47 protein-coding genes and 1 tRNA gene are annotated in these 46,085 nt (G+C 57.5%); 38 read left to right on the top strand and 10 right to left on the bottom strand.

The window, feature by feature from the left end:
- Positions 1-70 precede the first annotated feature (70 nt).
- Together KGA97_RS16400 and KGA97_RS16395 are read right to left on the bottom strand one after the other, a co-directional pair.
- Positions 71-436: a hypothetical protein gene (locus tag KGA97_RS16400; protein ID WP_192227813.1), complete on the bottom strand. Its 366-nt coding sequence runs from the start codon at positions 434-436 to the stop codon at positions 71-73.
- A 189-nt stretch (positions 437-625) separates the two neighbouring features.
- Positions 626-931 (bottom strand): DUF3077 domain-containing protein, encoded by a 306-nt coding sequence (locus KGA97_RS16395; RefSeq protein WP_008036612.1) that lies wholly within the window; start codon positions 929-931, stop codon positions 626-628.
- A 727-nt stretch (positions 932-1,658) separates the two neighbouring features.
- Between KGA97_RS16395 and KGA97_RS16390 the strand changes: the two genes are divergently transcribed.
- From KGA97_RS16390 to KGA97_RS16365, 6 genes are all read left to right on the top strand, one after another.
- Complete coding sequence (locus KGA97_RS16390; protein WP_223481098.1) at positions 1,659-2,795, top strand: ImmA/IrrE family metallo-endopeptidase; 1,137 nt, start codon at positions 1,659-1,661, stop codon at positions 2,793-2,795.
- A 548-nt stretch (positions 2,796-3,343) separates the two neighbouring features.
- Complete coding sequence (gene tmk / locus KGA97_RS16385; RefSeq protein ID WP_223481097.1) at positions 3,344-3,991, top strand: dTMP kinase; 648 nt, start codon at positions 3,344-3,346, stop codon at positions 3,989-3,991.
- Positions 3,992-4,001: 10 nt separating this feature from the next.
- A complete protein-coding gene (locus KGA97_RS16380; protein ID WP_223481096.1) occupies positions 4,002-4,358 on the top strand; it encodes a hypothetical protein in 357 nt (118 codons plus the stop codon).
- A 1-nt stretch (position 4,359) separates the two neighbouring features.
- Entirely contained in the window at positions 4,360-5,130 is a 771-nt protein-coding gene (locus KGA97_RS16375; RefSeq protein ID WP_223481095.1) for a dCTP deaminase domain-containing protein, read from the top strand.
- A complete protein-coding gene (locus tag KGA97_RS16370) occupies positions 5,127-5,480 on the top strand; it encodes a MazG nucleotide pyrophosphohydrolase domain-containing protein (protein WP_223481094.1) in 354 nt (117 codons plus the stop codon). Before KGA97_RS16375 ends, KGA97_RS16370 begins: the two co-directional genes overlap by 4 nt.
- The gene (locus KGA97_RS16365; RefSeq protein ID WP_223481093.1) at positions 5,461-6,453 is read left to right on the top strand and encodes a hypothetical protein; all 993 of its coding nucleotides are present in this window, start codon (positions 5,461-5,463) and stop codon (positions 6,451-6,453) included. The genes KGA97_RS16370 and KGA97_RS16365 overlap by 20 nt, the downstream gene beginning before the upstream one ends.
- A gap of 328 nt (positions 6,454-6,781) precedes the next feature.
- On the opposite strand, the gene KGA97_RS16360 is transcribed toward KGA97_RS16365, so the two are convergent.
- Positions 6,782-7,111, bottom strand: a complete 330-nt coding sequence (locus KGA97_RS16360; protein ID WP_223481092.1) for a hypothetical protein — start codon at positions 7,109-7,111, stop codon at positions 6,782-6,784.
- Between the two features lie 152 nt (positions 7,112-7,263).
- Positions 7,264-7,348 (bottom strand) — tRNA-Leu (locus tag KGA97_RS16355).
- Positions 7,349-7,455: 107 nt separating this feature from the next.
- Between KGA97_RS16355 and queA the strand changes: the two genes are divergently transcribed.
- The 6 genes from queA (at position 7,456) to KGA97_RS16325 (ending at position 13,557) form a co-directional block, all read left to right on the top strand.
- The gene (queA, locus tag KGA97_RS16350) at positions 7,456-8,505 is read left to right on the top strand and encodes a tRNA preQ1(34) S-adenosylmethionine ribosyltransferase-isomerase QueA (RefSeq protein ID WP_008025479.1); all 1,050 of its coding nucleotides are present in this window, start codon (positions 7,456-7,458) and stop codon (positions 8,503-8,505) included.
- 14 nt (positions 8,506-8,519) lie between these two features.
- Positions 8,520-9,635: a tRNA guanosine(34) transglycosylase Tgt gene (gene tgt / locus KGA97_RS16345; protein ID WP_162130724.1), complete on the top strand. Its 1,116-nt coding sequence runs from the start codon at positions 8,520-8,522 to the stop codon at positions 9,633-9,635.
- A 43-nt stretch (positions 9,636-9,678) separates the two neighbouring features.
- Positions 9,679-10,017, top strand: a complete 339-nt coding sequence (yajC, locus tag KGA97_RS16340) for a preprotein translocase subunit YajC (protein ID WP_007916913.1) — start codon at positions 9,679-9,681, stop codon at positions 10,015-10,017.
- A gap of 63 nt (positions 10,018-10,080) precedes the next feature.
- Entirely contained in the window at positions 10,081-11,949 is a 1,869-nt protein-coding gene (gene secD, locus KGA97_RS16335) for a protein translocase subunit SecD (RefSeq protein ID WP_008025484.1), read from the top strand.
- Positions 11,950-11,958: 9 nt separating this feature from the next.
- Positions 11,959-12,873, top strand: coding sequence for a protein translocase subunit SecF (gene secF / locus KGA97_RS16330; RefSeq protein WP_008025485.1), 915 nt, complete (start codon positions 11,959-11,961; stop codon positions 12,871-12,873).
- Positions 12,874-13,005: 132 nt separating this feature from the next.
- Positions 13,006-13,557 carry a glycine zipper 2TM domain-containing protein gene (locus KGA97_RS16325; RefSeq protein WP_008025488.1) on the top strand — a complete coding sequence of 184 codons (552 nt, stop codon included), beginning with the start codon at positions 13,006-13,008 and terminating at the stop codon, positions 13,555-13,557.
- Between the two features lie 243 nt (positions 13,558-13,800).
- Here the strand turns inward: KGA97_RS16325 and suhB are convergent, their stop codons facing one another.
- Positions 13,801-14,619, bottom strand: coding sequence for an inositol-phosphate phosphatase (gene suhB, locus KGA97_RS16320; protein ID WP_008014726.1), 819 nt, complete (start codon positions 14,617-14,619; stop codon positions 13,801-13,803).
- 303 nt (positions 14,620-14,922) lie between these two features.
- Between suhB and trmJ the strand changes: the two genes are divergently transcribed.
- The 21 genes from trmJ (at position 14,923) to KGA97_RS16215 (ending at position 33,878) form a co-directional block, all read left to right on the top strand.
- The gene (gene trmJ, locus KGA97_RS16315; protein ID WP_008025492.1) at positions 14,923-15,693 is read left to right on the top strand and encodes a tRNA (cytosine(32)/uridine(32)-2'-O)-methyltransferase TrmJ; all 771 of its coding nucleotides are present in this window, start codon (positions 14,923-14,925) and stop codon (positions 15,691-15,693) included.
- Between the two features lie 2 nt (positions 15,694-15,695).
- Entirely contained in the window at positions 15,696-16,472 is a 777-nt protein-coding gene (cysE, locus tag KGA97_RS16310) for a serine O-acetyltransferase (protein ID WP_008025494.1), read from the top strand.
- 253 nt (positions 16,473-16,725) lie between these two features.
- A complete protein-coding gene (gene iscR / locus KGA97_RS16305) occupies positions 16,726-17,217 on the top strand; it encodes a Fe-S cluster assembly transcriptional regulator IscR (RefSeq protein ID WP_008042436.1) in 492 nt (163 codons plus the stop codon).
- A 50-nt stretch (positions 17,218-17,267) separates the two neighbouring features.
- A complete protein-coding gene (locus KGA97_RS16300) occupies positions 17,268-18,482 on the top strand; it encodes an IscS subfamily cysteine desulfurase (protein ID WP_008025496.1) in 1,215 nt (404 codons plus the stop codon).
- Between the two features lie 86 nt (positions 18,483-18,568).
- The gene (iscU, locus tag KGA97_RS16295) at positions 18,569-18,955 is read left to right on the top strand and encodes a Fe-S cluster assembly scaffold IscU (RefSeq protein ID WP_003443374.1); all 387 of its coding nucleotides are present in this window, start codon (positions 18,569-18,571) and stop codon (positions 18,953-18,955) included.
- A gap of 34 nt (positions 18,956-18,989) precedes the next feature.
- The gene (iscA, locus tag KGA97_RS16290) at positions 18,990-19,313 is read left to right on the top strand and encodes an iron-sulfur cluster assembly protein IscA (protein ID WP_003227904.1); all 324 of its coding nucleotides are present in this window, start codon (positions 18,990-18,992) and stop codon (positions 19,311-19,313) included.
- Positions 19,314-19,321: 8 nt separating this feature from the next.
- Positions 19,322-19,843, top strand: coding sequence for a co-chaperone HscB (hscB, locus tag KGA97_RS16285; protein ID WP_008025499.1), 522 nt, complete (start codon positions 19,322-19,324; stop codon positions 19,841-19,843).
- Between the two features lie 51 nt (positions 19,844-19,894).
- Positions 19,895-21,760, top strand: coding sequence for a Fe-S protein assembly chaperone HscA (hscA, locus tag KGA97_RS16280; RefSeq protein WP_223481091.1), 1,866 nt, complete (start codon positions 19,895-19,897; stop codon positions 21,758-21,760).
- On the top strand, positions 21,760-22,101 hold the full coding sequence (gene fdx, locus KGA97_RS16275) for an ISC system 2Fe-2S type ferredoxin (protein WP_008025503.1): 342 nt from the start codon (positions 21,760-21,762) through the stop codon (positions 22,099-22,101). The genes hscA and fdx overlap by 1 nt, the downstream gene beginning before the upstream one ends.
- A 14-nt stretch (positions 22,102-22,115) precedes the next feature.
- Positions 22,116-22,316, top strand: a complete 201-nt coding sequence (gene iscX / locus KGA97_RS16270; RefSeq protein WP_008025505.1) for a Fe-S cluster assembly protein IscX — start codon at positions 22,116-22,118, stop codon at positions 22,314-22,316.
- Positions 22,317-22,404: 88 nt separating this feature from the next.
- On the top strand, positions 22,405-22,830 hold the full coding sequence (ndk, locus tag KGA97_RS16265; RefSeq protein WP_007916882.1) for a nucleoside-diphosphate kinase: 426 nt from the start codon (positions 22,405-22,407) through the stop codon (positions 22,828-22,830).
- Positions 22,831-22,858: 28 nt separating this feature from the next.
- Complete coding sequence (rlmN, locus tag KGA97_RS16260) at positions 22,859-24,001, top strand: 23S rRNA (adenine(2503)-C(2))-methyltransferase RlmN (RefSeq protein ID WP_008025507.1); 1,143 nt, start codon at positions 22,859-22,861, stop codon at positions 23,999-24,001.
- A 17-nt stretch (positions 24,002-24,018) separates the two neighbouring features.
- Positions 24,019-24,777 carry a type IV pilus biogenesis/stability protein PilW gene (gene pilW, locus KGA97_RS16255; protein ID WP_008025510.1) on the top strand — a complete coding sequence of 253 codons (759 nt, stop codon included), beginning with the start codon at positions 24,019-24,021 and terminating at the stop codon, positions 24,775-24,777.
- On the top strand, positions 24,777-25,862 hold the full coding sequence (locus KGA97_RS16250) for a helix-turn-helix domain-containing protein (protein ID WP_223481090.1): 1,086 nt from the start codon (positions 24,777-24,779) through the stop codon (positions 25,860-25,862). Before pilW ends, KGA97_RS16250 begins: the two co-directional genes overlap by 1 nt.
- 3 nt (positions 25,863-25,865) lie before the next feature.
- Positions 25,866-26,975 carry a flavodoxin-dependent (E)-4-hydroxy-3-methylbut-2-enyl-diphosphate synthase gene (gene ispG / locus KGA97_RS16245; RefSeq protein ID WP_007903603.1) on the top strand — a complete coding sequence of 370 codons (1,110 nt, stop codon included), beginning with the start codon at positions 25,866-25,868 and terminating at the stop codon, positions 26,973-26,975.
- Between the two features lie 23 nt (positions 26,976-26,998).
- Complete coding sequence (gene hisS, locus KGA97_RS16240; RefSeq protein ID WP_008042422.1) at positions 26,999-28,288, top strand: histidine--tRNA ligase; 1,290 nt, start codon at positions 26,999-27,001, stop codon at positions 28,286-28,288.
- Between the two features lie 42 nt (positions 28,289-28,330).
- Complete coding sequence (locus KGA97_RS16235; protein ID WP_192228439.1) at positions 28,331-28,972, top strand: tetratricopeptide repeat protein; 642 nt, start codon at positions 28,331-28,333, stop codon at positions 28,970-28,972.
- Positions 28,965-30,116 carry an outer membrane protein assembly factor BamB gene (gene bamB / locus KGA97_RS16230; RefSeq protein ID WP_032828591.1) on the top strand — a complete coding sequence of 384 codons (1,152 nt, stop codon included), beginning with the start codon at positions 28,965-28,967 and terminating at the stop codon, positions 30,114-30,116. Before KGA97_RS16235 ends, bamB begins: the two co-directional genes overlap by 8 nt.
- A gap of 139 nt (positions 30,117-30,255) precedes the next feature.
- A complete protein-coding gene (gene der, locus KGA97_RS16225; protein WP_008025521.1) occupies positions 30,256-31,725 on the top strand; it encodes a ribosome biogenesis GTPase Der in 1,470 nt (489 codons plus the stop codon).
- A 225-nt stretch (positions 31,726-31,950) separates the two neighbouring features.
- Positions 31,951-33,099 (top strand): pyridoxal phosphate-dependent aminotransferase, encoded by a 1,149-nt coding sequence (locus KGA97_RS16220; protein WP_223481089.1) that lies wholly within the window; start codon positions 31,951-31,953, stop codon positions 33,097-33,099.
- The gene (locus KGA97_RS16215) at positions 33,087-33,878 is read left to right on the top strand and encodes an amidohydrolase (RefSeq protein ID WP_223481088.1); all 792 of its coding nucleotides are present in this window, start codon (positions 33,087-33,089) and stop codon (positions 33,876-33,878) included. The genes KGA97_RS16220 and KGA97_RS16215 overlap by 13 nt, the downstream gene beginning before the upstream one ends.
- Positions 33,879-34,073: 195 nt before the next feature.
- Here the strand turns inward: KGA97_RS16215 and leuA are convergent, their stop codons facing one another.
- The gene (gene leuA, locus KGA97_RS16210; RefSeq protein WP_008025530.1) at positions 34,074-35,753 is read right to left on the bottom strand and encodes a 2-isopropylmalate synthase; all 1,680 of its coding nucleotides are present in this window, start codon (positions 35,751-35,753) and stop codon (positions 34,074-34,076) included.
- 388 nt (positions 35,754-36,141) lie between these two features.
- On the opposite strand from leuA, the gene KGA97_RS16205 reads away from it, so the two are divergent.
- Positions 36,142-36,498, top strand: a complete 357-nt coding sequence (locus KGA97_RS16205; RefSeq protein ID WP_008025532.1) for a hypothetical protein — start codon at positions 36,142-36,144, stop codon at positions 36,496-36,498.
- Between the two features lie 116 nt (positions 36,499-36,614).
- On the opposite strand, the gene KGA97_RS16200 is transcribed toward KGA97_RS16205, so the two are convergent.
- The 3 genes from KGA97_RS16200 to KGA97_RS16190 form a co-directional block, all read right to left on the bottom strand.
- A complete protein-coding gene (locus KGA97_RS16200) occupies positions 36,615-37,436 on the bottom strand; it encodes a M23 family metallopeptidase (RefSeq protein ID WP_192228443.1) in 822 nt (273 codons plus the stop codon).
- 3 nt (positions 37,437-37,439) lie between these two features.
- Positions 37,440-38,819 (bottom strand): exodeoxyribonuclease VII large subunit, encoded by a 1,380-nt coding sequence (xseA, locus tag KGA97_RS16195; RefSeq protein WP_032832722.1) that lies wholly within the window; start codon positions 38,817-38,819, stop codon positions 37,440-37,442.
- Positions 38,820-38,897: 78 nt separating this feature from the next.
- Positions 38,898-39,845 carry a LysR family transcriptional regulator gene (locus KGA97_RS16190; RefSeq protein WP_008042417.1) on the bottom strand — a complete coding sequence of 316 codons (948 nt, stop codon included), beginning with the start codon at positions 39,843-39,845 and terminating at the stop codon, positions 38,898-38,900.
- A 100-nt stretch (positions 39,846-39,945) separates the two neighbouring features.
- On the opposite strand from KGA97_RS16190, the gene KGA97_RS16185 reads away from it, so the two are divergent.
- The 4 genes from KGA97_RS16185 to guaA all read left to right on the top strand — a co-directional run bounded on the left by KGA97_RS16185 (position 39,946) and on the right by guaA (position 44,777).
- Positions 39,946-40,713, top strand: a complete 768-nt coding sequence (locus KGA97_RS16185) for a sulfite exporter TauE/SafE family protein (protein WP_223481087.1) — start codon at positions 39,946-39,948, stop codon at positions 40,711-40,713.
- Positions 40,714-40,875: 162 nt separating this feature from the next.
- Positions 40,876-41,424 carry a hypothetical protein gene (locus KGA97_RS16180; RefSeq protein ID WP_008042413.1) on the top strand — a complete coding sequence of 183 codons (549 nt, stop codon included), beginning with the start codon at positions 40,876-40,878 and terminating at the stop codon, positions 41,422-41,424.
- Between the two features lie 207 nt (positions 41,425-41,631).
- A complete protein-coding gene (guaB, locus tag KGA97_RS16175; RefSeq protein WP_008042411.1) occupies positions 41,632-43,101 on the top strand; it encodes an IMP dehydrogenase in 1,470 nt (489 codons plus the stop codon).
- A 98-nt stretch (positions 43,102-43,199) separates the two neighbouring features.
- Positions 43,200-44,777, top strand: a complete 1,578-nt coding sequence (gene guaA, locus KGA97_RS16170) for a glutamine-hydrolyzing GMP synthase (RefSeq protein ID WP_008025547.1) — start codon at positions 43,200-43,202, stop codon at positions 44,775-44,777.
- A gap of 70 nt (positions 44,778-44,847) precedes the next feature.
- Here the strand turns inward: guaA and KGA97_RS16165 are convergent.
- A partial coding sequence (locus tag KGA97_RS16165) for a membrane-targeted effector domain-containing toxin (protein ID WP_223481086.1) occupies positions 44,848-46,085 on the bottom strand: 1,238 nt, incomplete at its 5' end.

The raw sequence follows: 46,085 nt of genomic DNA, 5'->3' as shown, positions 1-46,085 counted from the left end.
CGCCCACCCCCTGTAGGAGCCGGCTTGCCGGCGATAGCGCCAGACCAGCCACCACCAACCCCAAAGCCACTCACCCAGAAACCAAATACGACCAAGCCTGCCCAAGCACAACCGCGCCAACAAAAACACTCACCGCCCCGGCAAACAAATGGCGCAGAAACAGATCCTCCGGCTGCTCAAGCCTCGCAATAAGCCACATCCAAGTCCCAACCAACGTGCCAAACCCAGCCATGATCGAATACAACATAAACGGCGCATCCGGCGACAGAATCCCGCTGGCGGCACGAGTCAATTGCTCCACCACCATCCCGACAATACAGCCACACACAAACCCCGCCAGATTAGCCAGCCACAGATTCAGCGTGCCACGACAGCGCACGATCCAAACCCACACCCCAATCCAAGCACCGTAAATAACCAGCGAATCAAACAACATTACTCACTCCACTCCTTGGTTAAAAAAATTCAGGGCCAACATCACCCTACAAACAACCCCAACCCCCTGTAGGAGCCAGCTTGCTGGCGATAGCGCCAAACCAGCCAACATCACCACCGAACGACTGCCACCATCGCAAGCAACCCGCCCCCACAGACTTCCTACCTTATCGACTGACGGCTACAACCCTTAAGCCTTCGCCCCCGCCCGCTTGGACCCCGACAAAGAATCCCGATCCCGCGTCAACACCTTCACCGCATCATCCACCAGCGCCTTACTCATCGACGTCAAATAATGCGCAGCCCAGGCGTGGCGGTCGGTGTCTTTGGCATAGGCAGCATCTTCGGTGAGCGTTTTGGCGAGGAACAGGAAGTCGGAAGCCATAGATAACGCATCGCCGAGGGGGACGTCGCGGGTGACGTGGAAGAGTGGTTGATCGCCGCAGTAAATGGCGGGGGTTAGGCCGATGGTTTTTAGTTCGGGTTGGTTGGTCATTGGCCACCTCCGATGATGGAGAGGCTGTCGGGGAGGGCGTTACGCGATTGGGAATTGCGTAGAGGGGAAAGCCAAATTTTGTACGGATTGATGCTGCGCATTATCAGACTCCTTGATATGAGGAGCTGCCACGTTCGTTTCCACACGAATGGGTGACAGCTGTGCGCAGGGTGGAAAACCGGGAATCAAGGAAACCGGCACGCCCGAAGACGTCCCACGCACAGCCGCCATAACTCACGCCGCAGGCATAAAAAAAGCGCCGGCAGACGTGATGGGGGCGCTGTTGCGCCTTGAATTACACGGGTTTCCACACCCGGTCGCTGAATTGGCAGCGACGGTGGGAGGGTATCGTGGAGACCTCGTTCCTGCAACCTTCAAAGTCACTGGTCATTAATCTGGTCAAACACCACAAATACGGGTGACAAAGGCGGCCGCCGAGGGACTGGGGGCATGTCATGAAATGCATTGAAACGAAGTGACACCATCCGTCTGCGAGTTACAAATTTACGCTTCGGGTCCATGTCGATTTACCACATAATCCGGCGCTTCTACCGGTCTTCTCATCTCGGTAACTCTGCTTCTCTACTAATCTGTAGCCGCTGCCACCAGATTTTTAATGGCCAAGGAGAAAGGCAATGCCAGACAACTGGAACCAGCATGGGTCGGATGCATCTGCAAAGGATGCTCACGAACGTTTACCAGCCCTGTCTGAATTGCCTGCGACCCTATGAGCCAAGCCGCCTTAGTCAATCCAAGCCTGCTCACCTGGTCTCGTGAGCGCGCAGGTCTCTCCACAGAGCAAGTTGCTAAAAAACTGCCGGTGAAACCTGATCGAGTACAGGAATGGGAGGCTGGCGAGGCCAAACCCACATTCCTTCAGGCTCAAAAATGGGCGAGTGTTGCTCACATCCCGTTTGGCTTCCTATTTCTTCCGCAGCCGCCCGTCGAACAACTGCCTTTACCTGATCTGCGGACCGTCGGTGGGATTGCGCCTCAACGTCCCAGCCTGGAATTGTTGGACACCGTCAGGGACTCCATACGTAAGCAGGATTGGTACCTGGAGTATCTGCAACACCAAGAGCATCAACCGCTGGCATTTGTCGGTCGCTTCAACAGCCGATCTCAAGTCACCGAGGTAGTGGACGACATCCGCCGGACCCTCGGCGTGAACCCTGACGCTGCTCGATTGGATTACGACAAGTACAGCCGTGCCTTGATTGATGCTGCAGAAGCGGCTGGCATTCTGGTTATGCGCAGTGGCATTGCTCTAGGGAACACTCATCGAAAACTTGAAGTTAGCGAGTTTCGGGGTTTTGCCATCAGCAATGCCTACGCCCCCGTTGTATTCGTCAACAGTTCCGACGCACCCACCGCCTGGCTGTTCACTTTGCTCCACGAACTGACCCATATCTGGATTGGCAGCAGCGGAGTGTCTGACGGGAACACCGCGAATGGTCGAGACGAAGAACGATTCTGCAATGCAGTTGCAGGCGAGTTTCTGGCTCCCGAAGCTCAATTCCGCGCCCTGTGGAACGCCGACGTGAACTGGGAAGACAACCTGGCTCCGCTGGCCACTCGGTTTCATATCAGTAAATTGGCGATCGGTCGCCGCGCATTGGATCTTGGCTATATAAACCAGGCGCAATACAGCGCTTACTATCGAATGATCCTCCGGGCCTTTCAGGATAAAGAAGGTGGAGCGGGTGACTACTACCGCAACGCCACCGCGAAAAACAGCCCGCGTCTAAGCAAGGCAGTGCTGACTGAAGCAATGAGTGGCCGGATGCTGCTGCGCGACGCGGGACATTTGCTAGGCGTGCAACCTGCCAAACTAAGGGCTCTCGCCAACAAGATCGTAGAATGAATTATCTTATAATATTTTTCTTCTTTAAGTTGGTGAGTTAGTTGTTTTATGAGTCTGGGCATATATATTTATTCATAAGATTTTACGGTGGTTGATTTGTAGATTTTATAATTTTTTAGGCGGTAAGTAATAGTCTAATGACACAATGTGGTATGTTTTTACTGGAAGCATAGCTTGGTTGGTTTTTGATGAGGTGTTTATGTTTTCAAGCGATTGACTCATGTCAAAACGGTGTGTGGATAGCGCAACCTCTTTTGCGTCACTCAGCTATCATTGACCTCGATTCTCAGCGGTCACTGAAGGCGGTTTCAAGCTTTATGGAAGGCAGAATGGGAAAATCACAGCGCGTAATCTCCACATTGACCCTAGCCCTTGGGCCGGCAGCTACCGGCCAGAACCTATCAGATATTTCGTTTACTCCTCAGTCCCCTTTCCGTAGAGCCCCCTCCGTTATACAATCCCATTCAGGCTGAGAAAAAAATCGACCTCATATATACACATTTAAGAAGCTCATCAAGTAATCGACAAGGTTTTAGTAGGGTTAGTATATGAAAGGAAAATTTATTGTATTTGAGGGCATTGACGGATCAGGGACGTCCACCCAGTCTGCGCTTTTGGTGAGCGCTCTCCAAAACAAACATATTAAGTGCGCCGCTACATGTGAGCCATCAGACGGACCGGTTGGTAACCTTATAAGGCAAATTTTCAAAGGGAGAGTGAAATCTCCACATGGAATAAATCCACACAAGATAGGCGGCGATTTGTTTGACGAGCAAATGGCTTATTTATTCGCTGCGGATAGGCACGACCACTTATATAACGAAGTTGACGGTGTATATGGCCTGTTAGAGAAAGGCGTAACTGTCGTGTGCACGCGGTATATATTTTCTTCCTATGCCTATCACTGTGCGTCAGACAGTGACTTTGATTTTATCCGTGGGCTGAACAAAGATTTTCCACAGCCAGACCTAATAATTTACTTGGATAATCCTACAGAAGAGTCCATAAAGAGGATGGAAAACAGGAAGTTTAAGGATACATACGAGAATGAAGAGAAGCTAAAGCAAGCGAAAAAAAACTACTCTAGAGCAATAGAAAGCTACACTGGATCTATCATTCAAGTGCCTGCTACGAAGCCAGTGCGCGAGATACATGATGAAATATTAAAGGTCGTTCTAAACATTATGAGTAGGTGAAAAAAATATTATGACTTTCATACCAAATATTCTCTACTCAAACCCAAAAGATTTCTGTGAAGAGGCAAGCATTTGGGCAGATGAAAATATCCATCTGTTGGATAGAATTAGAAAAATATCTGAAAAGCCAGAATCAAATATAAGATATGAGATTTCTACACTAGATGGTACGCAAGCCTTGAGGCTGATAATAGCCTGTTTGGGTTACACAAAGATTGAACCATCAGAACTTGGATTGCCAAGTCTCAGGGAGAGGCTCAAGTTGAATATTGAAGAGTGTGGGAGGCTGCTAGGTATTCCCAGTTCAGCGATTCGTCCTATAGCAGCAATAGAGCGAGAAATTTTAACTTTGATATCTGAAGATTGATATGAGTGTATTGTCGAATATAGAAATAGCAGAATACCTGAGCAGTGGGAAGCTAATAAAGGAGAGCGATTCTAAGTGTATTGGAGCGGCTTGTTATGAGTTGTCGGCAGGAAAAACATATTTTGATCTGACAGAGAATAACCTTCGGGTGGATCTCCGTCGGGGAGAATCTATAATAATAAAGCCTTGGCATAGGGTGGTTATTCTTACCAAGGAGGAGCTAGATATACCCAATAATATTTTGGCTCGGGTTGTAAGTAAGGGGTCGTTGTTTAGTGTTGGGCTCAGTGCTGTTTGTACGCAAGCCGATCCTGGTTTTAAAGGCCAGCTAGGAATAGTTACGCAAAATTTCAGCGATAAGTATATAAAGATTGATCAAGGAAAAGCTATCGCAAAGATAGATTTTACTCTTTTATCCAGTGATACAACTAAGCCTTATGATGGGCAGCATGGGTTTAAGAGTAATATTTGGCCTATAGATACAACTCTTCAGAAGGTACATGGGGACGTAGTTCATGATTCTCGTATTGATACAGAGCTCAATGAAGCATACAAAGTTCTGCCGAAAGATGTTTCTCAAGTGATTGTATCCTTAATGGGGAGGCAGCGTAACATCAGCATAGCGCTTTTGGCTCTTTTGATTATCAATACTTTTGTGCTGGCGTTTTCACTGAGTCCATTGAAACCTTTTGATACGGTCACTGCTATAGTAATTAATCTTGTGTCTCAGTTGATTATTGTTGGCTATGTCTTTGTCTGGAGTAAAAAATGAGCCTTAAAGAGCTTATGGAGTTATGTAGGGGGCTCGACGAAAAGCATGGGTTTTCCTTGGTATTCGAAGATCAGGCGCAGAAATATAACCAAGTTACAAAAGATCTTGTAGGGCTCTTTGGGGAGATAGGCGAGTTTTCAAATATTATAAAAAAAATAAATTTAAAAATTGAAAAAAATGATGGGTATGCTTTGGATCTTCCTGCGGCTGAAGATAACCTTAAGGAGGAAATTGCAGATTCGATGATTTATCTTATAAGAATTGCCAACGTTCTGGGAATTGATTTGCCTGTAGAGATCAATAAAAAAATAGAGAAGAATAAGATTCGATATGGAAAGCAAAGTAGCTAGGCGGGTTTTTTTTCTTGCTGTAAATACAGGGTATACAAAAGACGGAACCCCTGATAGGCGTTTTTTAGAGTTCTACTCTGAAAGAAGTGGTAGAGGGCTCCATTGCGCTATCGTGGGTAATGTGGCGATACCCAGCGGATTTGGGACTAATAGCAATACGCCACGAATTGAAATAAATCCAATTTGGGGTGAAATATCGGAGGCTATTTCAAATAGAGGCACCCTTCCAGGTATACAGCTAAGTACAACTTGGGAGGATTACATTGGGGCAAAGAGTTTTATAGCCAAAACGCCGCTTGAGCAATTGACGAACTATAAAAACATAGCATCAAAATTCGATGATGACCATGTCAGAGCACAGTTCGCATCACTCGAAACTGCTACCAAAGTCGCAGTTGATTCAGGCTTCAAACACATTCAGCTTCACGCTGCTCATGGTTACTTTTTTAATCTTATTCTTGATAATCGGTTTTCAAATAATCATGGCTTAGCGATAGAGTTAACTCAAAAGTGGCTTGAGTTGACAACCCGGGCGGAGGTTGAAACTTCTATCCGAATATCGGCTCTTACTGGAGCTGAAAATTTTGATTTTGAACAAAGCTCTTTCCTTGAGGAAATAGTAAAAATTCCCTTTGATTTTCATGACGTATCTGAAGGGTTTTACAATATTAACAAAAAATTAATATATCCATCCATACAAAAAATATTGGATGATCGTATTGGTCGAGGTGTTGGTCTTGCCGTTAAATATCCAGAAAATAATTTTATCGTGTCTGGTAAGTCGCGTATTCTGGATCTAGAAAATGTACCTGAAAATGTCCATGTCGGTATCTGTAGGGACCTTATAGCTAACGCGAATTTTCTGGATGAGCAAGAAAGAGGCTGTAAAAATAAAATGAAGTGTCACTATTATTCTCGAGGAGAAAGCTTTATGACTTGCGGTCAATGGGGGAGGGGGGCAAGCACTTTATAGTCTTAGCAACATCGGGAGAACGTTCGGGGGGCGGAATTGCAAGGAGGCTGATTATAGCAAGTGGGCGCCCACGCATGTTGTTTTGCTACACTCCCCATTGTCTCTGTATCGGTATTCCCGATATTTTTGTTAGGGGGCTGCTGTTTAAGTTTAATTTCTGGTTGAGACGCTGGTCTTGCGGCGCTTTTTTTGCATGTGCTGTTATATTCGTATTTTTCAGTGTTGCTCTTATTCTAATAAAAATAAGATCCAATATAGGGTGGGTCTGGAGTTGAAAGTTCTAATTAAGGCAGGTTGGGAGTTATTGAGTGGGGCGTGGCGGCGAGTTTCATTGAATGTCTTTCAGATAGTCCTTAAGAGCAGCAAGCGGGACGTAAAATTGCTCCATCGCCTGCGCAATGCTGAGTTCTGCTGCCAATCGATGCAGTTCGCGTCCCAGAACGGAATCAATACCGCCGATAGCATTCAGCGCCAAACCCAAGCATTCATCCACTTTTCCCTGAATCCCCTCAACATCCCCCCGCCTCACCAACAACCCAAACACCTCTCGCTCATAATCACTCATGATCGGATCATCCCGCAGAATCGGACTCGACCCCTCCGACTCATAAGCCAGCTTGAGACAGAACAGAGCAACAGTTTCCAGCAGCAGTTCCATGAGATGAATCCTTGAGAATTGTCGTACCCGCCGAAACAAGCGAGAAGGTCAAAAGCATCGCCAGCAAGCCGGTTCCCACACGTCAGTGGGGTGCCAGTCACTTTTCTACAGACGAAAAAAAAGGCCTTGCAATGCAAGACCTTTCTTAATTTTGGTGCCCCGAGGGAGACTCGAACTCCCACTCCTTTCGAAAACGGATTTTGAATCCGCCGCGTCTACCAATTCCGCCATCAGGGCTCAATGGCGGCGAAGTATAGAGATGAGATTACCGTCGGTCAATCAGGTACATAGAGAATTTTCACTATTTCGGCTAGACTTCCGGGCCCTGCTAGACGAACCCCATCATGCGCGTTGCTGACTTTACTTTCGAACTCCCTGATTCGCTGATTGCTCGCCACCCTTTGGCCGAGCGTCGCAACAGTCGCCTGTTGACCCTTGATGGGGTCAGCGGCGCCCTGGCACACCGTCAATTCACTGATTTGCTTGAGCATTTGCGCCCGGGCGATTTGATGGTGTTCAACAATACCCGGGTGATTCCGGCGCGGCTGTTTGGCCAGAAGGCTTCCGGCGGCAAGCTGGAAATCCTGGTGGAGCGGGTGCTCGACAGTCATCGCGTGCTGGCCCATGTGCGCTCCAGCAAGTCGCCGAAGCCGGGTTCGAAGATCCTGATCGATGGCGGTGGCGAGGCTGAAATGCTGGCGCGTCACGATGCGTTGTTCGAGCTGGGGTTCGCCGAAGAGGTGTTGCCGCTGCTCGACCGCGTCGGGCACATGCCGTTGCCTCCTTATATAGACCGCCCGGATGAAGGCTCGGACCGCGAGCGTTATCAGACGGTGTACGCCGAGCGCCTGGGCGCGGTGGCGGCGCCGACGGCGGGGCTGCATTTCGATCAGCCGCTGATGGAGGCGATTGCGGCCAAGGGCGTCGAGACGGCGTTCGTGACCTTGCACGTTGGCGCGGGCACGTTCCAGCCGGTGCGGGTCGAGAAGATTGAAGACCACCACATGCACAGCGAATGGCTGGAAGTCGGCCAGGACGTGGTTGATGCCGTCGCCGCTTGCCGCGCTCGCGGTGGTCGCGTGGTGGCGGTGGGGACTACCAGCGTGCGTTCGCTGGAGAGTGCCGCGCGCGATGGCGTGCTCAAGCCGTTCAGTGGCGACACGGACATCTTTATCTACCCGGGCCGGCCGTTTCATGTGGTCGATGCCCTGGTCACCAACTTCCATTTGCCCGAATCCACGCTGTTGATGCTGGTTTCGGCGTTCGCCGGTTATCCCGAAGCCATGGCCGCTTATAAAGCCGCCGTTGAGCATGAATACCGCTTTTTCAGCTACGGTGATGCGATGTTTATCACCCGTAATCCCGCACCACGTGGCCCTGAGGACAAAGAATGAGTCGCCAAAGTCGTATGTCGTTTGAGTTGCTTGCTACTGACGGCAAGGCTCGTCGCGGTCGCTTGACCTTCCCGCGCGGTACCGTCGAGACCCCGGCCTTCATGCCGGTCGGTACTTACGGCACCGTGAAGGGCATGCTGCCGCGGGACATTACCGCGACCGGCGCGGAAATCATTCTGGGCAACACGTTCCACTTGTGGCTGCGTCCTGGCACCGAAGTGATCAAGAAGCACGGCGACCTGCACGATTTCATGCAGTGGAAAGGCCCGATTCTTACAGACTCCGGCGGTTTTCAGGTGTTCAGCCTGGGCGCGATGCGCAAGATCAAGGAGGAGGGCGTGACCTTCGCTTCTCCGGTCGATGGCGCCAAGGTGTTCATGGGGCCGGAAGAGTCGATGCAGGTCCAGCGTGACCTGGGCTCGGACATCGTGATGATTTTCGACGAATGCACGCCGTACCCGGCTGATGAAGACGTCGCGCGGATTTCCATGGAGTTGTCGTTGCGTTGGGCCAAGCGTTCGAAAGAAGCCCATGGCGACAACACGGCGGCGCTGTTCGGCATCGTTCAGGGCGGCATGCACCAGGATTTGCGTATGCGTTCGCTGGAAGGCCTCGACAAGATCGGCTTTGATGGCCTGGCCATCGGCGGTTTGTCGGTGGGCGAGCCGAAGCACGAGATGATCAAGGTGCTGGATTACCTGCCGGGTCAGATGCCGGCTGACAAACCTCGTTACCTTATGGGCGTTGGCAAACCGGAAGATCTGGTTGAGGGTGTGCGCCGCGGTGTGGACATGTTCGATTGCGTGATGCCAACCCGTAATGCCCGCAATGGGCATCTGTTCATTGATACTGGCGTGCTGAAGATCCGTAACGCGTTCCATCGCCATGATGATTCGCCGCTCGATCCGACCTGCGATTGCTATACCTGCCAGAACTTCTCCCGCGCTTATCTGCATCACCTGGACAAGTGCGGCGAAATGCTGGGAAGCATGCTCAATACCATCCATAACTTGCGTCATTATCAAGTGCTTATGGCTGGTTTGCGCGAGGCTATTCAACAGGGTACATTGGCCGCCTTTGTCGATGCCTTCTACGCCAAACGCGGATTACCTGTTCCGCCTTTGGACTGAGTTTTCTGACCCCAAGATTCAACATTTGCAACTGGAGTGCTAAATGAGCTTTTTTATCTCGAATGCCATGGCTGACGCCGCTGCACCGGCCGCTGCCGGCCCAATGGGTGGCGGTTTTGAGTGGATTTTCCTGGTCGGTTTCCTGGTCATCTTCTACCTGATGATCTGGCGTCCACAGGCCAAGCGCGCCAAAGAGCAGAAGAACCTGCTGAGCAGCCTGCAAAAAGGCGACGAAGTTGTGACCACCGGCGGCATCGCCGGCAAGATCACTAAAGTGGCTGACGATTTCGTGGTTCTGGAAGTTTCCGACACCGTCGAAATGAAGTTCCAGAAAGGCGCCATTGCCGCCACGCTGCCAAAAGGCACGCTGAAAGCGATCTAAGTTTCAACTTCTACTCAATCGACGGGGCGCGCAAGGCGCCCCGCGTCATAAGCGGGCGGCGTGATGCTGAACAAATACCCTCTGTGGAAATACATTCTGATCCTGGCGGTGCTGGCGATCGGTCTGATTTATTCCGCTCCCAATCTTTATCCTGATGACCCGGCCATTCAGGTCAGCGGTGCAAGCACTGCGCTGCAGGTCAATCAGGCTGATCTGGATCGAGTGAGCGCTGCGCTCAAGGAATCCGGGATCAACGTCAAGGCGGCCACGCTGGCGACCAACGGCAAGGGCGGTCTGATTCGTCTGGTCAAGGCTGAAGACCAGTTGCCTGCCAAGGACGTCGTGCGCAAGGCATTGGGTGATGACTACGTCGTTGCTCTGAACCTGGCACAAACCACTCCACAATGGCTGCGCAGCCTGGCCGCGCACCCGATGAAGCTGGGTCTGGACTTGTCTGGTGGTGTGCACTTCCTGCTCGAAGTGGACATGGACAAAGCCCTCGACGCACGCTTGAAAGTGTACGAAGGCGATGTAAAGAGCCTGTTGCGTAAAGAGAAACTGCGCTATCGCAGCCTGCCGCAACTGGGCGGTGCCATTCAGCTGGGCTTCTCTGATGAAGCTTCCCGCGAACAGGCCCGTGCACTGATCCGCAAGAACTTCAACGATTTCGACATTGTTCCGGCCGACCTCAATGGTCAGGCGGTGCTGCGTCTGGCGATGACCCCGGCCAAGCTGGCGGAAATCCGCGAATACTCCATCAAGCAGAACTTGACCACGGTACGTAACCGCGTCAACGAGCTGGGTGTTGCCGAACCGATCGTTCAGCGTCAGGGCGCCAACCGCATCGTGGTTGAGCTGCCGGGCGTGCAAGACACCGCAGAAGCCAAGCGTATCCTCGGCAAGACGGCCAACCTTGAGTTCCGTCTGGCTGCTGAGCCTGGCGCTTCGAAAGCTACTTCCGAATCCTTCGAGTTCCGTGAGGGCAATCGTCCTCCTGCGCTGATCGAGCGTGGCCTGATCATCACCGGCGACCAGGTAACTGACGCCAAGGCTGGCTTCGGCGAGCACGGCACGCCAGAAGTGAACATCCGTCTGGATGGCCACGGTGGCGAGCTGATGAGCCGCGCAACCCGTTCGAACGTCGGTCGCAGCATGGCGGTGATCTTCATCGAGCAGCGTCCGGTCACCACTTACACCAAGCAAGTGGTCGATGGCGTCGAAAAAGACGTGGCGGTGCAGTCGTTCAAGGAAGAGAAGAAGATCATCAGCCTGGCGACCATTCAGTCGCCGCTGGGTGCTCAGTTCCGCATCACTGGCCTGAACGGCCAGGGCGAATCGTCCGAACTGGCGCTGCTGTTGCGTGCCGGTGGTCTGGCGGCGCCGATGTACTTCGCTGAAGAACGCACCATTGGCCCGAGCCTGGGTGCGGACAACATCACCAAAGGTATCGATGCATCGCTGTGGGGCATGCTGTTTGTCTCGCTGTTCATCATCGCCATCTATCGCTTCTTCGGCATCATCGCCACCGTTGCGTTGGGTGTGAACATGGTGCTGCTGCTGGCATTGATGTCGCTGCTGGGTGCAACGCTGACCCTGCCGGGTATCGCCGGTATCGTATTGACCATGGGTATGGCGGTCGACGCCAACGTACTGATCTTCTCGCGGATTCGTGAAGAGATCGCTGCGGGCATGACCGTACAGCGGGCAATCAACGAAGGTTTCGGTCGCGCATTCACGGCGATTCTCGACGCCAACCTGACCACCTTGCTGGTGGGCGGGATCCTGTTTGCCATGGGTACAGGTCCGGTCAAAGGCTTCGCAGTGACCATGTCCCTCGGGGTTTTGACTTCGATGTTCACGGCCATCATGGTCACCCGCGCGATGGTCAACTTGATCTTCGGCGGTCGTGACTTCAAGAAGTTGTGGATTTAAGGGGCTGCCATGTTACGTACAATCAACTTCATGGGCGTTCGCAACTTCGCGTTCGGCGTCACATTGTTCCTTACTGCGCTGGCCATTTTCAGTGTCTTCCACAAGGGCATGAACTGGGGGCTGGACTTCACCGGCGGTACGCTCATCGAGCTGACCTACGAGCGTCCGGCTGACGTCACCAAGGTGCGTGAGCAGCTGGTTTCGTCCGGTTATCACGAAGCCATCGTGCAGAACTTCGGCGCGACTACCGATCTGCTGGTGCGCATGCCTGGCGAAGACCCGCAGTTGGGTCACCAGGTGGCAGCGGCGTTGCAGAAGGTCGGCGGCGATAACCCGGCGACGGTCAAGCGCGTCGAGTTCGTCGGCCCGCAGGTGGGTGAAGAACTACGCGACCAGGGCGGCCTCGGCATGCTGATGGCGCTGGGCGGCATCCTGATCTACCTGGCGTTCCGCTTTCAGTGGAAATTCGCCGTCGGTGCGATCGTGTCCTTGATTCACGACGTGATCGTGACCATCGGTATCCTGTCGTTCTTCCAGATCACCTTCGACCTGACGGTGCTGGCGGCGGTACTGGCGATCATCGGTTACTCGCTCAACGACACCATCGTGGTATTTGACCGGGTTCGTGAGAACTTCCGTGTACTGCGCAAGGCCAGCCTGATCGAGAACATCAACATCTCGACCACGCAAACCCTGCTGCGGACTATCGCGACGTCGGTTTCTACCTTGTTGGCGATTGCGGCACTGCTGTTCTTCGGTGGTGACAACCTCTACGGCTTCTCCCTGGCGCTGCTGGTGGGTGTTCTGGCGGGTACTTATTCGTCGATCTACATCGCCAACGTGGTGTTGATCTGGCTGAACCTGAGTTCCGAAGACCTGATCCCGACGGTGAATACCGAGAAGGAAGTCGACGACCGTCCTTGAGGACTCTCTAGTCCAGAGCAGTTCCCCAGCGATGTAGTCCAAAAAGGCGCGAGTTGAACTCGCGCCTTTTTTTATGCTCCAAGGCTGGGAGAAGCACGGGTTTATCCCGCATGTGATGGTCAGGAGGTTCATGTGAACAAGTCGATGCTGGTTGGTGCTGTACTGGGTGCTGTCGGTGTGACTGCCGGGGGTGCTGTGGCCACCTACAGCCTGGTAAAAAATAACGGTCCCGAGTATGCGCAAGTGCTCGCCGTTGAGCCGGTCAAGACGCAAATCAAGACTCCACGTGAAGTGTGCAAGGATGTAGCGGTCACCCGGCAAGCGCCGGTGAAAGATCAACACCAGATTGCCGGTACGGTGGTGGGTGCGCTGGCAGGCGGTCTGCTGGGTAACCAGATCGGCGGCGGCACCGGCAAGAAAATTGCCACGGTTGCGGGCGCGGTCGGTGGTGGTTACGCCGGCAACAAGGTTCAGGAGGGCATGCAAGAGCGTGACACCTACACCACGACGCAAACTCGCTGTAACACGGTGAATGACATCAGCGACAAGGTTGTTGGGTACGACGTTCGTTATTCGCTGGACGGCAAGGAAGGCAAGGTGCGGATGGATCGTGATCCGGGCAACCAGATTCCGGTGGATAAGGAAGGTAAGTTGATCCTGACGCAGAATGAACAGGCGCATTGATGAGCTGATTGTCAGCCGCTGAAAAAGAAGCATCCTTCGGGGTGCTTTTTTTGTGCCAAAAATTCACGCATCCCCCTGTAGGAGCCGGCTTGCCGGCGATAGCGGTATAGCTGTCGACATAAATGTTGAATGCCAGACCGTTATCGCCGGCAAGCCGGCTCCTACAGGGATATGCGGTGTTCTTGGGGTGAATTCCAGGCATAAAAAAAGCACCCCGCAGGGTGCTTTTTTGTCGCTGGAAGCTTAGCGCTTCAGCGAGGCCGGCAGGTGCGGCTGGATCGCCGTCAGCACTGCCTTGAAGCACTTGGTGTTACCGGCAACGATGTGGCCTTTCTCAAGGAAATCGTGACCGCCGGTGAAGTCGCTCACCAAGCCGCCAGCTTCCTGGATCAGCAGGGCGCCTGCAGCCATGTCCCACTCGGACAGGCCCGACTCCCAGAACGCGTCGAAACGGCCGGCAGCCACGTAGGCCAGGTCCAGGCTCGCCGAGCCAGCGCGGCGGATGCCGGCGGTCTGGCCAACCAGGGCGCGGAACATGCCCAGGTAGTTGTCGAGGTTGTCCATCTGGTCGTCACGGAACGGGAAGCCGGTACCCAGCAGGGCGCCGTCCAGGCTGGTGCGGCCGCTGACGCGCAGGCGACGACCGTTCAGTTGAGCGCCGCGACCACGGCTGGCGGTGAATTCTTCCTGGCGAACCGGGTCCAGAACAACAGCGTGTTCCAGGCGACCGCGGTATTTGCAGGCGATGCTGACAGCGAAGTGAGGAATGCCGCGCAGGAAGTTGGTGGTGCCGTCCAGCGGATCGATGATCCACAGGTATTCTTCGCCTTCGATCCCGGTGCCGGCGTGCATGCCGGTTTCTTCACCCATGATCGAGTGGTTCGGGTAAGCCTTGCGCAGCGCGTCGATGATTTTCTGTTCAGCGGCGCGATCCACCTCGGATACGTAATCCTTGGCGTCTTTTTCGTCGACCTTGATGGTATCCAGGCGCTCGATGGAGCGGAAGATCAATTCACTGGCGCTGCGGGCGGCGCGCAGCGCGATATTCAGCATGGGCTGCATGGATGTGTCACCTAAGGTTGTTAAAGAAAGCCGGGCATTCTATCAGAAAGTTTCTACAGGAGAAGGTCAGTGTTCGCTTTCATAGCTGAACGGTGTGCCCCGCCTCAGAAATACGGTCACTTTTGACGAGTGATCAATGTTGGCAGGCAAGGCGCCGCGCCGACTCATAGCGCTATGGGGAGAAGCGGCAACGCAGCATGCCGACATTGAGCACCGTCAAAAGTGAATCGTTATTTTTGAGGCGGGGCACCCTGTTGAGCTGTAAGATTCGGCTCCCGATTATTGTGTTCGAGAACGCCTCCCGTGCTGCAAAACATTCGTGTCGTCCTGGTCAATACCAGCCACCCCGGCAATATCGGCGGGGCTGCGCGTGCCATGAAGAACATGGGCCTGTCGCGGCTGGTGCTGGTCGAACCACGGTTGTTCCCGCACCACGAAGCCGATGCCCGTGCATCTGGCGCCGGGGACATCCTTGAAAACGCGCAAGTCGTCGCCACTTTGGAAGATGCCTTGGTCGGCTGCAATCTGGTGCTCGGCACCAGCGCCCGTGACCGGCGCATTCCCTGGCCGCTGCTCGATCCCCGCGAATGCGGGACGAAAGTGGTCGAGGAAGCCGGGCAGGGTGCCGAAATCGCCTTGGTATTTGGTCGTGAAGATTCCGGCCTGACCAATGAAGAGCTGCAGCGATGTCATTATCACGTGCACATCCCATCAGACCCTGAGTTCAGTTCGCTGAACCTTGGGGCGGCGGTGCAGGTGTTGAGCTATGAAGTGCGCATGTCCTGGCTGGCGGCCCAAGGCCAGCCGAGCAAGGTCGAGAAGGAAGAAGTGGCATCGGTCAAAAGCGCTGAGCTGGCGACCATGGATGAGCTGGAGCGGTTCTATGAGCACCTGGAGCAAACCCTGGTGGCCATCGAATTCCTCGATCCTGAAAAGCCACGGCACTTGATGGCGCGCCTGCGTCGGTTGTACGGACGAAGCTCGGTCAGCCGGGCGGAAATGAATATATTGCGTGGCATCCTCACGGAAACCCAGAAAGCGGCCCGTGGTGAGCTTCTAAAGCGGAAGGATTAATGATGTTCGAGCGTTTGCGTGAAGATATCCAGAGTGTTTTCCATCGTGACCCGGCGGCGCGTAACGCTTTTGAAGTCCTGACTTGCTACCCGGGCATGCACGCCATCTGGATCCACCGGTTGTCGGCAGCCTTGTGGCGCGCCGAGCTGAAATGGCTGGCGCGGCTGGTGTCGAACTTCGGTCGCTGGTTGACCGGGATCGAGATCCATCCGGGCGCCAAGGTCGGTCGTCGGTTCTTCATTGACCATGGTATGGGCATTGTCATCGGTGAAACCGCCGAGATCGGCAACGACGTCACCCTTTATCAGGGCGTGACGCTGGGTGGCACCAGCTGGAATAAAGGCAAGCGTCACCCGACACTGGAAGACGGTGTGGTGGTGGGGGCTGGTGCCAAGGTGCTCGGCCCGTTCACTGTGGGTGCGGGGGCCAAGGTTGGCTCCAATGCCGTGGTGACCAAGGCTGTGCCTCCTGGTGCGACAGTGGTCGGCATTCCGGGGCGGATCATCGTCAAATCCGATGAAGAGCAGGACGCCAAGCGCAAGGCCATGGCCGAGAAGATCGGTTTCGATGCCTACGGTGTTGGCGAAGACATGCCGGACCCGGTGGCGCGTGCCATTAACCAATTGCTCGATCACCTGCAGGCAGTCGATGGTCGTCTGGAGGGGATGTGCGGGGCGTTGAAGGATCTGGGCAGTAATTACTGTGCGAAAGATCTGCCTGAACTGCGCGAAGAAGACTTTGCGTGTGTGAAGGACAAGGATCAGAGCCAGGCCAGCTAGACCGAGTCGACCCCTTCGCGGGCAAGCCTCGCTCCTACAAGGGTTTCGTTAATCCTGTAGGAGCGAGCGGGCGGCGATCCGACTTGCTCGCGATGAACGATGACTCGGTATTACTGGCTGTAACCGCCCAGCCTTTGTTATGATGCGGCCGCTCTTTTGCGGGTAAACCTGACTAAAGTACTAGGTCTTATAGTTGACTTAAATACTCGGGAATTGCATACTCGCCCCATTCCGAACTCCGTGGTAATTGTCCATGCGACTGACTACAAAAGGCCGATACGCCGTGACCGCCATGCTTGATCTGGCGTTGCATGCGCAGCACGGGCCCGTGTCCCTGGCCGATATCTCCGAGCGCCAAGGCATCTCCCTGTCCTACCTCGAACAGCTTTTCGCCAAATTGCGCCGCAGCAATCTGGTGTCCAGCGTCCGTGGTCCGGGCGGCGGTTACCAGCTGTCCCGCGACATGCAGGGCATCCAGGTCGCCCAGGTGATCGATGCGGTAAACGAATCGGTCGATGCCACCAAGTGCCAGGGGCAGGGCGATTGCCATCAAGGCGACACCTGCCTGACCCACCACCTGTGGTGCGACCTGAGCCTGCAGATCCACGAATTTCTGAGCGGTATCAGCTTGGCTGATCTTGTTACTCGCCGTGAGGTACAAGAAGTAGCCCAGCGTCAGGACCAGCGTCGTTGCAACAGCAAGACGCCACGCCTGGACAAGATTGAAGCGTCCGCCGTCGAATGACAGCCAAAGAGCTAGCGGCACGCCAGCCAGCCTGATTTAGGAGATAGTCCATGAAATTGCCGATTTACCTTGATTACTCTGCGACCACCCCGGTTGATCCGCGTGTTGCGCAAAAGATGAGTGAATGCCTGCTGGTCGACGGAAACTTCGGTAACCCGGCGTCCCGTTCCCACGTGTTCGGCTGGAAAGCTGAAGAGTCCGTCGAAAACGCCCGTCGTCAGGTCGCAGACCTGGTCAACGCCGATCCGCGTGAAATCGTCTGGACCTCCGGTGCCACCGAGTCCGACAACCTGGCAATCAAGGGTGCGGCGCATTTCTATGCGACCAAGGGCAAACACCTGATCACCACCAAGATTGAGCACAAGGCTGTCCTCGACACCATGCGCCAACTGGAGCGTGAAGGCTTCGAAGTAACCTACATCGAGCCTCGCACTGACGGTCTGGTTACGCCAGAAATGATCGAAGCTGAACTGCGTGATGACACCATTCTGGTTTCGGTCATGCACGTGAACAACGAAATCGGCACCATCAACGACATCGCAGCCATCGGCGAACTGACCCGCTCCAAAGGGATCCTGTTCCACGTCGACGCTGCTCAGTCCACCGGCAAGGTCGAGATCGACCTGCAGAAGCTGAAAGTCGACATGATGTCGTTCTCCGCCCACAAAACCTACGGCCCTAAAGGCATCGGCGCGCTGTACGTCAGCCGCAAGCCGCGTGTGCGCATCGAAGCGACCATGCACGGCGGCGGTCACGAGCGCGGCATGCGTTCCGGCACCCTGGCGACCCACCAGATCGTCGGCATGGGTGAAGCCTTCCGCGTAGCCAAGGAAGACATGGCTGCCGAGAACGTGCGTATCAAAGCCTTGAGCGACCGTTTCTTCAAGCAGGTCGAAGACCTGGAAGAGCTGTACGTCAACGGCAGCATGACCGCCCGCGTTCCGCACAACCTGAACCTGAGCTTCAACTACGTTGAAGGCGAGTCGCTGATCATGGCGCTCAAGGATCTGGCGGTTTCGTCCGGTTCGGCTTGCACCTCGGCTTCGCTGGAGCCTTCGTACGTACTGCGCGCCTTGGGCCGCAACGACGAACTGGCACACAGCTCGATCCGCTTCACCTTCGGTCGTTTCACCACCGAAGAAGAAATCGACTACGCCGCGCAGAAAGTCTGCGAGGCCGTTACCAAGCTGCGCGCTTTGTCGCCGCTGTGGGACATGTACAAAGACGGTGTCGACATTTCGAAAATCGAGTGGGCGGCACACTGATTTCAAGTCGCCGCAAACCAGGCCCTGTAAACTTAAGGTAGGCAGGGCTTCAAGAGCGACTCTCTGATGAGTGAGGATTAAGAATCATGGCTTACAGCGAAAAGGTCATCGACCACTACGAAAACCCGCGTAACGTCGGCAAGATGGACGCGGAAGACCCGGATGTCGGCACCGGCATGGTCGGCGCTCCGGCGTGCGGCGACGTGATGCGCCTGCAGATCAAGGTCAACGAGCAAGGCATCATCGAAGACGCCAAGTTCAAGACCTACGGTTGCGGTTCGGCTATCGCCTCCAGCTCCCTGGCGACCGAGTGGATGAAAGGCAAGACTCTGGATGAAGCAGAGACCATCAAAAACACTCAACTGGCCGAAGAACTGGCTCTGCCGCCGGTGAAAATTCACTGCTCCGTACTCGCTGAAGACGCTATCAAAGCGGCCGTTCGCGACTACAAGCAGAAGAAAGGCTTGATCTGATTTTCAAGATTTTGCGACGAGTAAGGAGTCACCGATGGCTATCAGCATGACAGAAGCGGCTGCTCGACACGTGCGACGCTCCCTCGACGGGCGCGGCAAAGGTGAAGGGATTCGTCTGGGTGTTCGCACCACGGGCTGTTCCGGCCTTGCCTACGTGCTGGAGTTTGTCGACGAGGTGGTTGCCGAGGATCAGGTGTTCGAAAGTCACGGCGAGAAAGTGATTATCGACCCGAAAAGCCTGGCCTACCTGGACGGCACCGAGCTCGATTTCGTCAAGGAAGGGTTGAACGAAGGCTTCAAGTTCAACAACCCCAACGTACGCGGTGAATGTGGCTGCGGCGAAAGCTTCAACATCTGAGGCTTCTTGTGGGTACTCCTTGTCATTTCGCTTTATTCGAGCTGCAACCGAGTTTCAATCTGGACCTCGACCAGCTGGCTACGCGCTACCGTGAGTTGGCGCGCAGTGTTCATCCGGACCGTTTTGCGGACGCTTCCGAGCGCGAGCAACGACTGGCGCTAGAGCAATCCGCGAGCCTCAACGAGGCCTACCAGACGCTCAAAAGTCCCCCGAAGCGCGCGCGATACCTGCTCGCCCTGAATGGTGGCGAGCTGCCGCTGGAGGTCACGGTGCACGATCCGGAGTTTCTTCTGCAACAGATGGAGTTGCGCGAAGAGCTCGAAGACCTGCAGGACAGCGCCGACCTGAATGGCGTTGCCGTCTTCAAGCGTCGTTTGAAAGTTGCTCAGGAAAAACTGAACGACAGTTTCGCAGCCTGTTGGAATGATGCAGCGCAACGTGAACAGGCCGAACGCCTGATGCGGCGCATGCAGTTCCTCGACAAGCTCACCTACGAAGTGCGCCAGTTAGAAGAGCGCCTCGACGATTAACCCAGTGCCGCTCCGGTCGCACGCCTGATATACAGATAAGTCCTGATCACGATGGCCCTACTGCAGATCGCCGAACCCGGCCAAAGTCCTCAACCGCACCAGCGTCGTCTGGCTGTGGGGATCGACTTGGGCACTACCAATTCGCTGGTCGCTGCATTACGCAGTGGTCTTTCCGAGCCTCTGGCCGACGCTGACGGGCGGGTCATCCTGCCGTCCGCCGTGCGTTACCACGCCGATCGCGTCGAAGTGGGCGAGTCGGCCAAGCTGGCTGCCGCTACCGATCCGTTGAACACCGTGCTGTCGGTCAAGCGCTTGATGGGTCGTGGTCTGTCCGACGTCAAGCAATTGGGCGAGCAACTGCCGTACCGCTTTGTCGGTGGCGAGTCGCACATGCCGTTCATCGAAACCATTCAAGGGCCGAAAAGCCCGGTCGAAGTCTCCGCCGATATCCTCAAGGTGTTGCGTCAGCGCGCTGAAGCGACATTGGGTGGCGAACTGGTGGGGGCGGTGATCACCGTTCCGGCCTATTTCGACGATGCTCAGCGTCAAGCCACGAAGGACGCGGCCAAACTGGCCGGCCTCAACGTGCTGCGTTTGCTCAATGAGCCGACCGCCGCTGCCGTGGCTTACGGTCTGGATCAACATGCTGAAGGCCTGGTCGCGATTTATGACCTGGGCGGCGGCACCTTCGATATTTCGATTCTGCGCCTGACCGGCGGTGTGTTCGAAGTGCTGGCCACCGGCGGCGACAGCGCCCTGGGCGGCGATGACTTCGACCATGCGATTGCCGGCTGGATCATCGAGAGCGCCGGTTTGTCCGCTGATCTCGATCCGGGTGCGCAACGTAACCTGCTGCAAACTGCCTGCGCGGCCAAGGAAGCGCTGACCAATGTCGCGGCCGTTGAAGTCGCTTATGGCGACTGGAAAGCCGAGCTGACTCGCGAAGCTTTCAATGCGCTGATCGAGCCGATGGTTGCTCGCAGCCTGAAAGCCTGCCGTCGCGCGGTGCGTGATTCCGGCGTCGAGCTGGAAGACGTGCACGCGGTGGTCATGGTTGGCGGTTCGACGCGTGTGCCTCGCGTTCGCGAAGCCGTCGCCGAAGCCTTCGGTCGCCAGCCGCTGACTGAAATCGACCCGGATCAAGTGGTGGCCATCGGTGCCGCGATCCAGGCCGATACGCTGGCCGGCAACAAGCGCGATGGCGGCGAACTGCTGTTGCTCGACGTGATTCCGTTGTCCCTGGGGCTGGAAACCATGGGCGGCCTGATGGAGAAGGTGATTCCGCGCAACACCACCATTCCTGTCGCTCGTGCCCAGGATTTCACCACGTACAAAGATGGCCAGTCGGCCATGGCGATCCACGTGTTGCAGGGTGAGCGCGAGCTGATCAGCGACTGCCGTTCCCTGGCACGCTTCGAGTTGCGCGGCATTCCGGCGATGGTCGCGGGTGCAGCGAAGATCCGCGTGACCTTCCAGGTCGACGCCGACGGTCTGCTCAGTGTCTCGGCCCGTGAGTTGGGTTCGGGTGTTGAAGCAAGCATTCAGGTCAAGCCGTCCTACGGCCTGACCGACGGCGAAATCGCCAAGATGCTCAAGGATTCGTTCCAGCACGCCAACGACGACAAGGTCGCCCGTGTGCTGCGTGAGCAGCAGGTCGATGCCCAGCGCCTGATCGAAGCGGTGCAAGCCGCTCTCGAAGCCGACGGCGAGCGTTTGCTCGACGCCGAAGAGCGCATGGTCATCGAATTGCAGATGCAGGAACTGACCGAACTGATGAAAGGTGCCGATGGTTACGCCATTGAGCAGCAGACCAAGCGTCTGTCGCAAGTCACCGACGCCTTTGCTGCCCGCCGCCTGGACTCGACGGTGAAAGCCGCGCTGGCGGGGCGCAATCTGAATGAAATCGAGGATAACTGATGCCGCAGGTCATTTTTCTGCCACACGAGAAGTTTTGCCCGGAAGGCATGGTGGTCGAGGCTGAGCCCGGTACATCGATTCTCGAACTGGCCCATGAGCACCACATCGAGATGGAAAGTGCCTGTGGCGGCGTTTGCGCCTGTACCACTTGTCACTGCATCGTTCGAGAAGGGTTTGATTCGCTGGAAGAAGCGGATGAACTGGAAGAAGATTTCCTCGATCGTGCCTGGGGTCTGGAAGCTCAATCGCGTCTGGCCTGCCAGGCGATCGTCGGGACTGAAGACCTGACCATCGAGATTCCGAAGTATTCGCTCAACCACGCCGCCGAAGCGCCGCACTGATTCAAGGAACTGTCATGAGTCTCAAGTGGACTGATGTGCTGGAAATCGCAATCCAGCTGGCTGAAAGCAAGCCCGATGTTGACCCTTTGTCGGTCAACTTCGTCGATCTGCGCAAGTGGGTGATGGAATTGCCCGAGTTCGACGACCTGCCTGAGCATTGTGGCGAAAAGATCCTCGAGGCCATTCAGGCCCACTGGATCGAAGAACGCGACTGAGCCACGCTGCAGGTTAGGAAATACCCAAGAACCCGCGTATAATTCGCGGGTTTAATTTTTCACAAATTACCGTTTCTGGAGTTACACCATGGCTGTTCAACGTACTTTCTCCATCATCAAGCCTGACGCTGTTGCTAAAAACGTCATCGGCGAGATCACCACTCGTTTCGAAAAAGCAGGCCTGCGCGTTGTAGCTTCGAAACTGAAGCAACTGTCCAAAGCTGAAGCTGAAGGCTTCTACGCTGAGCACAGCGCTCGTGGTTTCTTCGGCGACCTGGTTGCTTTCATGATCTCCGGTCCTGTTGTTGTTCAGGTTCTGGAAGGCGAAAACGCTATCGCTCTGAACCGTGAGCTGATGGGCGCTACCAACCCTAAAGAAGCTGCTGCCGGCACCATCCGTGCTGACTTCGCTGATTCCATCGACGCCAACGCTGTACACGGTTCGGACTCCGAAGCCGCTGCTGCTCGCGAAATCTCGTACTTCTTCGCAGCTACTGAAGTAACCACTCGCTAAGCATTGGCTTAAGAGTGAAGGTGAATCCATGACTACATCGACTGTAAAAACCAACCTGCTGGGTCTGACTCAACAGGAAATGGAAAAATTCTTCGACTCAATCGGGGAGAAGCGTTTCCGTGCCGGTCAGGTAATGAAATGGATTCACCACCTTGGCGTCGATGATTTCGACGCCATGACGAACGTCAGCAAGGCCCTGCGCGACAAGCTCAAGGCCATTGCCGAAGTTCGCGGTCCTGAAGTCGTCAGCGAGGACATTTCCACCGACGGCACCCGTAAATGGGTGGTGCGCGTGGCGTCCGGCAGCTGCGTCGAGACCGTTTACATTCCCCAGGGCAAACGCGGCACTCTGTGCGTTTCGTCCCAGGCAGGCTGTGCCCTGGATTGCAGTTTCTGCTCCACCGGCAAGCAAGGTTTCAACAGCAACCTCACCGCCGCCGAAGTCATCGGCCAGGTGTGGATTGCCAATAAATCGTTCGGCAGCATCCCGGCGACCGCCGACCGTGCCATCACCAACGTGGTGATGATGGGCATGGGCGAGCCGCTGCTGAACTTCGACAACGTCGTTGCAGCCATGCATCTGATGATGGACGACCTGGGTTACGGCATTTCCAAGCGCCGTGTGACCCTGTCGACCTCCGGCGTGGTGCCGATGATCGATGAGCTGTCCAAGCACATCGACGTCTCCCTGGCGTTGTCCCTGCACGCACCGAATGACGCATTGCGTAACCAATTGGTGCCGATCAACAAGAAATATCCGCTTAAGATGCTGCTCGAGTCGTGCCAGCGCTACATGTCGTCCCTGGGCGAAAAACGCGTGCTGACCATCGAGTACACCTTGCTCAAGGACATCAACGACAAGGTTGAACATGCCGTTGAGATGATCGAGCTGCTCAAGAACATCCCGTGCAAGATCAACCTGATTCCGTTCAACCCGTTCCCGCATTCCGGTTACGAGCGTCCGAGCAACAATGCGATTCGTCGTTTCCAGGATCAGCTTCACCATGCAGGTTTCAATGTCACCGTGCGCACCACTCGCGGTGAAGACATCGATGCCGCGTGTGGCCAATTGGTAGGGCAGGTGCTGGATCGCACCCGTCGCAGTGAACGTTATATCGCCGTGCGCGAGTTGAGCGCCGACAACGATATGGCTTCGAACGCTGCGAAATAATTCAAGAGAGGATCTCTATGTCCCTGCGCTTTGCGCTGCTTTTGCTGTTGGCCAGTCTTTGTACTGGCTGCGTCCTGTCGGGCGATTTCAATCCGATGAAGACCAGCAAGGGCCGCGATGAAGCGCGAGTTGCCTACGTGCAACTGGGCTTGGGCTATTTGCAGCAGGGCATGACCGAACGCGCCAAGGTCCCGCTGAAAAAGGCCTTGGAGCTGGACGGTTCGGATCCTGACGCCAATGCCGCATTGGGTCTGGTGTTTCAGGCCGAGATGGAGCCGGAGCTGGCGGATGAGCACTTTCGCAAGGCGCTTTCTTCCCGCCCCAACGATGCCCGTATCCTGAATAATTACGGCAGTTTTCTTTTCGAACAGAAACGTTACAAAGAGGCTTACGAGCGCTTCGAACAAGCCGCTGCCGATACCCTGTATCCTGAGCGTTCGCGAGTGTTCGAGAACCTGGGCATGACCGCTTCCAGGCTTGGCCAGCGTGATCTGGCCCAGCAGCAGTTGGAAAAAGCTTTGCGTTTGAACCGTCAGCAACCCCGTGCATTGCTGGAAATGGCTGAGTTGTCTTACGAAGACAGGCATTATGTGCCCGCGCGTGACTATTACGACCGTTTTAGCCTGCTCACCGAGCAAAATGCACGTAGTCTATTGCTCGGCGTTCGGCTGGCAAAAGTGTTCGAAGATCGCGACAAGGCAGCCAGTTATGGCCTGCAACTAAAACGACTCTATCCCGGTACGCCGGAATATCAGCAATACCTGTCGGAGCAATGATGAAAGCGGCGCATCCCGAAGTTGTAGCAGCGAATCGCGTTAACCCCGGTGAGACTTTGCGCCAGGCCCGCGAAAGCAATGGCTGGTCGCTGGCCGAAGTGGCCCTCAAGCTCAACCTCACCGTTAATTCCCTGAGTAATCTGGAAGCCGGCGCATTCGACAAGCTGCCGGGGCATACCTTTGCCCGCGGTTATATTCGCGCCTACGCCAAATTGCTCGGCATGGACCAGACCGTTCTGGTTCAGCAATTCGACCAATCCACCGGAACCGACTCCCAGGGCGCCAACGTCCACAGCCTGGGGCGCATCGAAGAGCCGGTTCGGGTTTCCCACACTATTTTGCGAATCGTCAGCTTGCTGTTGCTGATCGCGGTGATCGGCGGCGGTTTCATCTGGTGGCAGGATCAAACCTCATTGCGCACCAAGGACCTGATCAGCCTGAGCCCGGAGCACGTTGAAGTCGAAGGCGCCGACGGCACCACCCAGATCCATCCGCTGGACGAGCCGGAAGACCAGGCTGTCGCGGAAGGTCAGGCTGAAAGTTCGACCGCTCTCGCATTGCCGCAAGCCGAGACTTCGACTGAAGCACCGGCTGAAGCTGAGCCGGCTACGCCTGTGGTCGCTCCGGCCGCACCGGCTACCCCGGTGCCAGTTGCACCGACACATAACACCGCGCCGGCTGCTCCGGCACCCGTTGCCCCGGCGCACAGCACCGCGCCAGTTGTCGCGCCTGCGGCCCCGACGGCTCCGGTTGTGTCGACCCCGCCTGCAACTGCCTCGGTAACGCCGACCATTCCTGCTCCGGCAGCGGCTGCTCCGGCTGCTCCGGCTGCTCCGGTTGCCGGCCAAGGCCAGGTTCAACTGCAATTCACCGCTGATTGCTGGACACAAGTCACCGACGGCACTGGCAAAGTGCTGCTCAGTGGTCTCAAGCGCAAAGGCGAAACCGTTTCCCTCAGTGGTAAGCCGCCGTTTGCCGTGCGTCTGGGCTTCGCCCGTGGCGCGCAGGTCAGCTACAACGGTCAGGTGGTTGATGTCGCTCCATTCACCAGTGGCGAGACTGCTCGCCTGAAGTTGGGTCAATAAGTCATGCACGGCGAATCTCCAATCAAGCGTCGCGAATCCCGGAAAATCTGGGTCGGTAACGTGCCTGTTGGCGGCGATGCGCCCATCGCTGTGCAGAGCATGACCAACAGCGACACCAATGACGTTGCCGCCACCGTCGCCCAGATCAATCGTCTGGAAGCCGCTGGCGTCGATATCGTGCGGGTTTCCGTACCGGACATGGACGCCGCCGAAGCCTTCGGCAAGATCAAGCAACTGGTCAAAGTGCCGTTGGTGGCCGACATCCACTTCGACTACAAGATCGCTTTGCGCGTAGCCGAACTGGGCGTTGATTGCCTGCGGATCAACCCGGGCAACATCGGTCGTGAAGACCGCGTGCGTGCGGTGGTCGATGCCGCCCGTGATCGCGGGATTCCGATCCGCATCGGCGTCAACGCCGGTTCCCTGGAAAAAGACCTGCAAAAGAAATACGGCGAGCCGACCCCGGCCGCACTGGTCGAATCTGCCCTGCGCCACGTCGAGCACCTTGAACGCCTGAACTTCCAGGACTTCAAGGTCAGCGTGAAAGCCTCCGACGTGTTCATGGCCGTCGCCGCTTACCGCTTGCTGGCCAAGGAAATCGTCCAGCCGCTGCACTTGGGCATCACCGAAGCCGGTGGTTTGCGTTCAGGCACAGTGAAATCCGCCGTGGGCCTCGGTATGCTGCTCGCCGAAGGGATTGGCGATACTATCCGCATCTCGTTGGCGGCCGACCCGGTCGAGGAAGTGAAGGTCGGCTACGACATTCTCAAATCCCTGCACCTGCGTTCCCGTGGCATCAACTTCATCGCCTGCCCGAGCTGCTCGCGGCAGAACTTCGATGTGGTCAAGACCATGAACGAGCTGGAAGGGCGCCTTGAAGATCTGCTGGTGCCGCTGGATGTCGCGGTCATCGGTTGCGTGGTCAACGGGCCAGGCGAAGCCAAGGAAGCCCATATCGGCTTGACCGGCGGCACGCCAAACCTGATTTACATCGACGGCAAGCCGTCGCAGAAACTGACGAATGACAATCTGGTGGATGAGCTTGAACGCTTGATCCGCCAGAAAGCGGCCGAGAAGGTCGAAGCTGACGCAGCTGTAATCGCTCGCGGCTGATCGAACGAATTTAAGGATTTAAAGTGAGCAAGTCTCTGCAAGCCATTCGTGGCATGAACGACATCCTGCCCGAACAGACTCCCCTGTGGCGTCATTTCGAGGGCACCGTTTCGCGTCTGCTGGATAACTACGGTTACAAGCAGATCCGCATGCCGATCGTCGAGTTCACCGAGCTGTTCAAGCGCTCGATCGGTGAAGTGACCGACATCGTCGAAAAAGAGATGTACACCTTCGAAGACCGTAACGGTGATTCGCTGACCCTGCGCCCTGAAGGCACAGCGGCTTGCGTGCGTGCGGTGCTCGAGCACGGTATCACTGGCGGCGGCCAGGTGCAGAAACTCTGGTACATCGGCCCGATGTTCCGCCACGAACGTCCGCAGAAAGGCCGTTATCGCCAGTTCCACCAGATCGGTGTCGAAGTGTTCAACCTCGACGGTCCGGACATCGACGCCGAGCTGATCGTGCTGACCTGGCGCCTGTGGGGCGAGCTGGGCATCCGTGATGCGGTCAAGCTCGAACTCAACAGCCTGGGCACCAGCGAATCCCGTGGTCGTTATCGCGAAGCGCTGGTCGAGTTCCTGTCCGCTCACCTGGACAAGCTCGACGAAGACAGCCAGCGCCGTCTGAAGACCAACCCGTTGCGCGTTCTGGACACCAAGAACGCCGACACTCAAGCGATCCTGGTCGACGCGCCGAAAATGGCCGACTACCTCGACGACGAATCCCGCGTGCACTTCGAGGGCCTCAAGGCTCGCCTGGACGCCGCCGGTATTCCTTACGTGATCAACCCGAAGCTGGTACGCGGGCTGGATTACTACAGCAAGACGGTTTTCGAGTGGGTCACCGACAAGTTGGGCGCTCAAGGCACCGTATGTGCCGGCGGCCGCTACGACGGTCTGGTGGAACAGATGGGCGGCAAGCCGACCCCGGGCGTTGGTTTCGCCATGGGCATCGAGCGCCTGGTGCTGCTGCTTGAAACCCTGGAGCAGATCCCGGAAGAGATCTCCCGTCAGGTCGACGTCTATCTCTGCGCATTCGGCGAGGCTGCCGAACTGGCGGCCCTGACGTTGAGCGAGAAGGTGCGCGATCAGTTGCCCAACCTGCGTCTGCAGATCAATGCCGGCGCCGGCAGCTTCAAAAGTCAATTCAAGAAGGCCGACAAGAGCGGTGCGCTGTACGCGCTGATCCTCGGTGACGACGAAATGGCCCAGCAAGTGGTAGGTTTCAAACCCCTGCGTGGCCAGGGCGAACAACAAAGCATTGCCTGGGATGCGCTTGCTGCACACCTGGCCACCTGCGTCGTGCAGGGTTGAAGCTGTCATAAACAGCCGATTTAGCGATTAAGGAGTATTGGGGTGTCGAGTACCGAAGACGAACAGCTGGCGGATTTGAAGGACTGGTGGACACGCAACGGCAAGCCCCTGGTCACTGGCGGCCTGTTGGCGCTGGTCATCGTGTTCGGCTGGCAGGCCTTTCAAAAGTATCAGAGCAATCAGTCGCAAGGCGCCTCGATGCTCTATCAGCAATTGCTCGAAACCACGCTGACGCCCAACGGCAAGCCTGATGCCGCCCGTGTTTCGGACCTGGCCGGCAAGCTCAACAGCGAATTTGGCGGCAGCGCCTACGCGCAATACGGCAGCCTGTTCGTGGCGAAAGTCGCGGTCGACAGCGGCAAGCTGGACGACGCAGCCACCGAGCTGAAAGCCATCGTTGCCAAACCGGCCAACCCGGCACTGGGCGAAATCGCCCGTCAGCGCCTGGCGCAGGTACTGGCCGCGCAGAACAAGGTCGATGAAGCCCTGAAACTGCTCGAAGGCGATGCCGATAAAGCATTCCTCGCCACCCGCGAAGAACTCAAGGGCGACCTGCTGGTGCAGTTGGGTCGTACCGACGAAGCGCACGCTGCGTATCAAAAAGCCAAGGCGGCACTGTCGGATGAAGCGGCAGTCGGTGGCCTACAAATCAAGTTGGACGATCTGGCCAAAGGGGATGCGTGACGTGATCCGTTGGAAACATGCAGCATTGCTGGCTCTGGCCGTTTTGGCCGCGGGTTGCAGCAGCAACAGCAAAAAAGAATTGCCGCCTGCCGAGCTGGTCGACTTCAAAGAAGAAGTGGTCCTGCAAAAGCAGTGGAGTCGTTCGATCGGTGACGGTCAGGGCGAAACCTACAACATGCTGGTTCCGGCGATCGATGGCGATACCATCTATGCCGCCGACGTCACTGGCGTGGTGATGGCGATGGATCGCAGCAATGGCGACGTCAAATGGAAGAAAGACCTCGAACTGCCTGTTTCCGGCGCCGTTGGCGTAGGTTATGGCCTGCTCGTGATCGGTACGACCAAGGGCGAAATCGTTGCGATGGACGCCACCAACGGTGAAGAGAAATGGCGCGCTCGCGTGTCCAGCGAAGTTCTCGCGCCGCCGGCCAACAACGGTGACGTGGTGGTCGTTCAGACTCAGGATGACCGTCTGATCGGTCTGGATGCCTCCACCGGCAACCAGCGCTGGTTGTATGACAGCACGCCTGCGGTCCTGACCCTGCGTGGCACCAGTGCGCCGATCGTGACCAACCGCCTTGCGGTGGCTGGCCTGTCGACCGGTAAAGTGGTTGCGCTCGATATCTCCAACGGCGTGCCGGTGTGGGAACAGCGGGTTGCGATCCCACAAGGTCGTTCGGAGCTGGAGCGCGTTGTCGATATCGACGGTGGCCTGCTGCTGTCCGGCGGTACCTTGTACGTCGCCAGCTATCAGGGTCGCGTTGCGGCACTGGACCTGGAAAGCGGTCGTCAGCTCTGGCAGCGTGATGCTTCCAGCTATGCCGGCGTTGCGCAGGGCTTCGGCACTGTGTACGTGAGCCTGGCTTCGGGCACCGTTGAAGGCGTTGACGAGCGTTCCACCACAGCCTTGTGGAGCAACGACTCGCTGGCTCGCCGTCAATTGTCGGCTCCGGAAGTGTTCTCCAGCTATGTTGCAGTCGGTGACATGGAAGGCTATGTGCACCTGCTGAGCCAGGTGGACGGTCGTTTTGTCGGCCGCGAACGCATCGACAGCGACGGCCTGCGTGCCCGTCCGCTGGTGGTGGGTGACACGATTTATCTGTATGGCAACAGCGGCAAACTGGAAGCCCTGACCATCAAGTAATGTTTTGACTATGCTTGGGGTTAACCCCCAAGCGGCCCCGTTCTGCGGGGCTCGCAGCGTTTTCAAACGCTGCCCCGAGCACCAGCCGCTGCCTCGCAGCGGCTTTTGTATTTTCTGAAATAACGAAGTGGAGAGCCGCATGGTTCCCGTAATCGCCCTGGTGGGCCGACCGAACGTCGGCAAGTCCACCTTGTTCAACCGCCTGACCAGGACTCGCGACGCCATCGTCGGCGACTTGTCCGGTCTGACCCGTGATCGCCAATACGGTGAGGCCAAGTGGCAAGGGCGTTCCTACATTCTGGTCGACACTGGCGGTATCTCCGGTGACGAGCACGGTATGGACGAAAAAATGGCCGAGCAGTCGCTGCTGGCCATTGAAGAAGCCGATGTCGTTCTGTTCCTGGTAGATGCCAAGGCCGGTTTCACCGCCGCCGACCAGATGATCGCCGAGCATTTGCGCAAACGTAACAAGCGTTCGTACGTGGTTGCCAACAAGGTCGACAACATCGACCCTGAAATGGCCCGCGCCGAATTCGCCCCGTTGGGCATGGGCCACGCGATCCCGATCGCCGGTGCTCATGGTCGTGGCATCACCCAGATGCTGGAAATCGCCCTGAGCGACTTCCCGAAAGACGAAGAAGAGCTGGAAGAAGGCGAGGAAGAGGACGTTGCCGAAGGCGAGGAAGCCAAGCGCATTCCTGGCCCAAGCGAAAAAGACGGGATCAAGATCGCCATCATCGGCCGCCCGAACGTCGGCAAGTCGACCCTGGTCAACCGCATGCTCGGTGAAGACCGGGTCATCGTGTACGACCAACCCGGCACTACCCGCGACAGTATCTACATCCCGTTCGAGCGTAACGACGAGAAGTACACGCTGATCGACACCGCCGGTGTGCGCAAGCGCGGCAAGATCCACGAAGAAGTCGAAAAATTCTCCGTGGTCAAAACCCTGCAAGCGATCAAAGACGCCAACGTGGTGATCTTCGTGATGGACGCCCGCGAAGGCGTGGTGGACCACGACCTCAACCTGCTGGGCTTCGCCATTGAGTCGGGTCGTGCGCTGGTCATCGCGATCAACAAGTGGGACGGCATGACGCCGAGCGAGCGTGACTTCGTGAAGGTCGAGCTGCAACGTCGACTGTTCTTCGTTGACTACGCCGACATCCACTTCATCTCGGCGCTGCACGGCACGGGCGTGGGCAACCTCTACGCTTCCGTACAGAACTCGTTCAAGTCCGCGGTCACCCGCTGGCCGACCAACCGCCTGACCCAGATTCTGGAAGATGCGGTTGGCGAGCACGCGCCACCGATGGTTAACAACCGCCGGATCAAGCTGCGTTATGCGCACTTGGGTGGTGCCAACCCGCCGATCATCGTGATTCACGGTAACCAGATCGAGAAGGTGCCGAAGTCCTACGTGCGTTACCTGGAAAACACTTACCGTCGTGTCTTGAAGCTGGTCGGTACGCCGATCCGCATCGAGTTCAAGGGCGGCGAGAACCCGTACGAAGGCAACAAGAACTCGCTCACTGACCGTCAGGTCAACAAGAAGCGTCGCTTGATGTCGCACCACAAGAAAGCCGACAAGAAGCGCCGCGACAAGCGCTGATTCAAGGCTGGCTCGCCTCTGTAGGAGCGAGGCTTGCCCGCGAAGAACGATAACGCGGTGTGTCTGATACACCGCGGTGTTGCGTTCGCGGGCAAGCCTCGCTCCTACGGGATCGGGTTCGAGAAGAAGGGCGCCACTGGCGCCCTTTTTTTATGGGCGCCGTTTGGCTATCCTCGGGCTCTCCCGCGCCGCCGTTAGAGCCGGGTGTAGAGCAGGGAATCACCGATGATCACCAGTAAGCTGCCGAATGTCGGCATCACTATCTTCACGCAGATGTCTCAGCTCGCGGCGCAAACCGGGGCGATCAACCTGTCACAGGGTTTCCCCGATTTCGATGCCCCGCAAGCCTTGTGCGATGCGGTGGGTCGGCACATTGCCAATGGCCATAACCAGTACTCGCCGATGACCGGCCTGCCGGTGCTGCGTCAGCAGATCGTGGCGAAAATTGCCCACAGCTATGGCGTAACCGTCGATGCGGACAGCGAAGTGACCGTGACTCCCGGTGCGACTGAGGCGATTTTTTGCGCCATTCAGGCCGTTATCCACAACGGTGACGAAGTCATCGTGTTTGATCCGGCCTATGACAGTTACGAGCCCTCGGTCCAGCTGGCCGGTGGCCGTTGCGTTCACGTGCAACTGGGGCTGGACGACTTCAGCATCGATTTCGAAAAGCTCGCCCAGGCGCTGAGTCCGCGCACGCGGATGATCATCCTCAATACCCCGCACAATCCCAGCGGCGCACTGATCAACCGTGCCGAGCTGGACCAACTGGCGGCGTTGATCCGTGACCGCGACATCTATGTGATCAGCGATGAGGTCTACGAGCACCTGGTCTACGACGGTGTGCCCCATGTCAGTGTGCTGGCCCATGAAGAGCTGTATCAGCGCGCCTTCGTGGTCAGCTCCTTCGGCAAGACGTACCACGTCACCGGCTGGAAAACCGGCTACGTGGTCGCGCCACCGGCCTTGTCGGCAGAGCTGCGCAAGGTGCACCAGTACGTCAATTTTTGCGGCGTAACCCCCTTGCAATACGCCTTGGCTGATTACATGGCGGAGCATCCTGAACACGTCGAAGAATTGCCCGGCTTCTACCAGGCCAAGCGCGATCTGTTCTGCGACTTGCTGATGCCATCGCGTTTCAGTTTCACCCGCGTCACCGGCACCTATTTCCAGTTGGTCGATTACTCGCAGATCCGTCCCGACCTCAACGATGTCGAGATGGCGCTGTGGATGACCCGCGAACACGGCGTGGCGAGCATCCCGATCTCGGTGTTCTACCAGACACCACCCGAAGGCCAGCGCCTGGTGCGCCTGTGCTTCGCCAAACGCGAGGAGACCCTGCGTGAAGCAGCGGCAAAACTATGCGTGATCTGAGTGCATTGCCGAATCTGACCATCGCGCTGATCCAGACAACCCTGGCCTGGCACGACCGCCAGGCCAATCTGGAGCATTTCGAGCAACTGCTGGAGCAGGCTCATGGCGCGGACCTGATCATCCTGCCGGAGATGTTCACCACCGGTTTTTCCATGGAGTCCGAGACGCTTGCCGAGGCGGAAAACGGTCCCACCAGCAAATGGCTGCGCGTCCAGGCGGCAAAACTCGATGCGGTGATCACCGGCAGCATCATCGTTCAGGCCACTGATGGCAGCCATCGCAATCGCCTGTTGTGGGCACGACCGGATGGCGAAGTCTGGCATTACGACAAGCGCCACTTGTTCCGTATGGCCGGTGAGCACAATCACTACACGCCGGGCGAGCGCCAGGTGCAGTTCGAGCTCAAAGGCTGGCGCGTCCGGCCGCTGATTTGCTACGACCTGCGTTTCCCGGTGTGGAGCCGCGATGCCCAGGACACAGACCTGTTGCTGTACACCGCCAACTGGCCGGGTGCGCGGCGCCAGCACTGGAACCGTTTGCTGCCGGCGCGGGCAATCGAAAACCTGTGCTACGTGGCGGCGGTGAATCGCATCGGCACTGACGGGAAAGGCTTTGCGTACACCGGCGACAGCCAGGTCCTGGATTTTCAGGGCGAGACATTGCTCAGCGCCGGTGAGGCGGACGGGGTGTTTCAGGTTGTTCTGGATGCAGCGGAACTGGCGGCTTATCGCACGCGGTTTCCGGCGAATCTGGATGCGGATACGTTCGAGTTCACCTGAGATTTTCTCTGCCTGACAAGGACCCATCGCCGGCAAGCCGGCTCCTACAGTTGACCGAGTTGTTCTGACCTACGCGGTCAACTGTAGGAGCGAGCCTGCTCGCGATGGGGCCGGGACAGACAGCATAAATATTGCCGGCAAACAAAAAGGCCCCAAGGTTTTCACCAAGGGGCCTTTTGCATTACAGCGGTGACTTTATGCCGCTTTCGCTTCCGGCTGGCTCAACGAGCGGTTCAGCGCGCTGAACAGGGCCTTGAAGCTGGCGGTGGTGATGTTTTCATCGATGCCCACGCCGTGCACCGCACGTTGGCCTTCCACACGCAGTTCGATGTAGGCCGCGGCCTTGGCGTTGGTGCCCGCACCGATCGCGTGCTCGTTGTAATCCATGATCTCCACCGGAATCGGCAGACCGGCCACCAGCGCTTCCAGCGCGCCGTTGCCTTTGCCACGCCAGTGCAGGTTGGTTTCGCCCTGGCCCTTGCCGGAAACTTCCACTTCCACGGCGCTGTGACCGTTTTCTTCCTGCAGGCGATGGCTGACCAGCGCGTACGGGGTGTTGGCCTGCAAGTACTCGCTGTGCAGCAACGCGTGGATCTGCTGGGCGGTCATTTCGAGGCCCAGGCGATCGGTTTCACGCTGCACAACCTGGCTGAACTCGATCTGCATGCGGCGCGGCAAGCTGATGCCGTATTCCTGTTCCAGCAGGTAAGCGATACCGCCCTTGCCCGACTGGCTGTTGACGCGGATCACCGCCTCGTAGCTGCGGCCGATGTCGGCCGGGTCGATCGGCAAGTACGGCACTTCCCACAGGGCGTCCGGTTTCTGCTGGGCGAAGCCCTTGCGGATGGCATCCTGGTGGGAGCCGGAGAACGCGGTGTGAACCAGGTCGCCGACGTACGGGTGACGCGGGTGCACCTGGATCTGGTTGCATTCTTCGACGACTTTGCGCACGCCGTCGATGTCCGAGAAATCGAGCTCAGGGTGGATGCCCTGGGTGTAGAGGTTCAGTGCCACGGTGACCAGGTCGACGTTACCGGTACGCTCGCCGTTGCCGAACAGGCAGCCTTCGACACGATCCGCACCCGCCATCAGGCCCAGCTCGGTGGCGGCCACGCCGGTGCCACGGTCGTTGTGGGTGTGCAGGCTGATGATCACGCTGTCACGACGGTTGATGTGGCGGCCGAACCATTCGATCTGGTCGGCATAGATGTTCGGGGTCGCGCATTCGACGGTGGCCGGCAGGTTGAGGATCACCTTGTGCTCAGGCGTCGGGTTCCAGACTTCGATGACCGCGTCGCAGACTTCCTTGGCGAATTCCAGCTCGGTGGCGCTGAAGGTTTCCGGCGAGTATTCGAAGGTCCACTGCGTGTCCGGCTGCTGGGCAGCGTATTTGACGAACAGCTTGGCGGCGTTCACGGCGATGGCCTTGATCCCGTCCTTGTCCTGGTTGAAGACAATGCGGCGGAAGGAAGGGGAGGTCGCGTTGTACAGGTGAACGATGGCTTTCTTCGCGCCGCGCAGGGATTCGAAGGTGCGCTCGATCAGGTCTTCACGGCCTTGGGTCAACACCTGAATGGTGGTGTCGTCCGGGATGTGGTTGCCTTCGATCAGGGTGCGCACGAAGTCGAAGTCGGTTTGCGACGCAGCCGGGAAGGACGCTTCGATTTCTTTCACGCCAACCTGTACGAGGGTTTTCCAGAAACGCAGCTTCTTGACCGCGTCCATCGGCTCGATCAGCGACTGGTTGCCGTCGCGCAGGTCGGAGCTGCACCAGATCGGCGCGGCGGTGATGGTCTTCGACGGCCAGGTGCGGTCCGGAATGTCGATGGTCGGGAACGCGCGGTATTTCGAAGACGGGTCTTTGAGCATGCTCATCGGGAAATCCTTATTGTGTGGGCCGAAAAAAGGCGGCCTGCCGGTGGATCAAAAGTTCTTGGGGAAAAGCGTAAAACGAGGCGTCGCGATTCAGCCCGGCAGTCGTGCGCTGACGAGGCACAGGCTGCGGTGCTGGCGAAGCTGAATGAGGGTGTGAGAGGTTTTCATGTCTTCAACCCTAACCGCGAGGGTGAAGGATGGCAAGCAGTCGAAAAAAATTGAGAGGAATACTCGCTAGCGCGTATTTATCGAGATTTTATTGCTGTGAGTCCCCGTGATTGTTTGGTTTTTTGCGCGAGCTTCAAGCGATGCGCAATTGATGGTTTGAGCGCCGGGCGCTGACAGTCGGGCTATTCTTAAAGCCTCGACTGGCATTCAGGAGTCGGCGATGAACGAGTCTGACTGGAAGCAGTATTGCGTGTTACGGCCGGTGGCACATGAGCGGATGTGCGAGCGGATTTTGTCGGATGTCGAAAAAACGCTGCTGGATAAGAGCAACGCGCCCTACGAACGAATAGATGCCAGCGAGGAGCTGCTGAAAGCCGGGCAAAAGGAGCTGTACTGGGCGTTTGGTGTTTTCAGGTTTTCGCGTCATGAAGCCCGCTCGCACTTGCTTGGGTTGTGCGCGCGGGAATTGATCACGGCAGAGGAGTTGAGCTGGTTTTCAGTCGAGACGCAGGAGTGGGTCAAACACTGCCTGGCGGATCGAGAGGTCCATGGGATAGAGGACCTGGACGCGGAGTAATTGTTGTCAGTGATGCCGCCTTCGCGGGCAAGCCCGCTCCCACATTTGTTCGGTGTGAACACGGTAAATGTGGGAGCGAGCCTGCTCGCGATGAGGCCATCAACCTCACCGAAAATCTAAGGTTGAAACGCGCCTATGAAAATCGCCGGATCCACCCGCGCATCATTCAGGCTGACATTCCAGTGCATGTGCGGCCCGGTCGCCCGCCCAGTCGAACCGACCTTGCCAACCACACCACCACGCGCCAGTTGCTGCCCCACCTTCACATCGATCTTCGACATGTGACAGAACATGCTGATAAAGCCCTGCCCATGGTCGACAAACACCGTGTTGCCGTTAAAGAAGTAGTTACCGATCAAAATCACTTTACCCGCCGCCGGGGTCTTGATCGGCGTGCCGGCGCCCACGGCGAAATCCAGGCCTGAGTGGGGATTGCGCTCTTCACCGTTGAAGAAACGGCGCACGCCGAACTTGCTCGACAGCGGGCCGTTGACCGGTTTGTCCAGCAGCAGGTTGCTCGGCGTATTCGGGCTGAACGTGCGGTACGCGGCGATCTGTTCGGCCAGTTCGCGCTCGATGCGCTTGAGATTGTCCGGGTCCGGGTTGACCTGTTGAGTGTTTTTCAACGTGATGCGCTGTTCCGGATACTTCTTGTTGCCAACGGTGAAACTCAAGTTGCGGCCGCCGCTGCTGATGGACTGGGCGCCCGGTTTGACGGTCAACGGCACACCGACAATCGCCAGCCAATTGTCCTGTTCCTTGACCACCAGCACAGGTTTGCCCTGATAGCTGGCTTTCGGCGCCTGGGCAGAGCTGCCCAGATCCACCACCGCCACGCCCCCCGGAACCGGTTTGTTCAACAGGCGGGTGATGTAGCTGTCAGCGTGGGCGTTGAAGGTCAGGCACAGCAACAGCAGCGAAGCTAAAAAACGCGGCATGGATCAATCCAGTAAAGAAAGGGTGACAGGCGTCAGGTGATTGTCTTCGACCCGCACTTGCAGTTCGCCTTCACCCAGTTTGGCTTTCAGGCGCTGGCCGTTGTGGGTTTGCGCGGCGTTGCGGATCGCGTTGCCGCGCTCGTCCAGCAAAATGCTGTAGCCACGGCCGAGGGTCGCTAGCGGGCTGACCACGTGCAGGGTCTGCACCTGGCTTTGCAGTTGCAGACGACGGGATTTGAGCCCTTCGCGCATGGCCCGGGGCAGGCGTTCGGCGAGGCTGTCGAGGCGCTGACGCAACATCGCCAGTTGCCGCCCCGGATGTTGTCCGGCGAGGCGGGTTTCCAGGCGGATCAGCCGTTCGCGACGGGTGTTGAGGCTGCGCTCGAAGGCGCGGCGCATGCGCATGTCCAGATCATCCAGACGTTGCGCCTGTTGGCGCAGACGTTCACCGGGATGGCGCAGGCGACGAGAGATGCCTTCCAGGCGCAGGCGATCACGCATCAAACGGTCGCGCATGCGCATCACCAGCCGGCGGTGCAGGCTTTCGACCCGACGCACCAGGTCGCTGGAATCCGGCGCCAGCAGTTCAGCGGCGGCGGACGGCGTCGGGGCGCGAACGTCGGCCACGAAATCACTGATCGATACATCGGTTTCATGGCCGACGGCGCTGACAATCGGCGTCACGCAAGCATCCACGGCGCGGGCCACGGCTTCTTCGTTGAAACACCAGAGGTCTTCCAGCGAGCCGCCGCCACGGGCCAGGATCAATGCATCGAAACCACGGGCGTCCGCCAGTTTCAACGCGCGGACAATCTGCGCCGTCGCTTCGCGGCCCTGCACGGCGGTGGGGATCAGCGTCAGCTGGATCTGCGGTGCGCGACGGCGGAACACGCTGATGATGTCGCGGATCACCGCGCCGGTCGGCGAACTGATGATGCCGATGCGCTGCGGATGCGCCGGCAGCGGCACTTTGCGCTCGGCGCTGAACAGGCCTTCGGCGCTGAGTTTTTCCTTCAAGGCATCGAAGGCCAGGCGCAGCGCACCGTCACCGGCCGGCTCGACGGTGTCGAGAATCAGCTGATAGTCGCCACGGCCTTCGAACAGCGAAACCTTGCCGCGCACCTTGACCGCCAGACCATCCTTCAGCGCCTGACGAACCCGCGCGGCGTTCTGCCGGAACAATGCGCAACGTACTTGGGCGCCGCTGTCCTTGAGGGTGAAATACACGTGGCCGGACGCCGGGCGAGCGAGGTTGGAGATTTCGCCTTCGACCCAGATATTGCTGAACACGTCTTCGAGCAACACCCGCGCGCGGCCGTTGAGCTGGCTGACAGTCAGGACTTCACGGTCCAGGCCGAGTCTTGCAAAGGGATCTTTAATCATGGGGCGCATGATAAAGGCATTCTCCAACCGAATGCACGATCCCCCTGTAGGAGCGAGCCTGCTCGCGATGGCAGTGTGTCAGTCGACAGTGCTATTGAATGTTAAACCGCTATCGCGAGCAGGCTCGCTCCCACAATGGTCTGTGCAGACATTTATGAAGTGTTGAATCAGCGCCGTGGGATTCTGCCGGCAGGCGAGGGCGACGGTGCTGTGGCAATCCGGGTCGGCCAGGGGCAGAAAATGAATGTCGGGTGGCGCGATGTCCTGCATCGACTCCGGCAGCAGCGCGATGCCGAATCCGGCCTGGATCAATTGCAGTTGCGTGGTTTTGCGCGAGACCACCCGCGCCGCCTTCGGGAAAAATCCCTGGCGCATGCACAGCTCGGCGGACAGATAACTCAAACCGCCGCGCTGCGGGTGAGGGATGGAGATAAAGGCTTCATCCTTCAACTGCGCCAGATCGATGCCCTGAGCGGACTTATCCACAACCAGCCGATGATTGGGTGGAACGGCCAGCAGCAATCGTTCGCTATACAAAGGAACAATCTGCACGCCTTCACGTTGGCGCAACACCGGCAGGCGCAGCAGTCCGACATCAAGTCGATTGTCGACCAACGCTTCAAGTTGCGCTTCGGAAGACAGCTTGACGATCTCCATGGACACGCCGGCCTGCTGGTCCAGATAAGCACTGATACCCCGTAGCAGGCGACCACTCATGGGCACGGTGCTGGAGTGACTCAGGCGCAAGGTGCCCAGTTGCCCGTTGCCCACTTGGGTGGCCATTTCACTGGCCTTGGTCAGTTCGTTCAGCAGGTTTCTGGCGCGCGGCAAGAACGCCTCGCCAGCGGCGGTCAGTCGCGGCTGGCGCGCCGTGCGTTCGAACAGCGGGGTTTGCAGGCGGGTTTCCATGTCCTTGATCTGCCGGCTCAAGGCTGACTGCGCAACAAACAAACGCTCAGCGGCTGCACTGAAGCTGCCGCACTCGGCGATTTCCACGAAGTAACGCAATTGACGGGTTGAAAGCACGAGTCATGCCTTTTTGAGATGAGAGGTCGGCTTTGAAGATATTAGTCGCAAGGCTCGGCGCTGGCTAAAGTCATCACAGGTATTTGATAAAGGCGTGCAGATGAACGTGCTGGAGTTGTTACACCAATGGCCATTCGGCGCGACGGATTGGTTGGTGATCGGCCTGGCCATCGCCCTGGCGTACATCGTGTTTGGCATCGCCGGGTTCGGCACTGCACTGGTGGCGGGGCCGATTCTGATTGTGTTCATGCCGCTGTCGAAGATCGTGCCGTTGCTGGTGCTGCTGGATTTCGTCGCGGCGTTCGGCAATCTGCTGCCCTCGCGGCGGGATGTGGCCAGGCCTGAGTTGCTGCGGCTGTTGCCGTGCATGGCGGTGGGTTGCACGCTGGGGGTCATCTTTCTGCTGAACCTGAAATCCGATGTGTTGCTGCTGTTGATGGGGCTGTTTATCAGCGCCTATGCGGTTTACAGCCTGTGGGTCAAAACCCGGCCGACGCAGTTGTCTGCCGCCTGGGCAGTGCCGATGGGCACGGTGGGTGGGATGTTCGGGGCGTTGTTTGGCAGTGGCGGCTTTTTATATGCGATCTATTTGAACAGTCGGTTGCCGAAAGACGCGGCGCGGGCGACCCAGAGTGCGCTGATCAGTTGCAGCACCGTGGTGCGCCTGAGCCTGTTTGCTGTCGCGGGTGTGTATGCCGAGCTACCCTTGTTGGTACTGGCGCTGTGTTTGTTGCCGGCCATGGCGCTGGGGTTGTGGGTCGGCCGGCGGTTGACCATGCGGTTGTCCCGCGAGGCGTTTGTGCGGCTGGTGACCTGGTTGGTGCTGGCCAGCGGGATTGCATTGATCGGGCGGTATTTGAGTACTTGACCGGATTTCGTCAGGGATTAAGCTGCCGCCCGCTCGGACGCCTTCGCGGGCAAGCCTCGCTCCTACAAAGGCAGGCGCAGAACCTGTAGGAGCGAGGCTTGCCCGCGAAGGCGTAGGACGGCACACCGCAGAACTTCCATTTGACGCAGCAGGCTTGCACCCATGAATTCCCAAAGCATCATCGTCCCGAAAATCTCCACGCTGCCGGTACACGAACCCCGGGCCCGGGCGGTCGTGCGGTGGCTGGTGCGCAAGGACATCATCAAGGAAGAGCTGACCACTTGCGGCCGAACCGGCAACCGCATGGGCCACGCGATCGCCGATGGTGCCCGCGCCGTGGTGCTGCACCCGGATGCGCTGCCGTTCGGCGAGCCGGTCAATGGCCTGGAGATCATTACCAAACGCTGCATTTATACGCCGGCCAAAGGTTTTCTGGGGGAGGCGGGTTGCGCCGAGTGCCGCAAGGAAATCGGCGAGGCGCTGTTCGAAAGCCTCGAAGACTGGATGCCGGGGCGTACCGATAACTTCACCTGTCCCGAATGCGGGCATGAAGATGACATCAACGGGTTCCTGTTCCTGCAGGAATGCGGGTTTTCCAACCTGGGGTTCATTTTCAACAACTGGGCCGAGGCCGGGTTCAAGCAGAGCTTTATCGATGAGTTTGCCGATTGGCTGGATCAGCCGGTTAGCTGGGTGAAAGTCGAGTTGTGACACACCTGATGGACCGCGTTAACGTTCATCGCCAGCAAGCCGGCTCCTACAGATCGGCGGTGTTTTTGTAGGAGCCGGCTTGCTGGCGATGCTCTTAAAATCTCCCGTCGATCACTACGTCGATAATAGACAGAGTTTTACATTGAACCCGAGGGGGTGTCTGACTATAATGGCGCGCTTCCATTTTCCCGCTCGGGAGCCCCCGCGATGCTGCGTATCAGCCAAGAAGCTCTGACATTCGACGACATTCTCCTAGTGCCCGGTTATTCCGAGGTGCTTCCTAACGAAGTCAGTCTCAAGACCCGCCTTACCCGTGGCATCGAGCTGAACATTCCTCTGGTTTCTGCCGCCATGGACACCGTTACTGAAGCCCGTCTGGCAATCGCCATGGCTCAGGAAGGTGGCATCGGCATTATCCACAAGAACATGACCATCGAGCAGCAAGCTGCCGAAGTTCGCAAGGTCAAGAAGTTCGAAGCCGGCGTCGTCAAGGATCCGATCACCATCGAGGCTGACGCCACGGTTCGTGATCTGTTCGAACTGACCCGCATGCACAATATCTCCGGCGTTCCGGTACTGCACGATGGCGACCTGGTCGGCATCGTCACTTCCCGTGACGTGCGCTTCGAAACCCGTCTGGAAGCCACCGTACGTGAAGTGATGACGCCTAAAGAGCGTCTGGTCACCGTCCGTGAAGGCGCCAACAAGAACGAAGTCCGCGAGTTGCTGCACAAGCACCGCCTGGAAAAAGTCCTGATCGTCGATGACAAGTTTGCCCTCAAAGGCATGATGACCGTCAAAGACATCGAAAAAGCCAAGGCTTACCCGCTGGCCAGCAAGGACGATCAAGGTCGTCTGCGCGTAGGCGCTGCGGTCGGCACCGGTAAAGACACCGGTGACCGCGTTGCCGCGCTGGTCAATGCCGGCGTTGACGTGGTGGTGGTCGACACCGCTCACGGTCACTCCAAAGGTGTGATCGACCGCGTTCGCTGGGTCAAACAGAATTTCCCTGAAGTGCAGGTCATCGGCGGCAACATCGCCACCGGCGCTGCCGCCAAGGCCCTGGCCGAAGCTGGCGCCGATGCGGTCAAGGTCGGTATCGGCCCTGGCTCGATCTGCACCACCCGTATCGTCGCCGGTGTCGGCGTCCCGCAAATCAGTGCCATCGCCAACGTCGCCGCTGCCCTTGAAGGCACCGGTGTTCCGTTGATCGCCGACGGCGGCATCCGTTTCTCCGGTGACCTGTCCAAGGCCATCGTAGCCGGTGCTTCCTGCGTGATGATGGGCTCGATGTTCGCCGGTACTGAAGAAGCGCCAGGCGAGATCGAACTGTTCCAGGGTCGTTCGTACAAGGCTTACCGTGGCATGGGTTCGCTGGGCGCCATGTCCCAGGCTCAAGGTTCCTCCGACCGTTACTTCCAGGACTCCTCGGCAGGCGCCGAGAAACTGGTTCCGGAAGGTATCGAAGGGCGTGTTCCGTACAAGGGCACCCTGAGCGCGATCATCCATCAACTGATGGGCGGCCTGCGTTCCTCGATGGGTTACACCGGCAGTGCCGACATCGAAGAAATGCGCACCAAGCCTGAGTTCGTGCGGATCACCGGCGCTGGCATGGCCGAGTCCCACGTTCATGACGTACAGATCACCAAAGAAGCGCCAAACTACCGCGTAGGTTGAGCCTTCAAGCAAAACGTTAAGTAACCCGGGGCTGTTTTATTCAGCCCCGAGTTGTTTCTGATTCTCTTTATTCGAATTGCATAGACGAGACTGACTTCATGGCCCTCGACATTCACGCCCACCGCATCCTGATCCTCGACTTCGGTTCCCAGTACACCCAGCTGATCGCCCGCCGCGTGCGTGAAATCGGCGTGTACTGCGAACTGCATCCGTTCGACATGGACGACGAAGCGATTCGCGAATTCGCTCCAAAAGGCGTCATTCTCGCCGGCGGTCCCGAGTCCGTGCACGAAGCCAACAGCCCTCGCTGCCCGCAAGCGGTGTTTGACCTGGGCGTGCCGGTCTTCGGCATCTGCTACGGCATGCAGACCATGGCTGAACAGCTGGGTGGCAAGGTCGAAGGTTCCGAACTGCGTGAATTCGGTTATGCCCGTGTCGACGTGGTCGGCAAGAGCCAGCTGCTGGACGGCATCGAAGACCACATCGACGCCGACGGCCTGTTCGGCCTCGACGTGTGGATGAGCCACGGTGACAAGGTCACCAAAATGCCGCAGGACTTCCACATCCTGGCCAGCACCCCGAGCTGCCCGATTGCCGGCATGTTCAACGATGACCTGCGCTACTACGGCGTGCAGTTCCACCCGGAAGTGACCCACACCAAGCAGGGCGGCCGCATCCTGTCGCGCTTCATCCTCGAGATCTGCGGCTGCGAAGCGCTGTGGACACCGTCGAAGATCGCTGAAGACGCCATCGCCCAGGTTCGCGCCCAGGTCGGCACCGACAACGTATTGCTCGGACTGTCCGGCGGCGTTGACTCCTCGGTAGTTGCCGCGCTGCTGCACAAAGCCATCGGCGACCAGCTGACCTGCGTCTTCGTCGACAACGGCCTGCTGCGTCTGCACGAAGGCGAGCAAGTGATGGCCATGTTCGCCGAGAACATGGGCGTCAAGGTGATCCGCGCCAACGCTGAAGACCAGTTCCTGAACAACCTGGCTGGCGAAAGCGATCCAGAGAAGAAGCGCAAGATCATCGGTCGTACCTTCATCGACGTCTTTGATGCCCAGTCCAACAAACTGGACAACATCAAGTACCTCGCCCAAGGCACCATCTACCCGGACGTGATCGAGTCGGCTGGCGCGAAAAGCGGCAAGGCGCACGTGATCAAGTCGCACCACAACGTGGGCGGCCTGCCGGAAGAAATGAACCTCAAGCTGGTTGAACCGCTGCGTGAGCTGTTCAAGGACGAAGTCCGTCGTCTGGGCCTGGAACTCGGCCTGCCGTACGACATGGTCTACCGTCACCCGTTCCCGGGCCCGGGCCTGGGCGTGCGGATCCTTGGTGAAGTGAAGAAGGAATACGCTGACCTGCTGCGTCGCGCCGACCACATCTTCATCGAAGAACTGCGCAAGGCCGACTGGTACCACAAAGTCAGCCAGGCATTCGTGGTGTTCCAGCCGGTGAAATCGGTTGGCGTTGTAGGCGATGGCCGTCGTTACGCCTGGGTCGTGGCCCTGCGTGCCGTGGAAACCATCGACTTCATGACTGCGCGTTGGGCTCACCTGCCTTACGAACTGCTGGAAACCGTCAGCGGCCGCATCATCAATGAAATCGAAGGCATCTCCCGCGTGACTTACGACGTGTCGAGCAAGCCGCCAGCGACCATCGAGTGGGAATGATCCCGATCTGACTGATCGCCTGTAACACCTCAAAGGCCCCGTGAATGTGAATTCACGGGGCCTTTTTGCATCAGGCCGCTACAGCGGGCAGGCGTCCTTCCAGTGTCAGGCCCATGCGGTTGAGTGCGTGGGCGAGGCTGAGCAGATTCGCGTAGGTGACCTGATGTATGCCGACCCAGGCAGGGCGGTTGAGCCGATAGCCGTTATCCATCGTTCGCTCAATTGGCGTTCGCACAATCTGGCCAGTGCGGCTGCGATGGATCAGCGTGAGGGTTTCTTCCGACTTGTCGATGGTGAACATGCCTTGGCGGAACAGCAGTTTATTGATCTGCTCGGGCGTTCGTTGAATGAACGGCGTCGGCATCTGCAGGCTGATGTCGGCATACAGGGTGTTGAAATCGCCGCGCATCGGGCCAGTTGTCCCCGCTATGCCATGGCCGATTTCGATGCCATCGTCGATGTCCAGGTGTAAAGTCTGATCGGGTCGCACTTCTTCGATGCGCAAACCGATGCCTCCCTCTGTTTCGCTGATGCCGGCCAATCCCCTGAATGTGTTGGTACTTTCCTGGTCCGTGAGCACCAGCCATTTTCCACCGCCGCTACGGGCTTGGGTGGCCTGCATGATGGTGTGGGTGAGGTAAGTCTTGATGGACTGCCGTGATAGGGCGGTCATGGTCGAGTCTTCATAGCGGTAACTTGCGAGGCAGTCAGTGGCCTGGATGCGAATGCCGTTCTGTTGGGCTGTTTTGACAACCTCCAGCGGCGTGAACTGTCCCGCAGGATCGCCTGGCAGCTGTTTCAGGTATTTCTCCAGCATGCCATGCATCTTTCCGGTCTCGGCGAAGTTGTTCAGATCGACTTGATTGAAGTCGTTGAGCAAACGATGCATGTAGATCGTCTTGACGCCTCGCCTGGCCAACGTCGGCATGTTCTCGATCAGGAACCGCATGCTGGCGATGCGATCCTGACTTTCACCGACCACCAGCCCCGGCGCTATGTCGAATACCTTCTCGATGAGTTCGGTAACCGTCGTGGATGGCGTGATAACGGGCTGGACCGGGCGGGGAGGCAGCGAGGCGAAAAAGTCCTTGGGCATCTGGAATCCGGTTGCATCCCTGACCAGTACCGTGCGACGTCCGGCGACAAACTCTTCGTAGGGGGAAACCCCTCTGATTTGCCCACCAGACATGTTGACGACTTTTATATGGGTTTCCTGTTTTCCCAGCGCCAGGAAGTTCAACGAGCGACCGTTGGGGGCATCGTATCGGGTCAAGTGCGCGTGATCACTCACTTTGGGCGGCACTGGGG

Source organism: Pseudomonas sp. BF-B-15, assembly GCF_019946675.1.
Classification (GTDB): Bacteria; Pseudomonadota; Gammaproteobacteria; order Pseudomonadales; family Pseudomonadaceae; genus Aquipseudomonas; species Aquipseudomonas migulae.
Note: the sequence above shows the minus strand (reverse complement) of the source record. Positions and strands in the feature narration are given on the sequence as shown.

Coding starts and splice junctions, on each gene's coding strand:
- KGA97_RS16375 (WP_223481095.1), top strand. CDS start 4,360: ATGAGTGTATTGTCGAATATAGAAATAGCAGAATACCTGAGCAGTGGG.
- KGA97_RS16215 (WP_223481088.1), top strand. CDS start 33,087: ATGCGTGATCTGAGTGCATTGCCGAATCTGACCATCGCGCTGATCCAG.
- pilW (WP_008025510.1), top strand. CDS start 24,019: ATGTCCCTGCGCTTTGCGCTGCTTTTGCTGTTGGCCAGTCTTTGTACT.
- KGA97_RS16300 (WP_008025496.1), top strand. CDS start 17,268: ATGAAATTGCCGATTTACCTTGATTACTCTGCGACCACCCCGGTTGAT.
- secD (WP_008025484.1), top strand. CDS start 10,081: ATGCTGAACAAATACCCTCTGTGGAAATACATTCTGATCCTGGCGGTG.
- cysE (WP_008025494.1), top strand. CDS start 15,696: ATGTTCGAGCGTTTGCGTGAAGATATCCAGAGTGTTTTCCATCGTGAC.
- fdx (WP_008025503.1), top strand. CDS start 21,760: ATGCCGCAGGTCATTTTTCTGCCACACGAGAAGTTTTGCCCGGAAGGC.
- iscA (WP_003227904.1), top strand. CDS start 18,990: ATGGCTATCAGCATGACAGAAGCGGCTGCTCGACACGTGCGACGCTCC.
- bamB (WP_032828591.1), top strand. CDS start 28,965: ATGCGTGACGTGATCCGTTGGAAACATGCAGCATTGCTGGCTCTGGCC.
- KGA97_RS16200 (WP_192228443.1), bottom strand. CDS start 37,436: ATGCCGCGTTTTTTAGCTTCGCTGCTGTTGCTGTGCCTGACCTTCAAC.
- KGA97_RS16185 (WP_223481087.1), top strand. CDS start 39,946: ATGAACGTGCTGGAGTTGTTACACCAATGGCCATTCGGCGCGACGGAT.
- KGA97_RS16205 (WP_008025532.1), top strand. CDS start 36,142: ATGAACGAGTCTGACTGGAAGCAGTATTGCGTGTTACGGCCGGTGGCA.
- KGA97_RS16250 (WP_223481090.1), top strand. CDS start 24,777: ATGAAAGCGGCGCATCCCGAAGTTGTAGCAGCGAATCGCGTTAACCCC.
- leuA (WP_008025530.1), bottom strand. CDS start 35,753: ATGAGCATGCTCAAAGACCCGTCTTCGAAATACCGCGCGTTCCCGACC.
- rlmN (WP_008025507.1), top strand. CDS start 22,859: ATGACTACATCGACTGTAAAAACCAACCTGCTGGGTCTGACTCAACAG.
- KGA97_RS16370 (WP_223481094.1), top strand. CDS start 5,127: ATGAGCCTTAAAGAGCTTATGGAGTTATGTAGGGGGCTCGACGAAAAG.
- ispG (WP_007903603.1), top strand. CDS start 25,866: ATGCACGGCGAATCTCCAATCAAGCGTCGCGAATCCCGGAAAATCTGG.
- queA (WP_008025479.1), top strand. CDS start 7,456: ATGCGCGTTGCTGACTTTACTTTCGAACTCCCTGATTCGCTGATTGCT.
- KGA97_RS16380 (WP_223481096.1), top strand. CDS start 4,002: ATGACTTTCATACCAAATATTCTCTACTCAAACCCAAAAGATTTCTGT.
- guaB (WP_008042411.1), top strand. CDS start 41,632: ATGCTGCGTATCAGCCAAGAAGCTCTGACATTCGACGACATTCTCCTA.
- ndk (WP_007916882.1), top strand. CDS start 22,405: ATGGCTGTTCAACGTACTTTCTCCATCATCAAGCCTGACGCTGTTGCT.
- suhB (WP_008014726.1), bottom strand. CDS start 14,619: ATGCAGCCCATGCTGAATATCGCGCTGCGCGCCGCCCGCAGCGCCAGT.
- xseA (WP_032832722.1), bottom strand. CDS start 38,819: ATGATTAAAGATCCCTTTGCAAGACTCGGCCTGGACCGTGAAGTCCTG.
- secF (WP_008025485.1), top strand. CDS start 11,959: ATGTTACGTACAATCAACTTCATGGGCGTTCGCAACTTCGCGTTCGGC.
- iscR (WP_008042436.1), top strand. CDS start 16,726: ATGCGACTGACTACAAAAGGCCGATACGCCGTGACCGCCATGCTTGAT.
- KGA97_RS16390 (WP_223481098.1), top strand. CDS start 1,659: ATGAGCCAAGCCGCCTTAGTCAATCCAAGCCTGCTCACCTGGTCTCGT.
- KGA97_RS16400 (WP_192227813.1), bottom strand. CDS start 436: ATGTTGTTTGATTCGCTGGTTATTTACGGTGCTTGGATTGGGGTGTGG.
- tgt (WP_162130724.1), top strand. CDS start 8,520: ATGTCGTTTGAGTTGCTTGCTACTGACGGCAAGGCTCGTCGCGGTCGC.
- iscU (WP_003443374.1), top strand. CDS start 18,569: ATGGCTTACAGCGAAAAGGTCATCGACCACTACGAAAACCCGCGTAAC.
- guaA (WP_008025547.1), top strand. CDS start 43,200: ATGGCCCTCGACATTCACGCCCACCGCATCCTGATCCTCGACTTCGGT.
- yajC (WP_007916913.1), top strand. CDS start 9,679: ATGAGCTTTTTTATCTCGAATGCCATGGCTGACGCCGCTGCACCGGCC.
- der (WP_008025521.1), top strand. CDS start 30,256: ATGGTTCCCGTAATCGCCCTGGTGGGCCGACCGAACGTCGGCAAGTCC.
- KGA97_RS16220 (WP_223481089.1), top strand. CDS start 31,951: ATGATCACCAGTAAGCTGCCGAATGTCGGCATCACTATCTTCACGCAG.
- KGA97_RS16395 (WP_008036612.1), bottom strand. CDS start 931: ATGACCAACCAACCCGAACTAAAAACCATCGGCCTAACCCCCGCCATT.
- hscA (WP_223481091.1), top strand. CDS start 19,895: ATGGCCCTACTGCAGATCGCCGAACCCGGCCAAAGTCCTCAACCGCAC.
- tmk (WP_223481097.1), top strand. CDS start 3,344: ATGAAAGGAAAATTTATTGTATTTGAGGGCATTGACGGATCAGGGACG.
- iscX (WP_008025505.1), top strand. CDS start 22,116: ATGAGTCTCAAGTGGACTGATGTGCTGGAAATCGCAATCCAGCTGGCT.
- KGA97_RS16360 (WP_223481092.1), bottom strand. CDS start 7,111: ATGGAACTGCTGCTGGAAACTGTTGCTCTGTTCTGTCTCAAGCTGGCT.
- KGA97_RS16180 (WP_008042413.1), top strand. CDS start 40,876: ATGAATTCCCAAAGCATCATCGTCCCGAAAATCTCCACGCTGCCGGTA.
- KGA97_RS16365 (WP_223481093.1), top strand. CDS start 5,461: ATGGAAAGCAAAGTAGCTAGGCGGGTTTTTTTTCTTGCTGTAAATACA.